Consider the following 57,671-nt stretch of genomic DNA (forward strand, 5'->3'; position numbering starts at 1 on the left):
GAACTCAGAAGTGAAACGATGCATCGCCGATGGTAGTGTGGGGTTTCCCCATGTGAGAGTAGGTCATCGTCAAGATTGAATTCCGAAACCCCTGTCTGCTAATGCAGACAGGGGTTTTGTCGTTTCAGAGCCCATAAAAGTCTGATCTTCAAACAGCTCTGCGCGTCTTGCTGCTCCGACGAGCCTGCCATTTGCGCCACCAGATGTAGACGCCAGTCCCCGACAACCCCGCAATCAGAACACCCAATACTGCGATCATCACTTGTCCGGTGAAGCCTATGATCCGCCCCCCATGTATCGGCAACTGCAACCGATAAAACCGCTCTCCCAACGTCCCTTCTCCTGCGATCTCCTCCCCCAATAATCGTCCGTCAGTACCGTGGAAGAATAACCAGGATTTGCCGTGGGCCTCGGTGTCATGCTGTCCAAATCCCGCACCGTAAAAGTTGTATTCAAAGCTGTAATACAACTCGCCGATCGCTGCTGTCAGCCCCAACCTTTTTCCCTCCTGCTGTGCCCTTTCGTACGCCTGTTGATAACTCAATCGGGTGATCCCCAGCTCTTCGGCCGGCATTCGCCCTCGGGCCTCATACACGCTCGGTTCAATCGAAGAAAACAACGACACCACCGGTTTGAAAACCTGGCTCGGCAGGTTCATCGCCACGCTGCTGACGGCTATCGGCAGCAATAACAACCACAGCCACAAGCCCCCTGCCCGATGCAGATCGAAGTTGAGTCGATACGCATGGCCGCCCTTGATCTTCCAGGCGCTCGACCACTTCTTCCAGAACGGTTTCCCCCGCGGCAATGTCAGCCAGAGGGCGATTAAGCAGTCGATCACCCAGGCTATGGCCACCAACCCCATCAGCAGCAAACCCCAGTTACCGGGCAGTGTCAGGTTGTAGTGAAACTCGAGAATGAACGGAACGAAGTTCTCACGCTGGAAACAGCACTCGCCCCAGTAACGCTGACCTTTTTGCTCGCCATTGACAGGGTCGAGGTAGAACACCTGATTGCGTTCTTTAAACGGTTCACCCGTCGCCGGATCATTGCGCGGTACCGCCGCCAGTAATGCCGTGTGGCCTGCCTCGTTCGGGTACTCCATGTACCAGACCTGCAACTTCGGAAGGGCCGATTGCACCGCATCAACCAGCTCACCTGGCGGCAGACGCTCTCCCTCGGCCGACGCCGCGTAAAACTCCGGATTCAACCACTCATCCAGCTCATGGTTGAACGCCAGAATGCTTCCGGTGATCCCGGCCAGGAGCAGAAAAACCGCCGTGGCCAACCCGATATACCGGTGCAACAAAACCAGAAACGAACGCATGGAAACTTCCCCCCACAGATACGACAAAGCCAGCCCCTGAAATCAGGGGCTGGCTTTTTCATGCACAAGACAAAGGCTTAGAACTGGTAACTGACCGTGGCGGCGACGTTGCGCTCTTCGCCCATGTAGCAGAAGTCCAGGCTGGCGCAGGAGGCCACGTAGGATTCGTTGGTCAGATTGTTCGCATTCAGGCGTACGTCGATACCCTTCAGACCGACCTTGCCGAGGTCATAGCCAATCGATGCGTCGAACAATGTGTAGGACGGCACCTTCATGGTGTTCTCTGCATCCGCCCAGCTATAGCCGACATAACGCACACCACCGCCCAGTCGCAGGCCATCAAGCGCCGCGCTGTCGAACTTGTAGTCGGCCCACAAGGACGCCATGTGCCGCGGTGCCTGGGTTGGCGAGTTGCCTTTGTTCTCGATCACATTGGTCGGTGTGCTCAAGGTGCTGGTCATCGACTTCGAGTATTCAATGTCGGTGAAGGTGTAGCTGCCGAGGACTTTCAGGTTGTCGGTCAACTGCATGTGCGCTTCAAGTTCCAGCCCCTGAGAGCGGACAGCGCCTACAGCGCGATAGAAGTTTTCCTGCGGCAGTTTGGTCGCCAGGTTTTCCTGATCGATGCGGAACAACGAGGCGGTGAACAGGTTGTCAGTACCCGGCGGCTGATACTTCAAGCCCATTTCCCACTGCGTTCCATCGGTCGGTGCAAGAGGATTGCCAGCACTGTCCGCGTAGGAATTCGGGTTGAACGACTCGGAATAGCTGACGTACGGCGCGAGGCCGTTATCGAACAGATACAGCGCGCCGGCACGGCCGGTGAGCTTGGTGCGTCGATCATTGATCTCGGTGCCGACCGGACGGCCGGCTTCGGCGATGCGGTTTTCGTCGGAGGTTTCCACCCAGTCCTGACGCAGGCCCAGCGAGAAGCGCCACTTGTCCATCTCGATCAGGTCTTGCAGGTAAACGCCGGTCTGCTCCAGGCGCCGCAGATAGCTCGTCTCGCCGTATGGCGTGATAGCGGAATTGCCATACACCGGGTTGAACGCATTGATAGGCGCCAGGCCGCCACTGCTCCAGTCGACCACGGTTTTGCGCCGCTGGTAATCCGCCCCCATCAGCACTGTGTGCTTGGTCGCGCCGGTGAAGAATTCAGCCTGGAGCATGTTATCGACGATGAACGCATGGAGGCGCTCGTCACCGCCGGTGTAGTAGCGATTCAGTTCGTTGCTGGTCGGCGACGTCCAGCCATAGGCGTACACCTGATCCATGTTCACTTTGGAGTCGAGGTAGCGGAAGTTCTGCCGCGCGGTGAAGACGTCGTTGAAGCGGTGTTCGAACTGGTAACCGAACGACTGCTGATCACGGGAGTAACCGTCAATGCCCGGCTCGCCTTCGAAGAAGTGCGGCGAGATACGATTACCGTTGCGCTGATGAATCGTGCCGTCGGCCGGCACGCCACCGTGATAGCCGCCGTCCGGGTCATGCTGCAGATACGCTTGCAGAGTCAGCGACGTGTCCTCGCTGAAATCGATGCTGACGGTTGGCGCGAGGGCGAAGCGCTTTTCCTTGTTGTGGTCGAATTGCGTGTCGGACTGATCCGTCAATCCGATCAGACGATAGGCGATGCGCTTGTCGTCATCGACCGGTCCGCTGAAGTCAAAACCGACACCACGTTGGCCCTGAGTACCCACGGTGGCTTGTACCTGGTGATAGGCCTCGTACAGCGGCTTCTTGCTGGTCAGCGCCACCAGACCGCCCGGCGAGCTGCGGCCGTAGAGCACCGACGACGGGCCCTTCAGAATATCGACGCGCTCGAGGAAATACGGATCGACCTGCATCGTGCTGTAGGTGCCGCTGTCGCCCATCGACTTGAGGCCGTCGAGGTAGATGTTATCCACCGAACCGTCGTTGAAGCCGCGCATCGCCACATAGTCGTAACGGTGCGTCGCGCCGTAAGGGTTGGTCAGTACGCCGGGGGAGTAACGCATGGCTTGGGACACGGTTTGCGAGCCTTGGTCATCCATTTGCTCACGGGTGACTACTGACACACTTTGCGAGGTTTCCAGCAGCGCGGTACTGGTCTTGGTGGCGATCTGGCTGTGCGTCGCGTTGTAGCCGTCCATGCTGCCCAGCGCGTTGCCGAGGGCGAAGCCTTTGATGTCGGTGGTCGGCAGGGCCAGCGCTTCGGTTCCTGAGACCGAGCGCAACACATAGCTGCTGCCGTCCTGGCTGATCGCTTCCAGGCCCGCGCCGTCGAGCAAATGGCTCAAGGCCTGATCGGTCGAGTACTCGCCCTGCACACCCGGTGACTGCCGGCCCTGGGTTTGCTGCGGCGTCATCGACAACGTGATGCCCGCCTCACGCGCGAACTGGTTGAGCGCATCGCCCAGCGGTCCGGGGGCGATGTTGTAGCGGTGGCTGCTGACCTCGCTGGCATTGGCCGCCATGCTCAGGCTCGGCAGCACGCCAACGCCCAGTGCAGTAGAAAACAGCGCCGCCCGAACGGCGTGGCGCAACACTCCCGATTCGGCAGAGAAATTCAGAGGGTTCTTACAGGTAACGCGCGCAGTCATTGTAGGTTTCCGTAGGCAGTCGCGAAGGCTGAGTTGAAGTGCTTACTGACTAAGCCGGACTTGCCGCGAAAACCCGCCAAAATACTTTCAGGCCACAGACTCCAGCGTCACCCACCAACGGGTGCGGTAGCGCAATTGCACCGGCAGGGTCTGCGGCAGGATCGCCAGCAGCTTGTCGGTGTCCTCAAGACGGAACACGCCGGACAGACGCAAATCCGCAATATCCGACGCACAGCTCAGAAATCCCTGACGATACCGCCCGACTTCGCCGAGGAAGTCGCCCAGCCGCATGTTGCGGGTCACGATCAGCCCGTCGACCCAGGCACCGGCATCCATGTCCAACGGCGGCGCCGGGCGAATTTGATGGTGATCGATCAGATAGCTCTGACCGGCGATGGCCTCCGTCGAGTTGCCAGCGGAGTGAATCGCGACCCGGCCACTGGTGACGCTCAGGCGCGTGCAGTCGTCTTCCTGGCGCAGAATGAATCGCGCCTTGAACGGCTCGTAACTGCCATGACGACTCTGCACCCGCAGCGGTCGGTCAATCGGCGCACCTTCATCGGCACCGCCACAGGTGACGATGATTTCGCCACGGGTCAGCTTGATCAGCCGTTGTTGCGCGGTGTAATCGAGATCCACGCTGCTGGCGGTGTTGAGTTCGATCCGCGTGCCGTCCGGCAACTGGAAGCCACGGCGTTCGCCGGTAGCGGTGGCGTAGTCGGCGCTCCACTGTTGCCAGACGGACGTGTCTTTGGCCAGCCATCCCGCCGAGCCCATCAGCAGCGCGCCGGACAACAGCTTCAATGCCTGACGTCGCCCCAGCCCCTGCGCACTGTTTTCCAGCGTGTTGAATGCCACCTGCGCACCGGGCACGGCGCGCAGATTGTGGGTCAGTTCGGCTTGCAGAGACTGCACCCGTTGCCAGGCCAGTTCGTGATCATGGTGCTCGGCGCGCCATTGTTCGCACTGGCGATTCAGGCGCGGGTTGCCGTTGTTATTACGCAGGCGCAGGAGCCAGTGAATGGCCTGTCGGACGACTTGCTGCGGTGGCTCGGCGCGTCGGCCAAGCGAGAGGTTATCCACCGGCATCAGTTTTCGTACCGCAGCACGTAGCAGTGAAACAGGGCGTCGGCGACGTAGCGTTCTACCGAGCGCAGGGACAGGCCCATCTGCTCGGCGATCTGCTTGTGGGTCAAACCTTCGCACTGAGCCAGCAGAAACGCCTGACGCACTTTCGGCTTCAAGCCTTCAAGCATGCGGGCAATGCCTTCGAGCAGTTCGATCACCAAGGCGCGGGATTCAGCACTCGGGGTTTCGGCTTCAGGTAAATGGGCGATGGTTTCCAGATAGGCGCGTTCAATTTCCTCACGGCGCCAATGGTCGATCACCAAGCCCCGTGCAACCGTGCGCAGAAACGCGCGGGGTGCCTTGAGTTCCAGGCGCTCGGTGCGCTGCAACAGTCGAACGAAGGTGTCCTGGGCCAGATCCGCCGCATCGGCAGCATTGCCCAGCCGAGCGCGCAACCAGCCGTTGAGCCAGCCGTGATGACTCGTGTAAAGCGCCTGTACAGCCAACTCAGGTGAGGACATGAACGCGACAGCCCGAACGTCACAAATGATAATTAGTCGCATTGTCATCAAGGGTTACAGAATTTGCAACCGGCGCTGCAAAACGCTCATCAAAAAAGCAGAGGCGACCGCTCTAATACACCGTCCGGCGGGAATCTGGCAGAAATGCCATCCATTTCCTGCAAAGCCCTAAGTTTTCTCCGAAGCGTGCCGACAGACTGGTGAGACATGCGTGCACCAAAGTAGAGCAGCCGTCAGAACGCTGCCTGCGCTGTACATGGAATGTTGCATCCGGAACGCATCCCCACTTTTCGCATAAGAAGTCCCATGAAATGAATCTCAAGTTCAGCCATAAAATCCTGCTGGCCGCCTCGGGCGTCGTGGTCCTGGCGTTCGCGCTGTTCACTTTGTACAACGACTATCTGCAGCGAAACACCATTCGCCAGAACCTCCAGTCCTCGGTCCAGCAGGCCGGTGACTTGACCGCCAGCAGTGTGCAGAACTGGATGAGCGGGCGGATTCTGGTACTGGAAAACCTCGCGCAGAACGTTGCTCATCAAGGCAAGAATGCAGACTTCCCCGGCCTGGTCGATCAACCGGCCTTCACCTCGAACTTCCAGTTCACCTACGTCGGCCAGGCCAACGGTGTGTTCACCCAGCGCCCTGACGCGAAGATGCCGGACGGTTACGACCCGCGTCAGCGCCCCTGGTACAAGCAGGCCGTGGCCGCTGACCAGACCATGCTGACCCCGCCATACATGGCCGCCGTGGGCGGTCTGGTGGTGACCATCGCCATGCCAGTGAAAAAGAACGGCGAGCTGCTTGGCGTAGTGGGCGGTGACCTGAGCCTGGAAACCCTGGTGAAGATCATCAACTCGGTGGACTTCGGCGGTCTGGGCCACGCGTTCCTGGTCAGCGGTGACGGTCAGGTGATCGTCAGCCCGGACAAAGACCAGGTGATGAAGAACCTCAAGGACATCTACCCGAACGCTGGAGTGCGCATTGAGAAGGGCAACCAGAACGTGGTGCTCAACGGCCAGGAACGCATCCTTTCGTTCACTCCGGTCGCCGGTCTGCCGAATGCCGAGTGGTACATCGGTCTGTCGATCGATCGCGACAAGGCCTACGCCGCACTCAGCCAGTTCCGTACTTCGGCAGTGATCGCGATGTTCGTCGCGGTGGGCGCGATTGCAGTCTTCCTGAGTCTGCTTATCACCGTGCTGATGCGTCCGCTGATCACCATGGGCCGCGCGATGCAGGACATCGCTCAGGGTGAGGGCGACCTGACCCGTCGTCTGGTAGTGGAAAGCAAGGACGAGTTCGGCGAGCTGGGCAGTTCGTTCAACCAGTTCGTGGAGCGGATTCACGCTTCCATTTCCGAAGTGTCTTCCGCGACTCGCCACGTACACGACCTGTCGCAACGGGTGATGGCATCGTCCAACGCCTCGATCATCGGTTCCGACGAACAAAGCGCACGCACCAACAGCGTGGCCGCCGCGATCAATCAACTGGGTGCCGCCACCCAGGAAATCGCCCGTAACGCGGCCGACGCTTCGCAACACGCCAGCGGCGCGAGCGAGCAGGCCGATGACGGTCGTCAGGTGGTCGAGCAGACGATTCAGGCCATGACCGAGCTGTCGCAGAAGATCAGCCTGTCGTGCACCCAGATCGAAACCCTGAACGCGAGCACCGACAACATCGGCCACATTCTCGATGTGATCAAAGGCATCTCCCAGCAGACCAACCTGCTGGCGCTCAACGCGGCCATCGAAGCGGCCCGTGCCGGTGAAGCCGGACGCGGTTTTGCGGTGGTGGCGGACGAAGTGCGTAACCTCGCTCACCGCACCCAGGAGTCGGCGGAAGAGATCCACAAGATGATCACTTCGCTGCAGGTCGGCTCCCGCGAAGCGGTGACCACCATGAACGCCAGTCAGGCGTCCAGCGAGGAGACCGTTGAAGTGGCGAACCAGGCCGGTCTGCGCCTGGTCAGCGTGACCCAGCGCATCGGCGAAATCGACGGCATGAACCAGTCGGTGGCCGCCGCTACCGAGGAACAGACTGCCGTGGTGGAAACCCTCAACGTCGACGTCAACCAGATCAACCTGCTGAACCAGCAGAGCGTGGCCAACCTCAATGAAACGTTGAAGGATTGCGATGCGTTGTCGCAGCAGGCCAACCGTTTGAAACAGCTGGTCGACAGCTTCAAGATCTGATCGTTTGCGGTCAAAAAGCAGCCCGCTGCGGAGTGATCCGCAGCGGGCTTTTTCATGCCTTACACAAACAGCTTCAGTACATTGCCCATCGCATCATCGGCGAACCCCTGCACGAAATCCTTGAACCCCGGCAGCGCCTCGGGGCCGCCGGAAGCGGGTTCGGCAATGATCGTCCAAGTTGCCCGCGACTTGCCCGCGCCCAAAGATTCCACATTCATCGCCGCCCACAGGTTGGCCACGCCCAGGGTGTTGTAGATGGTGGTCCAGGTCATGCTCAGCGCCTGGTCGTCCCGGGAGTTGAGTTGCTCGACCACGATGTTGCCATCCTTGAAGAACTTCTTGCGCAGCGACGACACGCCTTCGCCGGTCATTTCGATATGCGACAGCGCCGGAATGAAACGGTCGAAACCGTCGAATTTACCGACCACCGCCCACACCTGTTTGGCGTCCACCGGCACTTCCACTGAAGACACGACGTGGCAGCCGTGAGGATTCTTGATCAGGGTGTCGGGTTGCAGATTGCTCATGGTGTTGCTCCTTGGTTGATGAGTCAGATGAAGTTGATTTCTTTCAGGTAGTCGCAGCCGCGACGCAGCAGCGCCGGGGATTTTTCCGGGTAGTGCGCGCCCATCTGCTGCACGCCGGCCTGGGCGTTGGCGTGGCCGATCAGGGAGATGTCGCCGATGTCTTCCTCGAAGCCGTTGAGGTAAAAACCGAGCACGCCGAACAGCGCATTGTCGGCATCGACCCGGTCCAGTTGTTGTTGCCAGTCGGCGACGCTGACCAGCGAAAACTCGCTGCCGGTTTCGCGGAACGACGCGACGTAGGCATCCCAGCTCAGAGGCTCCGGGTTGTGCAGGTTGAACACCGCCCGTTCGGCCGAATAACGGCTGGCGTGGAAGGCGATGAAACGGGCAAGAAAGTCCACCGGCATCAGGTCGAAATTCAGCGCGAAGGCCGGCACCTGACCCAGCTGGATCGAGCCCTTGAGCATCAGCATCAAACGGTTCTTGTGCGGCTGGCACACGCCGCTGAGGCTGTTGAAACTGATGTTGCCGGGCCGATACAGATTGACCCGCACCCCACGCTCCCGGGCCCGTTCGAGGATGCGCTCGCCGACCCATTTCGACAGGTTGTAGCCGTTGCGGATGTAGATCGGCGGCGTCGGTGCGGCGGGCAGTTCCAGCACCCGGCCTGCGTCGTCGACGGTGCTGGAGGCCGACAGCGTCGAGACGAAATTGAACACCTTTTTGCTGCGCCCTTCGCACAGCCGCAGCAGTTCGAAAATCGGCTCGACGTTGTCCGCCGCCAGCGACTCGTAGTCGAGTACGTGATTGACGTTGGCAGCGTTGTGCACCAGCGCGCCGAATTCACGATCCAGCCGCTCGAAATCGTCATCGGCCAAGCCCAGTTGCGGCCGGCTGATGTCCGCCGAATAGACCCGCACCCGGCTCAGGTCCAGATGCTCCAGCCGGTTCTCTCGCAGCGCTTGGGCAAAGCGCTGCGCCGCGGTTTGCCCGCCGCCGTCGCGCACCAGGCACGCCACCTCGCTGGCGCCCCATCCCAGCAGCGCCTCGACGATATGCACGCCGACAAAACTGTTGGCGCCGGTGACGATCACCTTGTGCACATCGCCCATGCGGCTGATCGGCAGCGGCTCGATGTCCAGCGCTCGCTCGGCGTCGGCCATCGCCTGGACGCTGAGCACCGCGCTGTCGTCGGTGCCGCGCACCAGCGTGGCGAGCTTGGCGATGGTCGGCAGTTCGATGAAGCGGTTGATCGAAATGCTGCGGCCGAATTCCTCCCGCAGACGCAGGAGCATGCGTGACAGCAGAATCGAGTGACCGCCGAGATTGAAGAAGCTTTCGTCGGTGGAAATGTCGCTGGTCGGCAGCTCCAGCAACTCGCCCCAGATCTCCAACAGCAGCGCTTCTTCGGCGTTGGCCGGCAGGCATTTCGGGCCGCTGTCCTGCACGCTGACCGGCAACTCCAGCAAGGCTTTTCGGTCGACTTTGCCGTTGGCGGCGAACGGCATGTTCGGCAGTTCCGTCCACGCCACCGGTTGCATGTAGTCAGGCAAAAACTGCTGCGCGTGAGCTTTCAACGACTCGCGCGCGGCATCCGATTGCGGCTGGGCAAGGAACGCCAGAATCCGTCGCTGACTGTCGATCACCACGGCGATCTGCCGATACAGCTGACTCTCGCGCAGGCACCGTTCGATCTCTTCCGGCTCGACCCGGAAGCCGCGAATCTTCACCTGATTGTCGCGGCGTCCGCACAGCTCGATGCCATCCTCGCCCCACTTGGCCATGTCGCCGCTGCGGTAGGCGCGCAGACGTTGGCCGTCCGGCAACTCCAAGTCCAGATAGCGCTCCGCCGTCTGCTGTGGATTGTTCAGGTAACCCAGGCATACGCCGGGGCCGACGATGAACAATTCGCCCACCGTTTGCTCCGGCACCGGTTGCAGATCGTCATCGAGGATCAGCACCTGACTGTTGGCAATCGGCCCGCCGAGGGTGCGATTGCTGTCCCCCGGTTGCAGTTGCCGCGCGGTGATCAGCACCGTGGCTTCGGTCGGACCGTAGAGGTTATGCAGCTTGCCCTGGCGCGTCAGTTGCTCGATCACGAACGGCTCGCAGACGTCGCCGCCGGTCATGATCTGCCCGACGTTTTGCAGTTGCTCCAGCGGCAGGATGCTCAACAGCGCCGGCGGCAGGAACGCGTGGGTCAGTTGCCGCCGTCGGATCAGCGCCACCAGTTGCAGCGGATCGCGGCGCTGGTTGTCATCGGGCACCACCAGTTCCGCGCCTTCGAGCATGGTCGGGAAGATGTCGATCAGCGACGAGTCAAAACTCAGCGACGAGAACTGCAGCACCCGGCTCTCGGCCCGCAACTGCACATAGCTGGCGTACCACGCGGTGAAGTGGGCAAGGTTTGCCTGACTCAGCAGCACACCCTTCGGATGCCCGGTGGTGCCTGAGGTGTAGAGCGCCATGCACGGCGCGCCGAGCTCGATCCGGTGACGAACCAACGGTTGCGACAGATCGACGTCAGTGCGGTCGATGCGGCAGACATCCAGCCCCGGCAGCGAACCGCTCAGTGGGTGTTCGCCGTCGTGCAGCAACAGCACCGCCCCGGCGTTTTCCAGAATGTACTGCTGGCGCTGAAGCGGATGGCTCGGCTCCAGCGGCAGGTACACCGCACCGCTGCCGAGAATCGCCAGGATCGAAGCAAACAGCGCATCGCATTTCGGCAGACAAATCCCCACCACCCACGGTTGCTGCTGTGTCTCCAGCATTGTCAGCAACCGTTGCTGGATTGCACGGCTGTGATCATGCAACTGGCGATAGCTGATCGACTGCTCGGCGAGGTGCAGCGCCGGGCGCTCCGCGTGTTCGATCAGACTCTGTTGCAGCCGCTCGATCACCGGGATTTGCGCCTGTTGCAGCAAGGCCGGATGGGCCGTGGCATTGAGGCGATGGATGTAAGCCAGGCTGTCGAGGAACAGCAGGTTTTCCACCAGCTCGAAGTCCGGCGCACGGGCCGCTGTCGCGTGCTGGAAATACTCGGCATCGCGGGAAAAACGGCTGACCAGCAGCGCCACTTCGTCCACCACTTGCGCCAGTGTTCGCTGGCGCAGGGCCTGCCCATTGCCGGACGGTTCGTCGGCGATGGGCACGCGGCTCAGCAGCGTCGAGTTGCAGAGGCATAGCAGATCGAGCACCGGCAATCCGCCGATGCCCGTTGCACCAATGCCCAGGCGCAAGTTCAGCTGCGCTGTCGTGCCGTAATCCTGTGGCGCAAGACTGCCGTCATCGATCACCAGATCCACCGACGGAGCAACCTCCGTCAGCAACGAATGACCGTGTTGTTCCAGCTCCTGCGCCAGGTCGGTCAAGGCCTGGCTGCGGCCCCTCAGGAAAATGTCGAGACGTCTCATGTCAGCCTCCTTGTCAAACCAGGTAGTCGCGCAGGGCGTGCTGCACGCACGGTGTGTCGAGCAGCGAACTGTTGTGGAAAAACCGCACGATGTTGCCCACCAGCGGGTGGTGGCGATTGATCGGGAAGGCCAGCCCGGCCATCTCGTCTTTCAGTGCGCGGCGGGTGGCATCGTTGACCGGCAGGGCGTCGATCAGGCGCAGGTCGAAGGCCTTCTGGATGTCGTTGGTCAGGTAATGGCCGATGAACACCGGCAGGATCTGCGCGATGCAGTCGCGATCCGCATCACTCGCGGTGTGCCAGTAGATGCGCACCATCCGCGCCCAGAAACTCGAGTGCCGGCCCTCGTCGAGCAAGTGGTCGGCCATCAGGCCCTTGATCGACGGCTTGACCGTGTCGTCCCGGGCGAACGCCGCGACATCGCCAGTCACAGTGTTTTCGGCGATGGCCACGCAGATCAGCTCCACGGCGCTGCGCAGGTGTTGCGGGGCCAGTTCGACGGCGGCCGGAATCGCCCGGCTCAGTTCGATTTCATTCGGCAGCTCGATCGGCTCGATGCCGGTCATGGCCACGGTCTGCTGCATGAAATCCATCGCCACCAGCGCGTGGTAATCCTCGTCCACCACCACGGTCATGGCGTCGTAGCGACAGGCGAACGGGAAGGCCACGGCGAAGCGGTTCTTGGCGATGCTGCGGGCGGTCTTGTCGACGATCTCGGTTTCGAAAATCACCACGTCGTTGATGAATTTGTACAGCGTCTGCACCAGGGCGAAATCACGCTGCTGCGGGCATTCGCGCAGGAAGGTTTCGCTGAGCACCAACGGCTGGCGGCTGAGCGGATAGATCAGCCGCGCGTCGTCCTCCAGCACGCGGCGTGGCCGGGTGCGGATGGTCGCGCGGCTTTCCCAGGCGTCGGCGAAAGACTGGTAGTCGGCGGCGTTCATTGGGCCACCTCCGCCAACGGTTCGCGCATGCTCAGGCGCAGGCCGTCCCACAGAGCGATGCGGCTTTCCACGGCGGCGATGGCGCTGGCGTAGACCTCCGCTTCGCGCTGCGGATCGCCGTCCACCAGTCGATCCAGCAGTTGTTCTGCGGCGGGGCCGTGGTCTTCGGAGTCGACTTCGATGTGTCGCTCCAGGTAGTAACGGAAGGTCGGCGCCTGCTCGACGCCGATGCCCCAGGCATCGAGCATGCGCTGGAACATGGTCGGGATCACGCTCTCGCGACCGTGCAGGAAGGCGGCGGCAACGCTGTGACCGGGTGCATGCAGTGCGGTGTGCAAAGTGTCGCGGACGAACCGCGCAGCGGCCGGATCGACCTCGACGCTTTGCAGGGCGACGTCGTAACTCACGCCTTCCTGTTGCAGCGTCACGAAGCGTTCCACGGCTGTCGTGTCCGCACCGACTTCGCGCATGGCATCGAGGTACAGTTCGAAGTGGCTGTAATGCCCGTGTGACAGCCGATCGTCCGATTCTTCCCCGAGCACGATTTCGTTGATCAGTCTTGCTGCGTGCGGATCTCGTGGCGGTAACCACGGCAGGCGAGTGCAAGTCAGTTCCTGCTGCAGGCGTTTGGTCAGCGACATGAAGTCCCAGACAGCAAATACATGGGACTCCATGAACCGGCGCAATGTCGCCAAAGAATCGATCTCGGAGAAGATCGGATGAATGCTGAGTTCGGCTTTCTTCAGTGTAAGTTGCTCTTTAGTTGGCATGGTTGCGAGACTCTGGTTAATAGGGAATAAGGATTGCTCAATTAATCGCTAACAACGTTGAGCAAGTTTCTCCAGGCGAACGACAGCCTCATTCGGTTTCGATGAAAACAGGCAATGTCTGAAGGGCCCGGGACAGCAGCGGACGGATAAACCGCTGCGAACCTGGCCGTAGCGCAAGGTTGTGCCGGGTTGGTGATTTCGGATCCAAACTCGGCGAAGAAAAACTAATACATCGCAAAACAACTTAACAAGTTTATTTTTAATTATTTTTAGTTGGCTGTTTTTGAAGTATGAGTGGGGCTGATAAAACTTATAAGTTAAGTTTTATTTGGGCGTAGTTGCTCCTTTCGGCGTTTAATGGCCAAAATTGAACGACAAGAGTGAATGCCTCACTCGAAGCAACTTTCAAATTAAGTAATCGAATTGATATGAGGGGATGAAGTCGGGCTGTAAGAGCGCCGTTTCTTCCTGTTCCCGTGACAAGGCTCCTTCCGTAGGTTCCTGGTGCGGGGACTGCTGCCGGGGCGGCGCGTCCCCGTTCTATATTGGGTTGGCGATTCAAGGGTGCGCGTAAATCGGCGCCGCGGCTATCGTCGAAAATGACTTCCTTGCGGTGCAAATTCCGGGCTGTTCAAAGCAGAAGGGAGGTTAGAGCGCAGGCGTCGATGTGCCACGGCAAATGACCGTGACGGGTGGGGGGATTTGTAAGCGGGTTATTCGCCGGGTGAGTGGAGGCTCACCCGGGAGGGAGGATTCAGTGCGCCGCTTTGCGGCTTTGGCCGGCGGAGCTGGCGAGGTAACGGGTGATGACCTCGACACCGCGGTTGAGGTGCTGCTCCAGCAGTGTCACGGCGTGCGCGGTGTCACGCTCTTTCACCGCCTGCAACAACGCGCGGTGATCGTCCTGGGAGATTTTGCCCAGGCCCATGGCCTCGAGGTTGAAGCGCAGGAAGCGCTCTTCTTCGTTCAAGCCGTCTTCCACCAGCCGCAACAGTCGGCCATTGGGCGCCTTGCCGTAAAGCGCCATGTGAAACAGACGGTTGAGCCGACCGATTTCGGTGTAGTCGTGTTCGTTTTCCAGTTCTTCGATGAAACCGGCCGCGCGTTCGTGGTCGACCGGGGTCAGCAGCGGGATCGACTGGCGCAGTGCTTCGGACTCCAGCAGAATGCGCAGCTCATAGGTTTCCGTTGCGTCACCCTGGATCAGCGGCGCCACCACGGCGCCCTTGTGGGCAGTGACGTTCAGCAGGCCCTGGGCCTCGAGCTGGCGCAAGGCTTCGCGCACCGGCATGCGGCTGACACCGAACAGGTCGGCCAGATCCTGCTGGCGCACGGCGGTGCCGCAGGGCAGGCGCCCGTCGAGAATGGCGGCGCGCAGGGTTTCTTCGATGACCGAGCGCGCCAGATGCGCGGGAATCGGGCCGTCGACTTTGATGCTGTGGAGTGGCTTGGGCTTTTGGGTCACAACTGCACACCCTATGACTGCGGATTTGGATCCAAAGGACACTAGTGATTGCTCTACAGGTTGTCAAACCGTGTAGAAGAACCCTGTCACATCTGAAGTTTAGCGCGGCAGCGATGATCTCATGGTGCCATTGTTTTTTGCTGGGCTAACCTTCACCATCAAGCGCTTTCCTCTCTGCCCTGGATGCCTTGCATTGGCGGTACGTTTCGCAATCCCACGGATTGCGCGCTGGCTTGCCTGCGCGCTGCTGCTGGCCGGCATCATGCTGGGCGGTCTGCATGCCGATTGGGATTTTTCCGCGATCAGCCGCAAGGCCACGGCACTGTACGGGCCATTGGGCGCCGGGCAACAGCGGATCGATGCCTGGCAGAATCTGCTGGCCACGCAGAAGCAGGTCAGCGAGATGGAAAAGCTCAAAGTGGTGAACCTGTTTTTCAACAAACAGATGCGCTACGTCGAAGACATCGATCTGTGGCACGAGGTCGACTATTGGGAAACCCCCATCGAAGCCTTGTGGAAAGGCGCCGGCGACTGCGAAGACTATGCGATCGCCAAGTATTTCAGCCTGCGCCACCTCGGTGTGGCCAGTGACAAGTTGCGCATCACCTACGTCAAGGCCCTGCGCCAGAACCGCGCGCACATGGTCCTGACTTACTATTCCAGCCCTGACGCCATGCCGCTGGTGCTCGACAGCCTGATCGACCCGATCAAGCCGGCCGCCGAGCGAACCGATTTGCTGCCGGTCTACTCTTTCAATGCCGAAGGGCTGTACCTGCCGGGCGCCAAGGGCAACAAGAAGGTCGGTGACACCAAACGCCTGTCACGCTGGCAGGATGTGTTGAAGAAAATGCAGGCCGAAGGATTTCCGGTCGAGACGACTAACTAGGAGCACGCGCTCAGATGTCTTTGTTCAAACAGCTGTTGATCGCTATCTGTCTGTTCCTGGTGGTCGCCTTCACCGGCAGCTTCATGGTCAGTCTGGAGAGCTCGCGCACCCAGTACGTCAACCAGTTGCGCTCCCACGCCCAGGATGCGGCCACGGCGCTGGCGCTGTCGTTGACGCCGAACATCGATGACCCGGCGATGGTCGAGTTGCTGGTCAGCTCGATCTTCGACAGCGGTTATTACTCGAGCATCCGCGTGGTCGATCTGAAGACCGACCAGACCATTGTCGAGCGCAACGGCATTCCGGCGGTCACCAACGTGCCGGACTGGTTCGTCAGACTGATCGGCCTGGAACCGGCCGGTGGCGATGCGCTGGTCAGCCGTGGCTGGGAGCAGGCGGCGCGGGTCGAGGTGGTCAGCCACCCGATGTTCGCCCTGGCCAAGCTCTGGCAGAGCGCGCTCGGCAGCCTTGGCTGGTTGCTGGTCTGCGGGGCGGTGAGTGCGGTGCTGGGTGCGCTGTTGCTGCGCCGGCAACTGAAGCCGTTGGATTACATGGTCAAGCAATCCCACGCCATCGCCCGTCGTGAGTTCCTGAGTCTGCCGGATCTGCCGCGCACGCCTGAATTGCGCCGCGTGGTGCTGGCGATGAACCAGATGGTCGAGAAGCTCAAGGCGCTGTTCCAGGAGCAGGCCGAGCGCAGTGAAAAACTGCGCACCGAGTCCTATCAGGACAACCTCACGGGGCTGGCCAACCGGCGTTATTTCGAGATGCAGCTGAATGCGCGGGTGAGCAACCCGGAGCAGGCCAGTTCCGGTTATCTGCTGCTGTTGCGGGTCAAGGATCTGGCCGGTCTCAACCAGCGCCTCGGCGGTCAGCGCACCGATGAATTGTTGAAAGCGGTCGGCGAGCAACTGTCCCGCGAGTGCGCCAAATACCCGGAAACCCAGAACCTCGTCACCCGGATTCGCGGCGGTGAATTCGCCGTGCTGGCGCCGGGGTTGACCCGTGAAGAAGCGCTGCAACTGGCGCAGAGCCTCGACAGTGCCCTGAGCAGCCTGCACGCGACAGGCGCCACCGACGTGCCCGCCGTGGCTTCTATCGGCCTGGCACCGTTCGCTCACGGCGATTCGCCGCAAGCGGTCCTCAGCCTCGGCGATCAGGCGCTGGCCCAGGCCGAAGGGCAGGGCGAGCAGAACTGGGCGTGCCTCGATCAGAGCCTGGTGGCGGAGGTCGGCGACGATCACCACGCCTGGCATCGCCTGCTCGATCAGGCGTTGAATCAGCGGCGTTTCGAGCTGTTCTTCCAGCCGGTAGTGGCGGCGCAGGACACGCAACTGGTGCTGCATTACAAAGTGCTGTCGCGCTTGCTCGACGAGCAGGGCCAGACCATTCCAGCCGGACGCTTCCTGCCGTGGCTGGAGCGCTTCGGCTGGACCGCACGGCTGGACCGGTTGATGCTCGAGCAGGTGCTGGAACAGATGGCCGGTCATGAAGAGTCCCTGGCGCTGAACCTGTCATCGGCGACCCTCGCCGATCCGCAGGCGTTGAACAAAGTGTTCGAGATTCTGCGGGCGCATTCCAACCTCGGTGCGCGCCTGACCCTGGAAATCGGCGAGGAACAATTGCCGGAGCAAGCGGTGCTGGAACAATTGACCCGGCGCCTGCGTGAACTCGGTTTCTCCCTGAGCCTGCAGCGCTTCGGCGGGCGTTTCAGCATGATCGGCAACCTGGCGCGGCTGGGGCTGGCGTACCTGAAGATCGATGGCAGCTACATCCGGGCGATCGATCAGGAAAGCGACAAGCGTCTGTTCATCGAAGCGATCCAGCGTGCGGCGCACAGCATCGATCTGCCGCTGATTGCCGAGCGGGTCGAGACGGAAGGGGAATTGTCGGTGATTCGCGAGATGGGGTTGTATGGGGTTCAGGGGCAACTGTTCGGTGAGCCGAAACTCTGGGGCTGACTGATCGTTCCCACGCTCTGCGTGGGAATGCATAAAGGGACGCTCTGCGTTCCAGTCACACCGTCGGTGTCGCGTCAGACACCGTTGTGACGCGGAGCGTCACGGGCGGCATTCCCACGCAGAGCGTGGGAACGATCAAACTTCATCGAAGATCCTGGATTAGATCAACCCGCCCTCATCCTCATCGATCAACTGACTCAACCCGCCCAGCGCTTCCCGCGCCTGGGTCCGGTCCATCAACTTGGCCTGGGCCGCCGCTGGCAGGTCGGTGACGCGGATCACGCCTTTTTGGGTCAGCACCTGAATCAGGTCGTCGAGTACCCGGATCATTTCCAGGTCGCTCTGCTTGAGCTGTTTGAGGCTGTTCTCCACGGCTTCGTTGGCGTACCAGGCCTGGATTTCGTGGTGGTCGGCCGGCAGCGTTTCCGTGGCCTCGGCGTAGGCCGCAGCTTCCACGCGAATCAACTGACCCTGCGCATCGCGTTGCACGTAAAACATTGAGCATCCCTCGGAAATGGACCAGCGTCATGCTGTCAGCAGCATAGCCAACTGCGCGCGAGTATGCGGTGCGCCGACGAAATCGTCACCGGTTCAAGCGCCGAAAACGCGACGGCCGCCCCAGTGGGGCGGCCGTTGTTCACGCATCAGCTGTTGTTGTGGTCGACCTTGATGGTCGGATCGCTGCCGGCAATCAGGTTGTGAATGTTGACCGTGGACCAGTTGTTGCCTTCCAGTTTGATCGTCACGTCCGGGGTGGCGGCTGCGGCATCGCCCGCGTTGAACTTGCCGCCCGAGCTGACTTGCAGCGACGACACGCCGTCGACCGTGGTGATCTTCAGGAAGTTGTCAATGGTGCTGCCGGTCTCGCCCTGCAACAGGTCACGCAGGTCGATGCGGTCGCCTTCGCTGGCCTTGAAGTCCTTGATCACGTCGTTGCCGGTGTCGCCTGCCTTCCAGACGAAGGTGTCGGCACCGGAACCACCGATCAGGATGTCGTTGCCCTGACCGCCGATCAGCGTGTCGTTGCCGGTGCCGCCGAGCAGGATGTCATTGCCCTTGCCACCGTCGAGCAGGTCGTTGCCGCCCGAGCCGAACAGAATGTCATTGCCCGCGCCGCCCAGCAGCGTGTCGTTGCCGTCGTGGGCACCGGACACATCGAACGCCTGATAGTGCTCGGTGATGTACTGGTGCACGTTGCTGGTGGTGACTTTGCTGACGTCGACCCCGGTTTCCTTGGCCACGAACGCCTGCATTGCCTGATAACCCTCGCCGGCAATGCCGTTGAAGCTCACCAGGTCGCCGAACAGGATGTCGTTGCCGTCGCCACCGCTGACGGTGTCGTTGCCCGGCATCGTCGCTTCGGTGTGGCCGATGATCGAGTTGGCCAGGTCCTTCGGATCGATGTTGGTCTGTGGCGTCTTGTCCGAATCGTACGGTTTCAAATCGCTGAGGCTGACGCCGTTGTTGAGGCCGATCGCTTCGACGTTCGACAGACCGCTCAGCAGCGCGAAGCCGGCGGCGGAGTTGTCGGTGGTGTACGACGAGGTGCTGCTGCCGCTGCCGGCCAGGCTCGAGATCTCGTAGGTGCCGTCACCCTGTGCATGAATGGTGCCCAGGCTGTTCCAGTTCCAGTAGCCATTCTTGTACGTCTGCAACACGACCTCGCCGGAGGTGTTGATGCTCAGGTAGTGGGTGCTGTCGATGTAAGTCGCAAAGCTGTTGCCCAGCTTGTAGTTGCTGGTTTTCACCACATCATCGAGCTTCACGTTACCGTACAGCGTCGGGTTGGTCTGCTCGTTGCTCTGGTAGTAGGTCGGCTGGCCGTCGGTAATGAAGTACGTGAGGTTCTTCGCCCCGGTGTTGGCTACCGCTTCGGCGCTCTGGAAGAAGTTCGCCGTGGCCTTGAACACGTCCTCGTAGTTGGTGCCGCCGCCGGACGACATCGAGTCCAGCACGGCCTTGAGCAAGGTCAGTGCGTTCGGGTCGTTGAGGTTCACCGACACCGACTTGTTGACCTGGGTATCGAAGTCCACCAGGAAGATGTTCACCGTGCCCGAGTTGCTGCCCAGGCTCTGTTTGAGGGTGTTGAACACCGACGTCAGCGAATCCTTGGCCGCATTGATCGACGAGGCGCTCATACTGCCCGAGCTGTCGACCATGAACGCGATGTTGTAGTTGGTGCCCGGCACCACGGTCAGGCCGCCGATGTCGGCGACGATGATGTCGTTGCCGTCGGTGCCGGTGACGGTGTCGTCCGCCGAGGTGGCGACCACCGCGTTATACACCGCCGGCACCACGGTGACCGGGATGGTCGCGGTGGTGCTGGCCGAGCCGCCGACCTGTTCGGTTGAGGTCGAGGTCACGGTCAGGTTGAACTGGCCGTTGTAGTAGGTCGGCGGGGTCACGGTCAGGGTGCCGAGGTTCCAGCCGGTGACGTTGGCGTCGCCGCTGGTGGCGGTCACGGTGAAGCTGTGGCCTGCGCCGTCGCTGAGTACCGAACCGACCGGTGCGCCGCTGATCTTGATGCTCAGGGTTTCCGAGCCGTCGGTGTCGGTCAGCGCGGTGCTGATCGACGACAGTTTCACGGTGGTGCCTTCGGCGCCGGTGTTGAGTTTGTAGCCGTCGTAATAGCCTTCGCCGTTGCTGCCGTGCAGATCGGAGACGGTCACGCCGGCATTCACCAGATCCTGCACGCCGGTATAGATCGGCACGCCGGCACTGCTCAGGTCGATCGGCGTGCTGCCGTTGACCGACAGGTTGACGTCGTAGCTGCCCGGGCCGCTCTGGTTGTGGTGGTAGATGTCCAGGGTGTAGTAGCCGCTGGTGGTCGGGGTGAACGAACCGTTGAGGTTGCCACCCGCGCCCCACGTGGTCGAGGCCACGTTCTTGCCGCCGATGGTCACCAGCAGGCTGTCGTCACCAGTGCCGCTGAAGGTGTAGGTCTTGCCGGCTTCCAGATAAATCAGGCCCGAGGTTTTCGACGCAGTGCCGGCGGTCACGCTGCCGTCGGACTGCACGTTATTCACGGTGCCGCTGGTGTTCGGCTTGCCGGCACCGTCGATCACGTTTTTCAGGGTGGTCGAATTCGCGCCGCTGCCGTCGGTGCCCAGACCCGACAGACCGGTCCAGACTTCCTTGATCAGCCCGGTGGACTTCACGCTGTTGTCGGCCACCGACAGGGTCGGTGCATCCGCCACCGGCGTGATATCGATCTTGATGGTGCCAGTGTTGCCCAGCAACTGGCCGTCGGTTGGCTGGAATTTGATCTGCGCGTAGTCGGCCTGATTGTTGCCAACGCCAGTGCCACCGTAACCGTTCACACCCGACTCGTTGGCATCCGGCAGGAAGCGCAGCTTGCCGGCGTCGATGTCAGCCTTGCTGAAGGTCTGGTTGGTGGCGACGTCTTTCCAGGTCGAGCCGTCCAGATACTGCAGTTTGCCTTCGCCCGGCAGCTGGGTGATTTTCACGCCCAGGCTGCTGGCCGGGCTGTCGACGTCGCTGACGCCGAAGGTCGACCAGCCGAGAACCAGTGGGGTGTCTTCGGTGCCGGTGACATTGACCGGTGCAGCGACCGGCGCATCGTTGACTGCCACCACGTTGACCGTGGTGGTCGCGGTGTTGGAGTAGTTGCCGCCATCGGTCACGGTCACGGTGATGATCCGTGGCACGGTGCTCGGGTCTTCACTGCTGTTGGTGAAGCTGATGTTCTTGATGGCCTGCATGTAGTCGGCGAGCGTCGCGTTGCCCGACAGGGTCAGGGTGACGGTGCCGTTGGTGCTGTTGGCATTGATGGTGATGCCGTTGACGCTGTTGCCCAGATTCAGCGCATCGCCGTCCTGGCGGTTGGTCAGCACGACGGTGGCGCCGGTCAGCATGGTGCTGTCCGGGTCGGTGATCTTGATGTCGGTGTCGGCAATCGACACACCTGCGCCCGGGGTGTTCTCGGTGAAGGTCACCTTGTAGTCGGCACCCGTTGCACCGCTTGAGTTGTTGGCGTCGAGGTCGATGACCGGCGGTGCATCGTTGTCGATGATCGAGGTGCTGACGCTGCCATTGGTGCTGCTGACCGCCAGGTTTTCGAAGTTGCCACCGGTGGCCGAGTCGATCTTGACCACGAAGTTTTCGGTGCCTTCGGTGATCTTGTCATCGATGGTCGCGACGTTGAACTGCGCGCTGCTGGCACCGGCCGGAATCTTCACGGTGTACACGCCGGTGAAGTCCGAACCGTCGGCGGCGGTGCCGCTGTAGACGATTTTCAGGGTGACTTCGGTTTGCGCCGGGTTGGTCAGGCTGACGGTGTAGGTTGCGGTCTGGCCTTCGGTCACCGAGGTGCTGCCGGTGATGCTGACGGTGGTGGTGTCGATGGTGTCGGTGACGCTGGTCACTGCTGGTGTGGTGCTGGTGACCAGGTTTTCGAAATTGCCGCCGGTAGCGTTGGTGATCGTGGCCTGTACGTTGCCGGCGTCTTTGTAGACGTCATCGGCTGGCGCAGGAACGGTCACGGTGCCGGTGGTTTTGCCGGCTTCGATGGTGATCACCGAACCGTTGCTCAGGGTGACGGTCACTGGCGAGCCAGCGGCGTTGGTCAGGGTTGCGGTGTAGGTGATCGAGCCACCCTCGGCCACGGTGCTGGTCGCGCTGAGGGACAGGTTGGTGGTGTCGACGGTGTCGGTGACGGTGGTGCTGACCGGGGTCTTGTCTGCCACCAGATTCTCGTAGTTGCCGCCGCTTACGCCGGTGATCGCGTTGGTCAGTGGCGCATGACCATTCAACACGTCGTTCGGCGCGGTGGTGGTCACACTGCCGGTGGTTTTGCCGACTTCGATGGTGATCGACTGACCGTTGGCCAGGGTCACGGTCACTGGCGAGCCAGTCACTGGTGCGCCGACGGTCGCGGTGTAGACCACGTTGCCACCTTCGGCCGCCGTCGTGGTCGCGGTCAGCTTCACGGTGGTGGTGTCGATGGTGTCGGTAACGCTGGTTACGGCTGGCGTGGTGCTGGTGACCAGGTTCTCGAAGTTGCCGCCGGTGGCGGACTTGATCGTCGCCTGCACGTTGCCGGCGTCTTTGTAGACGTCATCGGCTGGCGCAGGAACGGTCACGGTGCCGGTGGTTTTGCCGGCTTCGATGGTGATCACCGAACCGTTGCTCAGGGTCACGGTCACTGGCGAGCCAGCGGCGTTGGTCAGAGTCGCGGTGTAAGTGATCGAGCCACCTTCGGCCACGGTGCCGGTCGCGCTGAGCGTCAGGTTGGTGGTGTCGATGGTGTCGGTGACGGTGGTCGAGACCGGCGTCTTGTCGGCCACGAGGTTTTCGTAGTTGCCGCCAGAAACGTTGGTGATCGAGTTGGTCAGCGGTGTGTGGCCGGTCAACGCGTCGTTCGGCGCGGTAGTGGTGACGGTGCCGGTGGTTTTGCCGACTTCGATGGTGATCGACTGACCGTTGGCCAGATTCACGGTTACCGGCGAGCCAGTCACCGGCGCACCCACGGTCGCGGTGTAGGTGACGGTGCCACCCTCGGCCGCTGTTGCGGTTGCGGTCAGCTTCACGGTGGTGGTGTCGATGGTGTCGGTGACGCTGGTCACGGCAGGTGTGTTGCTGGTCACCAGGTTCTCGAAGTTGCCACCGGTGGCGTTGGTGATCGTGGCCTGTACGTTGCCGGCGTCTTTGTAGACGTCGTCCGCCGGGGCAGGAACGGTCACGGTGCCAGTGGTTTTACCGGCCTCGATGGTGATCACGGCGCCGTTGCTCAAGGTCACGGTCACCGGGGTGCCCGCAGCGTTGGTCAGTGTCGCGGTGTAAACGATCGAACCGCCTTCGGCGACCGAATTGGTGGCGCTCAGGGACAGGTTGGTAGTGTCGACGGTGTCGGTCACGGTGGTGCTGACCGGGGTCTTGTCGGCCACCAGATTCTCGTAGTTACCGCCGCTCACGCCGGTGATCGCGTTGGTCAGTGGTGCATGACCATTCAACACGTCGTTAGGCGCGGTGGTGGTCACGGTGCCGCTGGTCTTGCCGACTTCGATGGTGATCGATTGACCATTCGACAGGGTTACCGTCACTGGCGAGCCAGTCACCGGAGCGCCAACAGTGGCGGTGTAGACAACGTTGCCACCCTCGGCCGCCGTCGCAGTTGCGGTCAGCTTCACGGTAGTGGTGTCGATGGTATCGGTGACGCTGGTCACGGCTGGCGTGGTGCTGGTGACCAGGTTCTCGAAGTTGCCACCGCTGGCGTTGGTGATCGTTGCCTGTACGTTGCCGGCGTCCTTGTAGACGTCATCGGCTGGCGCTGGAACGGTCACGGTGCCGGTGGTTTTACCCGCTTCGATGGTGATCACGGCGCCGTTCGACAAGGTCACGGTCACTGGCGAGCCAGCAGCGTTGGTCAGTGTCGCGGTGTAGGTGATCGAACCACCTTCGGCCACGGTGCCAGTCGCGCTGAGCGACAGGTTGGTGGTGTCGACGGTGTCGGTGACGGTAGTCGAAACCGGGGTCTTATCAGCCACCAGATTTTCGTAGTTGCCGCCGCTCACGCCGGTGATGGCGTTGGTCAGCGGTGCATGACCGGTCAGCACGTCGTTCGGCGCGGTGGTGGTCACGGTGCCGGTGGTCTTGCCGACTTCGATGGTAATGCTCTGGCCGTTCGACAGGTTCACGGTCACAGGCGAGCCAGTCACTGGCGCACCTACGGTAGCGGTGTAGATGACGGTGCCGCCCTCGGCCGCTGTTGCGGTTGCGGTCAGCTTCACGGTGGTGGTGTCGATGGTGTCGGTAACGCTGGTCACCGCTGGTGTGGTGCTGGTGACCAGGTTTTCGAAGTTGCCGCCCGTGGCGTTGGTGATCGTGGCTTGCACGTTGCCGGCGTCTTTGTAGACGTCATCGGCTGGCGCGGCGACGGTCACGGTGCCCGTGGTTTTACCGGCCTCGATGGTGATCACGGCGCCATTGCTCAAGGTCACGGTCACCGGGGTGCCCGCAGCGTTGGTCAGGGTCGCGGTGTAGGTGATTGAACCACCTTCGGCCACGGTGCCGGTCGCGCTGAGCGACAGGTTGGTGGTGTCGACGGTGTCGGTGACGGTAGTGCTGACCGGCGTCTTGTCGGCCACCAGATTTTCGTAGTTGCCGCCCGTCACGTTGGTGATGGCGTTGGTCAGCGGCGTGTGGCCGTTGAGTGCATCGTTAGGCGCCGTGGTCGTCACGGTGCCGGTGGTTTTGCCGACTTCGATGGTAATGCTCTGGCCGTTCGACAGGTTCACGGTCACTGGCGAGCCAGTCACAGGAGCGCCCACGGTGGCGGTGTAAGTGACAGTGCCGCCTTCAGCCGCCGACTCGGTGGCGGTGAGTTTCACCGTGGTGGTGTCGATGGTGTCGGTGACCTGGGTCACGGCCGGAACAGTGCTCGGCACCAGGTTTTCGAAGTTGCCACCGGTGGCGGTCGAAATGGTCGCCTCGACTTTGCCGGCGTCTTTGTAGACGTCGTCCTTCGGCGCGTCGACGGTCACGGTGCCAGTGGTTTTGCCGGCTTCGATGGTGATCACCGCGCCGTTCGACAAGGTCACCGTCACTGGCGAGCCAGCGGCGTTGGTCAGGGTCGCGGTGTAGATGATCGAACCGCCCTCGGCAACCGAATTGGTGGCGCTGAGGGTCAGGTTGGTGGTGTCGACCGTGTCGGTGACGGTGGTCGAGACCGGCGTTTTGTCGGCCACGAGGTTTTCGTAGTTCCCGCCAGTCACGCCAGTGATCGCGTTGGTCAGCGGTGTGTGACCGTTCAACGCATCGTTCGGCGCGGTGGTGGTGACGGTGCCGGTGGTTTTGCCGACCTCGATGGTGATCGACTGACCGTTGGCCAGGGTCACGGTCACAGGCGAACCGGTGACAGGTGCGCCAACAGTCGCGGTGTAAGTAACGGTGCCGCCCTCAGCCGCCGACTCGGTCGCAGTCAGTTTGACCGTGGTGGTGTCGATGGTGTCGGTGACCTGGGTCACGGCCGGAACAGTGCTCGGAACAAGGTTCTCGAAGTTGCCACCGGTGGCGGTCGAAATGGTCGCCTCGACTTTGCCGGCGTCTTTGTAGACGTCGTCTTTCGGTGCGTCGACGGTCACGGTGCCGGTGGTTTTGCCGGCTTCGATGGTGATGACAGCGCCGTTGCTCAAGGTCACGGTCACCGGAGTGCCCGCAGCGTTGGTCAGTGTGGCGGTGTAAGTGATCGAACCGCCCTCGGCAACCGAATTGGTGGCGCTCAGGGTCAGGTTGGTGGTGTCGACGGTGTCAGTGACGGTGGTCGAAACCGGGGTTTTGTCGGCTACGAGGTTTTCGTAGTTGCCGCCGGTTACGCCGGTGATCGCGTTGGTCAGCGGCGTGTGGCCGTTGAGCGCATCGTTCGGTGCGGTGGTGGTGACAGTGCCAGTGGTTTTGCCCACCTCGATGGTGATCGACTGACCATTGGCCAGGGTTACGGTCACAGGCGAACCGGTCACCGGTGCGCCAACGGTGGCGGTGTAAGTAACGGTGCCACCTTCAGCGGCCGTTTCGGAAGCGGTCAGCTTCACGGTCGTCGTGTCGATGGTGTCGGTGACTTCCGTTACGGCTGGAACGGTGCTCGGAACCAGGTTCTCGAAGTTGCCACCGGTTGCGTCCTTGATCGTGACTTCGACTTTGCCGGCGTCTTTGTAGACGTCATCGGCAGGCGCAGGAACGATCACGGTGCCGGTGGTTTTACCGGCCTCGATGGTGATGACAGCGCCGTTCGACAGGGTCACGGTCAGCGGGGTGCCGGCCGGGTTGGTCAGGGTCGCGGTGTAAACGATCGAGCCACCTTCGGCCACGCTGTCGGTCGCGGTCAGCGACAGATTGGTGGTGTCGACGGTGTCGGTCACGGTAGTGCTGACCGGGGTTTTGTCGGCGATCAGATTTTCGTAATTGCCGCCGCTCACGCCAGTGATCGCATTGGTCAGCGGCGTGTGGCCGTTGAGCGCATCGTTTGGCGCAGTGGTGGTCACGGTGCCGGTGGTCTTGCCCACCTCGATGGTGATCGACTGACCGTTGGACAGCGTCACGGTGACTGGCGAACCGGTCACAGGTGCGCCCACGGTCGCGGTGTAAGTGACGGTGCCACCTTCAGCTGCCGATTCAGTCGCGGTCAGTTTCACCGTAGTGGTATCGATGGTGTCGGTGACTTCGGTCACGGCCGGAACGGTGCTCGGCACCAGGTTCTCGAAGTTGCCACCGGTGGCGGTCGAAATGGTTGCCTCAACTTTGCCGGCGTCTTTGTAGACGTCGTCCTTCGGCGCATCGACGGTCACGGTGCCGGAGGTTTTGCCGGCCTCGATGGTGATGACAGCGCCGTTCGACAGGGTCACGGTCACCGGAGTGCCGGCCGGGTTGGTCAGGGTCGCGGTGTAAACGATCGAACCACCCTCGGCCACCGAGCCCGTTGCGCTCAGGGTCAGGTTGGTGGTGTCGACGGTATCCGTGACGGTGGTCGAAACCGGGGTCTTGTCGGCCACGAGGTTTTCGTAGTTACCGCCAGTCACCCCAGTGATCGCGTTGGTCAGCGGCGCATGGCCGTTGAGCGCATCGTTCGGCGCGGTGGTGGTGACGGTGCCGGTGGTTTTGCCGACTTCGATGGTGATCGACTGACCATTGGCCAGGGTCACGGTCACAGGCGAGCCGGTTACCGGGGCACCAACGGTGGCGGTATAGGTAACGGTGCCGCCTTCAGCTGCCGACTCGGTCGCGGTCAGTTTCACCGTGGTGGTGTCGATGGTGTCGGTGACGTTGGTCACGGCCGGAACGGTGCTCGGCACCAGGTTCTCGAAACCACCGCCAGTAGCGGTTGAAATGGTCGCCTCGACTTTGCCGGCGTCTTTGTAGACGTCGTCTTTCGGCGCGTCGACGGTCACGGTGCCGGTGGTTTTACCGGCCTCGATGGTAATGACAGCGCCGTTCGACAGGGTCACGGTCACCGGCGTACCTGCCGGGTTGGTCAGGGTCGCGGTGTAAGTGATTGAACCGCCCTCGGCCACCGAATCGGTGGCCGTCAGGTTCAGGTTGGTCGTGTCGACAGTGTCCGAAACCGAGGTATTTGCCGGTTTGCTGTCGACCGCCAGGTTTTCGTAATTGCCACCGGTGGCCTTGTCGATGGTCACGCTCAGCGAGCTGCCGCCCGCCAGCGGGCTGTTCGGCGCGACGAAGTTCACGGTGCCGGTGGTCTCGCCGACGGCGATGGTGATGGTCTGGCCGTTGGACAGGGTCACGACGACCGGCGAGCCGGTCACTGGCGCCGTCACGGTCGCGGTGTAGACCACGGTTTCGCCTTCGGCGACGTTGGCGGTGGCGGTCAGCGACACGGTGGACGTGTCGATGGTGTCATTGACGGTGGTGACCGCCGGGGCGGTGCTGGTGACCAGGTTTTCGAAGTTGCCACCGGTGGTGGTCGAAATGGTCGTCTCGACTTTGCCGGCGTCCTTGTAGACGTCGTCCTTCGGTGCATCGACGGTCACGGTGCCGGAGGTTTTGCCGGCCTCGATGGTGATCACGGCGCCGTTGCTCAACGTCACGGTCACCGGAGTGCCGGCGGCGTTGGTCAGGGTCGCGGTGTAGGTAATCTGGCCACCTTCGTTGACTTCCGGCGTGGCGCTCAGGGTCAGGGTGGTGGTGTCGACGGTGTCGGTCACGGTGGTGCTGACCGGGGTTTTGTCGGCCACGAGGTTTTCGTAGTTGCCGCCAGACACGCCAGTAATCGAGTTGGTCAGCGGGGTGTGACCGTTCAGCGCGTCGTTCGGCGCGGTGGTGGTGACGGTACCGGTGGTCTTGCCGACTTCGATGGTGATCGACTGACCGTTGGCCAGGGTCACGGTCACAGGCGAACCGGTTACCGGGGCGCCAACGGTGGCGGTGTAAGTGACGGTGCCGCCTTCAGCAGCCGACTCGGTCGCGGTCAGTTTGACGGTCGAGGTGTCGATGGTGTCGGTGACTTCGGTCACGGCCGGAACGGTGCTTGGCACCAGGTTCTCGAAGTTGCCGCCAGTTGCGTCCTTGATGGTCACTTCGACTTTGCCGGCGTCTTTGTAAACGTCATCGGCCGGAGCCGGAACGGTCACGGTGCCAGTGGTTTTACCCGCTTCGATGGTGATCACCGAGCCGTTGCTCAGGGTCACGGTCACTGGCGTGCCAGCCGGATTGGTCAGCGTGGCGGTGTAAACGATCGAACCGCCTTCGGCCACGGAACCTGTAGCGCTCAAGGTCAGGTTGGTGGTGTCGACGGTGTCGGTGACTGACGTCACGGCCGGCGTCTTGTCGGCGACCAGATTTTCGTAATTGCCGCCGCTGGTGCCGTCGATCTTCACGCTCAGCGTGTTGCCGCCGGCCAGTGCATCGTTCGGTGCGGTGTAGTTGACGCTGGCGCTGCTGGCGCCGACCGGGATGGTGATGGTCTGGCCGTTGGACAGGGTCACGACCACCGGCGAGCCGGTCACCGGTGCGGTGACGGAGGCGGTGTAAACCACCACGCCGCCTTCAACGGTGCTGGCCGTGGCGCTCAGGGAAACGGTACTGGTATCGATGGTGTCGGTGACGTCGGTCACCGCCGGGGTCTTGTCGACCACCAGGTTTTCAAAGTTGCCGCCGGTGGTCTTGGTGATGCTGGCGTCGACTTTGCCGGCGTCCTTGTACACGTCGTCGCTCGGTGCGGCGACGGTGATGGTGCCGGTGCTCGCGCCTTTGGCGATGTTGATCACCGCGCCGTTGCTCAGGGTCACGGTCATGGCCGTGCCGGCCGGGTTGGTCAGGGTCGCGGTGTAGACGATCGAACCGCCCTCGGCGACCGAACCGGTGGCGCTCAGGCTGATGTTGGTGGTGTCGACGGTGTCGGTGACCTTGGTCACCACAGCCGAACGGTTGGCATCGATCTGTTCGAAGTTGCCGCCGCTGTGGCTGGCAATCGCGGTCTGTACCTTGCCGCCATCGATGTAAGGCGTGTTGGCCGGCGCAGGGAAATTCACCGAACCGCTGGTGGCACCGGCGGCGATGTTGATGACCGCTCCGTTGGCCAGGGTCACGGTCATGGCAGTGCCGGCCGGGTTGCTCAGGGTCGCGGTGTAGGTGATCTGGCCACCTTCGCTGACGGTGTCGCTGGCGCTCAGGGTCAGCGTGGTCTTGTCGATGGTGTCGTTGACCGTGGTGCTGACTGGCGTCTTGCTGACGTCGAGCTTCTCGAAGTTGCCGCCGCTGGCATCGGTCATGGTCACGGTGAGCTTGCTGACATCCTTGTAGACGTCATCGCTCGGTGCCGGGATGGTCACCGAACCGCTGGTCTTGCCGGCCTCGATAACGATGGTCTGGCCGTTGCTCAGGTTGACGGTCACCGGCGTCTGCGCGGCGTTGGTCAGCGTTGCGGTGTAAGTGATCGACGTGCCTTCGAGCACATAGCTTTCGGCGCTGAGGGTCAGGTGCGTGGTGTTGATGGTGTCGGCGACGTTGGTCACCGCTGGCGTCGGGTTGGCCACCAGGTTTTCGAAATTGCCGCCGGAAGTGTCCTTGATGGTCACTTCGACTTTGCCGGCGTCTTTATAGACGTCATCGGCAGGCGCCGGAACGGTCACGGTGCCGGTGGTTTTACCGGCTTCGATGGTGATGACGGAGCCGTTGCTCAACGTCACGGTCACCGGGGTGCCGGCCGGATTGGTCAGGGTCGCGGTGTAGACGATCTGCCCGCCCTCGTTGACGTTGCCGGTGGCGGTCAGCGATACGGTGGTGGTGTCGACGGTGTCGGTGATGGTGGTGCTGACCGGCGTTTTGTCGGCCACGAGGTTTTCGTAGTTACCGCCGCTGACGTTGGTGATCGAGTTGGTCAGCGGTGCATGGCCGGCCAGTACGTCGTTCGGCGCCGTGGTAGTCACGGTGCCGGTGGTTTTGCCGACTTCGATGGTGATCGCCTGACCGTTGGCCAGGGTCACAACCACAGGCGAGCCGGTTACCGGGGCGCCCACCGTCGCGGTGTAAGTAACGGTACCGCCTTCCGCCGCCGACTCGGTCGCGGTCAGTTTGACGGTCGAGGTGTCGATGGTATCGGTGACCTGGGTCACGGCCGGCACAGTGCTTGGCACCAGGTTTTCGAAGTTGCCACCGGTTGCGCCGGTGATGGTCGCTTCGACTTTGCCGGCATCCTTGTAGACGTCATCGGCCGGGGCTGGAACGGTCACGGTGCCGGTGGTCTTGCCGGCTTCGATGGTGATGACCGCGCCGTTGCTCAAGGTCACGGTCACCGGCGTGCCGGCCGGATTTGTCAGGCTTGCGGTGTAGATGATCGAGCCGCCCTCGGCCACGGAATCGGTGGCGCTCAGGGTCAGGTTGGTGGTGTCGACGGTGTCAGTGACGGTGGTCGAAACCGGAGTCTTGTCGGCGACCAGATTCTCGTAGTTGCCGCCGCTCACGCCGGTGATCGCGTTGGTCAGCGGTGCGTTGCCGGCCAATGCGTCGTTCGGTGCTGTGGTGGTCACGGTGCCGGTGGTCTTGCCCACTTCAATCGTGATGCTTTGGCCGTTGGCCAGGGTTACGGTGACCGGCGAGCCAGTTACGGGCGCTCCAACTGTCGCGGTGTAAGTAACGGTACCGCCCTCGGCCGCCGATTCGGTCGCGGTCAGTTTGACGGTGGTGGTGTCGACGGTATCGGTCACGTCGGTGACAGCCGGAACGGTGCTTGGCACCAGGTTCTCGAAGTTGCCGCCGCTGGCGTCCTTGATGGTGACTTCGACCTTGCCGGCGTCTTTATAGACGTCATCGGCAGGCGCCGGAACGGTCACGGTGCCGGTGGTTTTGCCCGCTTCGATGGTGATGACGGAGCCGTTGCTCAACGTCACGGTCACCGGGGTGCCAGCCGGATTGGTCAGGGTCGCGGTGTAAACAATCGAACCACCCTCGGCGACAGTGCCGGTGGCGCTCAGGGTCAGGTTGGTGGTGTCGGCAACGTCGGTAACCGTAGTCGAAACCGGAGTCTTGTCGGCCACCAGATTTTCGTAATTGCCGCCGGAAACGCCGGTGATCGAGTTGGTCAGCGGTGCATTGCCAGCCAATGCGTCGTTCGGCGCGGTGGTGGTCACGGTGCCGGTGGTTTTACCGACTTCGATGGTGATGGTCTGGCCGTTGGCCAAAGTGACAGTCACCGGCGAACCGGTGACTGGTGCGCCAACCGTTGCGGTATAAGTAACGGTGCCGCCTTCTGCAACCGAAGTATCAGCCGTCAGTTTGACCGTCGACGTGTCGATGGTGTCAGTCACTTCGGTGACAGCGGGAACAGTGCTTGGCACCAGATTCTCGAAGTTGCCGCCGGTGGCGTCCTTGATGGTGACTTCGACCTTGCCCGCGTCTTTGTAGACGTCATCGGCCGGCGCCGGAACGGTCACGGTGCCGGTGGTTTTACCGGCCTCGATGGTGATGACAGAGCCGTTGCTCAACGTCACGGTCACCGGGGTGCCGGCCGGATTGGTCAGGGTTGCGGTGTAGACGATCGAGCCGCCTTCCGCCACGGAACCGGTGGCGCTCAGCGCCAGGTTGGTGGTGTCGATGGAGTCGGTGACGGTAGTAGTCGCTGGCGTCGTGTTCGGCACCAGATTCTCGAAATTGCCGCCGGTAGCGCCGGTAATCGTGGTGCTGACGGTGCCGCCGTTGTTGTAGACGTCATTCGGTGCGGTCGGCACGTTGACGCTGCCGGTGGTCTGGCCGGCGCCGATAGTGATGGTCGAACCGTTCGACAGGGTGACGGTCACCGGCGTCTGCGCCGGGTTGGTCAGGGTTGCGGTGTAGGTGATCTGGCCACCTTCGACCACGGTGCCGGTGGCGGTCAGGGTCAGACTGGTGGTGTCGACCGAATCGACGATGTTGGTGACCGCCGGTGTCGGGTTCGGCACCAGGTTTTCGAAGTTGCCGCCCGTGGCACCGGTGATGGTGGTGGTGACGGTGCTGCCGTTGTTATAGACGTCATTCGGTGCGGTCGGCACGTTGACGATGCCGGTGGTCTGGCCGGCGCCGATAGTGATGGTCGAGCCGTTGGACAACGTGACGGTCACCGGCGTCTGCGCCGGGTTGGTCAGCGTGGCGGTGTAGGTGATCTGACCGCCTTCGGTCACGCTTGGGCCGGCCGTCAGGGTGACGGTGGTGGTGTCGATGGTATCGGTGACCTGAGTCGTGGCCGGAGTGGTCGGCGGGGTCACGGTGATGCCGTTGCCGCCGGTGGTGCCGGTGACGGTCACGTCGATCTGGGTCGGGTCGTTATAAACAGTGTCGTTCGGCGCCAGGGGCACGTTGACGGTGCCGGTGGTGGAACCGGCCGGAATCACGATCACCGCACCGTTGGACAGGGTGATGGTCAGGTCGGTCAGCGGCGCCTGGGTCAGCGTTGCGGTGTACACCAGCACGCCGCCGGCTTCGGTGATGCTCGGCGTGGCGCTGAGGCTCAGGGTCGATTCGCGCAGGGCATTGGCGTTGGTGTCGGTGGTCTGGCCGCCGGTGATGTTCTGCGCGGCCTGGCCGGCAGCGTTGATGCCCGCAGTGGGGAAACCGATGGTTGGGTCGACGCGGCCGGCGGTCGCATCGAGCATCACGAAGCTGTGACCACCGCCGGCGGCACCGCCAGTCCCTGCGGCGCTCGGGCCGGCAGCGGTGGCATCAAGGGCGGTGGTCGGGTCGACGCCCGCGGCGATGGCTTGTTGCAGTTCTTCTACCGACGGCGCGGCTTGCGCGGTGGCTTCGGCCAGGTCGGTGCTGGAGTCCGGGGTATCGGCGCTCCACTGAGTGTCACGGCCCAGATCGATCGTGCGGCCATCGGCCAGTTCCAGGGACACGGCGCCGGAAACGCCGGTGTCGACCTGATCGCCGGCAAACAGCCGGTCGCCTTCAACGAGTACGCGACGGACGCCCTCTGGGGACACCACGAAAACCTGACCGACAATGCTTTTGACGATGGCAACAACACTGCTCATTGAAGACTCTCCGGGTGTCACGTTCAGTTGACTTCCATAGACCTGATGGCTGTCTGCGCCGATTCAGTCTGGACGTACTTTTAAAAAAAGATAAAGCAAAGTTGACGCTGCTGTTCGTCAATATTTTGGCTAGATTCTTTCGCTATTAACTTTATGCCAAACTATTGACCTTCTGGGTGCCATCCTAAACAATCGTCCCAGTAATGTCACATTGATATTTATGCGGCGACCTGCCCTTCAGCGTGTGATCCAGTTCCGGTTTTAAACTTTCCGACATACGGTCATTCCGGTTGCCATCTTCCGACGCAGCTCACCAATTTGCTGTGATTCAAGACAAGAAGTTCTGGGAAATCTTTACCATGCGTTCGCACCTGTTCAAGGCTCTACCCTTCGCTCTCGCCGCCTCTTTCGTACAAGCACAATCCTTACCAGAAGCCATGCAGCAGGCGCTGGATGTCCATCCGGAAATCCAGGCAGGGGTCAACAGTCGGCTGGCCGCGGATTATCAATTAAAGGCTGCAAAAGGTGGATACCTGCCCAAGGTCGATCTGCTGGGCGGTTATGGTCGTGAAGGCACCGACAGCGTGACCACCCGTGCCAATGGTGGCGGCAATCACTGGGAAACCCTGAACCGCAGCGAGTCAAGTTTACGTCTGTCGCAAATGGTTTTTGACGGTTTTGCGACGTCCAGCGAAGTCGGGCGTCAACAAGCCACCGTCAACTCCCGCGCGTATTCCCTGCTCGGCACTTCCGAGCGCACCGCGCTGACCGTGGCCCAGGTTTATCTGGATGTGCTGACCCGTCGCGAATTCGTGCGTCTGGCCGAAGAAAACCTCAAAAGTCACCAACGCATCTACGACCAGATCCAGCTGCGCACCCAGCGCGGCGTCGGCAGCGGGGCCGACCTCGATCAGGCCGAAGCGCGTATGGCCCAGGCCCGCAACAACCTGATCACCGAGCAGACCAACCTCGCCGACTCGGAAACCAACTTCCTCAGCGCTGTCGGCCAGATGCCCGATCAGTTGGAGCGTCCGGCGCCGTTCATGGCGATGATGCCGGCCAACCTGAATGAAGCGCGCCAGCAGATGCTGGAAAACAGCCCGATCCTGCGTTCGGCCGAGTCCGATATCGCCGCGGCTGAAAAGCAATACGAGACTGCCAAGTCGACCTTCTACCCGCGCTTCGACGCCGAGCTGGGCCGCACTGCCGACAACGACCTCGACGGCCAGAACGGTCACAACAACGAATGGCAGGCCATGTTGCGCATGCGCTTCAACCTGTATTCGGGCGGCAGCAACAAGGCGGATCTGGAATCCAAGTCCTACCTGTCGAACCAGGCGCTGGATATCCGCAACAACGCCTTGCGCCAATTGAATGAAGAGCTGGGCCTGGCCTGGAACGCCCTGAACAACGCCAACGCCCAGGTGCCGATCGCTCAGCAGTACGTTGATCACAGCACCTCGGTGCGCACTGCTTACCAGCGCCAGTTCAGCCTCGGCGAACGGACCCTGCTGGATTTGCTCGACAGCGAAAACGAGCTGTTCACCGCTTCGCGGCGTCTGGCTGAAATCAAAAACATTCAGTTATTTACTCAGTATCGAATCAAGGCGACCATGGGCGAATTGCTCAAGAGCCAGGGAGTGGTCGCACCCTTGGCATCCGTTGTGCAGAACGACGTGAAGCCCAAGGTTCAGCTGCCTGGGATGAATTGAGTTGTCCCTTTTCAACTGCTAAAGAGTGTCGAGCGTGGAATCAGAAGTCAGTCGAGTTCATCTCAGTCATGATCCACGCGCGTTGCATGACGATCCGTTACTGGACGGTCTGCTCGCTCTTTGCATGCTCCACCAGAAACCCGCCAGCGCGGCGATGCTGACCACCGGCCTGCCGCTGCCCAAACAACGCCTGAGTGTCGAGCTGCTGCCCCGTGCAGCGGCGCGCGCCGGGCTGCAAGGGCGGGTGCTGCAACGCAAGCTGGAAGAGATTCCGGCGATTGCCATGCCGGCGCTGTTGCTGCTCAAGGATGGCCGCAGTGCCGTCCTGCTCGGCTGGCAGGGTGAGAATGATGCGCGGGTGCTGCTCAGCGAAAGCGACGGCGGTGAATCCCTGGTCAGCCGCGAGCTGCTGGCCGACGACTACACCGGCAAAGTGTTTTTCGCCCAGCCCCAGCACAAATTCGACGTCAACCACGGCACGCTGATCCCGCGTGCGCGCTCGTGGTTTCGCGACACCCTCAAGCGTTCGCGCTGGCTGTATGCCGACGCCATCGCCGCCAGTTTCCTGATCAACATCATCGCCATGGCCGCGCCGCTGTTCGTGATGAACGTCTACGACCGCGTGGTGCCGAACCAGGCCGAAGCGACCCTGTGGGTGCTCGCGCTGGGCATCACCGGCGCCTATCTGTTCGACCTGATCCTCAAGAGTCTGCGCAGCCTGTGCCTGGATCTGGCCGGCAAGAAAACCGACCTGATCATCTCCGCCACGCTGTTCGAACGCATCGTCGGCATGGCCATGAAATACCGCCCGGCGCGGGTCGGGAGCTTTGCCCAGAACATTCATGAGTTCCAGAGTCTGCGCGACTTCCTCGCCTCGCTGACCCTGACCAGCCTGATCGACCTGCCGTTCACCATCCTGATCTTCATTGTCATCGCGATTCTCGGCGGGCATCTGGTGTGGATTCCGGTGCTGGCCTTCCCGATTGCGCTGCTGATCGGCTATGCCTTGCAGAAACCGCTGGTGGCAACCATGGAACGCACCATGGCCCTCGGCGCCGAGCGTCAGTCGAGCCTGATCGAAACCCTCGCCGGCCTCGACGCGGTGAAGGTCAACAACGCCGAAAGCGAACGCCAGTACCAGTGGGAACAGACCATCGGCACCCTCAGCCGTCTCGAGCTGCGGGTGAAAATGCTCTCCGGTCTGGCGATGAACATCACCCTGCTGATCCAGCAACTGGCCGGGGTGATCATGATTGTCTTCGGCGTGTACCAGATCATCGCCGGCAACCTGAGCATGGGCGGCCTGATCGCCTGCTACATGCTCAGTGGCCGCGCCCTCAGCCCGCTGGCGTCGCTGTCCGGTCTGCTGACCCGTTACCAGCAGGCGCGGGTGACCATGACTTCGGTCGACCAGATGATGGAGCTGCCGCAAGAGCGCAATTTCGAAGAGCGCCCGCTGAGCCGCAAGGTGCTGCAAGGCGCGATCGAATGCCGCCAGCTCAGCTTCACCTACCCGGAGCAACAGAACCCGGCGCTGAAGAACATCAACCTGGTGATCCGTCCCGGCGAGAAGATCGGCATCATCGGCCGCAGCGGTTCCGGCAAGAGCTCACTGGCGAAACTGCTGGTCGGCCTCTATCAGCCGGATGACGGCGCATTGCTGGTGGACGGCGTCGACATCCGCCAGATCGACGTCAGCGAGCTGCGCTACAACATCGGCTACGTGCCGCAGGACATCCAGCTGCTGGCCGGCACCCTGCGCGACAACCTGGTTTCCGGCGCTCGTTACGTCGAAGACGAACTTGTCCTGCAGGCCGCTGAACTGGCCGGCGTACACGAATTCGCCCGACTGCACCCGCAGGGTTATGAACTGCAAGTCGGCGAGCGCGGGCAGAACCTGTCCGGCGGTCAGCGCCAGAACGTCGCGCTGGCCCGGGCGCTGTTGCTCAATCCGCCGATTCTGTTGCTCGACGAACCGACCAGCGCCATGGACAACACCGGCGAAGAACGCCTCAAGCAACGCCTCGCGGCGGTGGTGGAAAACAAGACCGTGGTGCTGGTGACGCACCGGGCATCGCTGCTGTCGCTGGTCGATCGCCTGCTGGTGGTCGACCGTGGGCAGATTCTCGCCGACGGCCCGAAAGCGGCCGTCATGGAAGCGTTGAAGAAGGGGCAGATCAGTGTTGCTTAAGTCGGGTTTCAAGGATTCGATCCGCCGCTACTTCAAGGGCTCGGCATCGCTGCAGGGCCAGCCGCTGCCAGAGGTCAACAAGGCCTTGATCGAGGACGCGCCGCGCGTGGTGCGGCTGACGATCTGGGCGATCATCGGTTTCTTCGTGTTCCTGATGCTGTGGGCCAACTTCGCCGTCATCGACGAAGTGACCAAGGGCGACGGCAAGGCGATTCCCTCGTCGAAGATCCAGAAAATCCAGAACCTCGAGGGCGGTATCGTCTCCGAGCTGTTCGTCAAGGAAGGCCAGATCGTCGAGGCCGGCGCGCCGCTGGTGCGGCTGGATGACACGCGTTTTGCCTCCAACGTCGGTGAAACCGAAGCTGATCGGCTGTCGATGCTGCTGCGGGTCGAGCGCCTGAGCGCCGAGGTCGATGACCGGCCGCTGAATTTCCCCGAGGACGTGCTCAAAGCCGTGCCGGGTCAGGCGAAAAGTGAAGAATCGCTGTACATCAGCCGTCGTCAGCAATTGCACGACGAGGTCGGTGGCCTGCAGGAACAGTTGATTCAGCGCCAGCAAGAGCTGCGCGAGTTCACCTCGAAGCAGGCGCAGTACCGCCAGCAACTGGGCCTGCAACGCCAGGAAATCAACATGTCCGAGCCGCTGGTGGCCCAGGGCGCGGTATCGCCGGTGGAAGTGCTGCGACTCAAGCGTGCCGAAGTGGAAACCCGTGGTCAGCTCGACGCCACCACCCTGGCGATCCCGCGTGCTGAGTCGGCGATCAAGGAAGTGCAGCGCAAGATCGACGAAACGCGCGGCAAATTCCGCAGCGAAGCCCTGACTCAGCTTAACGAGGCGCGTACCGACCTGAACAAGGCCCAGGCCACCGGCAAGGCGCTGGAAGACCGGGTCAGCCGGACGCTCGTTACTTCGCCGGTGCGGGGCATCGTCAACAAGATGCTGGTCAACACCATCGGCGGCGTGATCCAGCCGGGCAGCGACCTGTTGGAAATCGTGCCGTTGGACGACACGCTGCTGGTCGAAGCGAAGATCCGCCCGCAGGACATCGCGTTCCTGCATCCGGGCCAGGAAGCCACGGTGAAATTCACCGCGTACGACTACACCATCTACGGTGGTCTCAAGGCCAAGCTGGAACAGATCGGCGCCGACACCATCACCGACGAAGACAAGAAAACCACCTACTACGTCATCAAGCTGCGCACCGAGCGCAGCCATCTCGGCACTGACGAGAAGCCGTTGCTGATCATCCCGGGGATGGTGGCGTCGGTGGACATCATCACCGGCAAGAAGACCGTGCTGAGCTATCTGCTCAAGCCGATCATCCGGGCGCGGGCCGAGGCGTTGCACGAACGCTAGATCTTTATTGGCCTTTCCGGCCTCTTCGCGAGCAAGCCCGCTTGTGTCTAGGTAAGGGAATAGACTCTGGGGTGAGAGGGGTGAATGGCAAGCTGTGAGTCCGCGGTGCTTGAAGCACGAGTGGGAGCAAAGCTGCCATTCACCTTTCTACTCTGGCCCATAAGCCCGAACAGTTGGACGAGCGCCACTCGAATCACAAGCGTGGGCAAAGCCAGAGCACTCTCACTTTTGAGTGTAAGAGGGTTTTGCCATGATTTCCTGGGTCGGTATCGATATCTCCAAATCCAACCTCGTTGTTTGGATTCAGCCTCAGAAAGTGGGGTTCGAGATTACAAATACGCTTGAAGGCTTTGTTGAGCTGACATCGCGTTTAAGCCACTACACGGTTGGCCGAGTATTGCTGGAGGCCACGGGAGGATACGAGCGAAAGGTCGTAGCGGCCTTACAAGAGGCGGGCTTCAATGTGCTCAGGATCAACCCTCGCCGGGCCAGAGCCTTTGCCGTAGCAATGGGCAAGAATGCCAAGACCGATCCGATCGACGCCGCTGTTCTTGCCGATTTTGCCGAGGCTTTGCATGCGTCTCGCGAAAAGCCAATTTCGCCCGGCCGTGAAGCGTTGCGTGAACTCATTCAGTTGCGCGAGCATTTCGTCCAACAGCGAGACGACAACAAGCGCCGGCTGCAGCAGGCCCAGTTGCCAGCGGTTATCGAGGCGATCAAAGACCATATTCGCTATCTGCAACTCCAGATCAAACAGTTCGGTAAAGCCATTAATCAAAGCATGCGAGAGCTGGATGCTGAAAAAGCCGACCGGCTCACTTCAGTTAAAGGCATCGGCACTGTGGCGACCGCCAGCTTGCTGGTTTACCTGCCTGAACTCGGCGAGCTTGATCGCAGAGAAATCGCGGCTCTGGCGGGAATCGCTCCCTACAATGACGACAGTGGCAATCACAGCGGCAAGCGCCAGATTTACGGAGGAAGATCCCGCGTCAGACGTGCGCTTTACATGTCGTGCTGGGTCGTGATCCGTTATCACGCTGATTTCAAGGCCCGCTATGAGGCGCTACGAGAAAGAGGCAAGAGCGCGAAAGTCGCGCTCATCGCCTGCATGCGGATACTACTGATCAGACTAAATGCCATGCTGCGTGACGGCACCGAATGGCGGTGACGAGTGGCAGGGTTAAGACAGTTGCTCCCACACTCGACTGCGTTTTTCCAGAGACACGCGATCGAGTGCGGGAGCGGGCTTGCTCCGGGCGGCGATCCGACGAAGGCGTCTGTCGGAACAACACATTCCGTCCAGAAGTGACATAAATGGTCACTCACCATCCAGTCCATTCCAAAGCAATCGCCATATCGTTATTCGTTAACAGTATTTAAATTCCGCTTCTTATAGCTATAAAGTCAGCCTCCTGCGTACCTGCCGACCAATCGGCGCGCCGCACGACACGAACCAACACGCAATCCAGCGTGAGTTTCTGATCGACGCGCGCGCCATCGAGCGCGCCGTGCGTGGGAGATTGATTGATGTCCGCAGCTACTGCTACCCCAAGCGCCGCGACTGCCGCGCCGCAAACCTTCGAAGTCCGCCCGTTCAGCGGTGCCGTCGGCGCCGAGATCATCGGCCTCGACCTGACCCGTCCGGTCAACGACGAAGACTTCGCCCGCATCCACCGCGCGCACCTCGATCACCACGTTGTGGTGTTCCGCGACCAGCGCATCACCCCGCAACAGCAGATCGACTTCAGCCGCCGCTTCGGCGTGTTGCAGATCCACGTGCTCAAGCAGTTCCTGTTGGCCAATCACCCGGAAATCCTCATCGTTTCCAACATCGTCGAAAACGGCCAGAACATCGGCCTCGGTGATGCCGGCAAATTCTGGCACTCGGACCTTTCCTATAAAGAGCTGCCGAGCCTTGGCTCGATGCTGCACGCCCAGGAGCTGCCGTCTGAAGGCGGCGACACCCTGTTCGCCGACATGCACAAAGCCTGGGACAGCCTGCCCGACGCGCTGCGCAAAGCGGTCGAAGGCCGCTCGGCTGCGCATTCCTACACCGCGCGTTACAGCGAAACCAAATTCGAAGGCAACTGGCGCCCGACCCTGACCCCGGAGCAACTGGCCCAGGTCGCCGAGGTCGTGCACCCGGTGGTCCGCACCCATCCGGAAAACGGCCGCAAGGCGTTGTTCGTCAGCGAAGGCTTTACCACCCGCATCGTCGGCCTGCCGGAAGACGAGAGCAAACAACTGCTCGACGAGCTCTACGCCCACAGCGTGCTGCCGCAGAACATCTACCGCCATCAATGGCAGCCCCACGATCTGGTGTTCTGGGACAACCGCTCGCTGATCCACCTTGCCGCCGGTTGCCCTGCGCACCTGCGCCGCAAGCTGTATCGCACCACCATTCAGGGCGACGCGCCTTTCTGATTTGCCGGAGATCCGATCATGTCCAAACGTCTTCCATTCGCGCCGCTGGCGGCGGCCATCGGCCTCGGGTTCAGCCTGATCGCCGGCAGCCTGGTGGCGCCGACTGTGGCCCACGCCGAAGGTGAAATCCGCATCGCCGAGCAGTTCGGCATTGTCTATTTATTGCTCAATGTGGTGCGCGATCAGGGTCTGATCGAGAAGTACGGCAAGCAGGAAGGCCTCGACATCAAGGTCGACTGGACCCAGTTGTCCGGCGGCGCGGCAGTCAACGATGCGCTGCTCTCCGGTTCCATCGACATTGCCGGCGCCGGCGTCGGGCCGTTGCTGACGATCTGGGATCGCACCCACGGCAAGCAGAACGTCAAAGCCGTGGCCTCGCTGGGCAACTTCCCGTACTACCTGGTCAGCAACAATCCCAAGGTCAAAACCATCGCCGACTTCACCGAGAAGGACCGCATCGCGGTGCCGGCGGTGGGCGTTTCGGTGCAGTCGCGCTTCCTGCAATACGCGGCGGCCAAACAGTGGGGCGACAAGGAATTCAACCGCCTCGACAAGTACACCATCGCCGTTCCGCACCCGGACGCCACTGCTGCGTTGATCGCCGGCGGCACCGAGCTGACCGGGCACTTCTCCAACCCGCCGTTCCAGGATCAGGCGTTGGAAAATCCGAACGTGCACGTGGTGCTCAACTCCTATGACGTGCTCGGCCCGAACTCGCCGACCGTGCTGTTCGCCACCGAGAAATTCCGCAACGAGAACCCGAAAACCTACAAGGCGTTCGTCGAAGCGCTGACCGAAGCCGCGCAATTTGCGCAGAACGATAAAGGCGCGGCGGCGGACACTTATATCCGCGTGACCAAGGCCAAGATCGACCGCGCCGCGTTGCTGAAAATCATCGACAACCCGCAGTTTGAATTCAGCGTTACGCCGAAAAACACCTACCCGCTCGCCGAATTCCTCTACCGCGTCGGCGCGATCAAGAACAAACCGGAATCGTGGAAGGACTACTTCTTCCAGGACGCCAAACCGTTGCAGGGGAGCTGATCGACATGAACGCCCCTTTGCAAGGCCACGCGGCCAGCAACCCGATCGCCACCGCGCAAGCGCTGTTGGCGGTCGATCAGGTCAGCCTCGAATACCGCACGCCGCAGCGCGTCGTGCGCGCCACCCACCAGGTCAGTTTCGAAGTCGATCAACAGGATCGCTTCGTGCTGCTCGGCCCGTCCGGCTGCGGTAAATCCACCTTGCTCAAAGCTGTCGCGGGGTTCATTGCGCCGTGTGAGGGCGAGATCCGTCTGCAGGGCCAGCGCGTCGACGCGCCGGGACCGGACCGGATCGTGGTGTTTCAGGAGTTCGATCAACTGCCACCGTGGAAAACCGTCAAACAGAACGTGATGTTTCCGCTGCTGGCTTCGCGCACGCTGAAGAAAAAGGAAGCTGAAGAGCGTGCGCTGCATTACCTGGAGAAAGTCGGTCTGGCGGCGTTCGCCGATGCCTACCCGCACACCTTGTCCGGCGGCATGAAAGCGCGGGTGGCGATTGCCCGGGCGCTGGCGATGCAGCCGAAAATCCTGCTGATGGACGAGCCGTTCGCCGCGCTGGATGCCCTGACCCGGCGCAAGATGCAGGAGGAATTGCTGCTGCTCTGGGAGGAGGTGCGTTTCACTTTGTTGTTCGTCACCCACTCGATTGAAGAAGCGCTGGTGGTTGGCAATCGGATCCTGTTGTTGTCGCCGCATCCGGGGCGGGTGAGGGCGGAAGTGCACAGTCATCAATACGATTTGCACAGCCTCGGCGGTGTGGCATTTCAGGAATCGGCGCGGCGTATTCACCGATTGCTGTTCGATGAAGGGCAGTCGCCGGAAACCGAGCGCGAACTGGATTTCACCGATATCCGCATCGCTTATTGAGCCGCCTGGAGGATTGCCCGATGAGCCATTCATCATCCGTACGTCAAGAATTCGAAAACGATCTGCAACCGCTGACCAGCGTCCCGGTGGAGCGCGAGCTGCCGCTGGGCCAGCGCCTGTGGCAACAGGGCTGGCTGCGCAAAAGCGTGATCCTGATTTTGCTCGCCGTGCTCTGGGAGGTTGTGGCCCGGGTGCAGAACAACGACCTGCTGCTGCCGAGCTTCTTGCAGACCAGTCACGCGCTGTATGACGGCCTGCTCAGCGGCGAACTGCTGGGCAAGGTGTGGATTTCGCTGGTGGTGCTGATCAAGGGTTACCTGATCGGCATCGTCCTGGCCTTCGCCCTGACCACGCTGGCGGTTTCGACCCAGGTTGGTCGGGACTTGCTCAGCACCCTGACCTCGATGTTCAACCCGCTGCCGGCGATTGCGTTGTTGCCGCTGGCATTGCTGTGGTTCGGCCTGGGCCAGAACAGCCTGATTTTCGTGCTGGTGCATTCGGTGCTGTGGGCGCTGGCGCTGAACACTTACGCCGGGTTCCTCGGCGTCTCGGAAACCCTGCGCATGGCCGGGCGCAACTACGGTTTGAAGGGCATGCGCTTCGTGCTGTTCATCCTGATTCCGGCAGCGCTGCCATCGATCCTCGCCGGGCTGAAAATCGGCTGGGCTTTCGCCTGGCGCACCCTGATCGCCGCCGAACTGGTATTCGGCGCCACCAGCGGCAAGGGTGGCCTGGGCTGGTACATCTTCCAGAACCGCAACGAGCTGTACACCGACAAAGTGTTTGCCGGTCTGGCCGTGGTGATCCTCATCGGTCTGCTGGTGGAGAACCTGGTGTTCGACACGCTAGAGCGGGTGACGGTGAAGCGCTGGGGCATGCAGCGCTGATTTTCTGATCTGCTAGCATTGCGTGCGAATCAATCCTGATCAGTCACGAGTGCTCAGCATGCAACTCCCGGACATGAACCTGTTGGTCGCCCTCGACGCCTTGCTCGACGAGGGCAGCGTGGTCGGCGCCGCGCGGCGGATGAACCTCAGCCCGGCGGCCATGAGCCGCACGCTGACGCGGATCCGCGAAGCCATTGGCGATCCGATTCTGGTGCGCGCCGGCCGCGGTCTGGTGCCGACGCCCAAGGCCCTGGAGCTGCGCGAGCAGGTGCGCGATGTGGTCGAGCAGGCGGCGTTGCTGTTTCGCTCGGCCGATGCGGTGGAGCTGGGCACGTTGCGCCGGCGCTTCAGCATTCGTGCCAACGATTTTTTCGTCGGGGTGTACGGCGGCAAGCTGTTCGACACCCTCGATCAACTGGCGCCGCACTGTGAGCTGCGCTTTGTGCCCGAAGGTGACGGTGACGATGAAGCCCTGCGCGAAGGGCGGATCGATCTGAGCGTGAGCAACACCCGCCCGGTGACCCCGGAAGTCAAAATACAGAACCTGTTTTCCACCCACTTTGTCGGTCTGGTGCGCGAGGATCATCCGCTGCTGGATGGCGAGATCACGGCCGAACGTTACGCCGGTTTTTCCCACATCAGCATGTCCCGCCGGGGCATCGCCCGTGGGCCTATCGACACCGCGCTGAATGCGCTGGGCCTGGAGCGGCGAGTTGCGGTAATCGCGCCAAGTTTCCATGCGGCGATGTTCGCCCTGCCGGACTCCGATCTGATCCTGCCAGTGCCCAAGGAAGCGCTGCTCAGCGTGCGGCGGCTGGGCTTGAAGCTGCGCTCGTTCGACCTGCCAATCCCGTTGCCGACGCTGATGCTGACCCAGGCCTGGCACCCGCGTTTCGACAAGGACCCGGCCCACCGCTGGCTGCGGGAAACCCTCAAGACCTGCTGCGACGAAACCTGGCTGGCGGCACAGCCCTGACAATTGCGTCTGGTGCACTTATAAACTGCCAAGAAGTCAATTTTCGTCAGCACTAAGCCCTACTACCATGCTCCGGTATTTTTCCCTCCGGAGTTTGCTTGCATGACATCCCTGACGGTCACGGCGCCGATCGCCGCAACCGCTCCGATGGCAGCCGCGCCACCGGTGTTCGGGGCGCGGATCATCATCGGTCTGGTCGGCGTGCTGCTGGCGGTGCTGGTGTCGGGTCTCAACGAGATGGTGACCAAGGTCGCCCTGGCCGACATTCGCGGCGCCCTGAGCATCGGTTACGACGAAGGCACCTGGCTGGTCGCCAGCTACACCGCGACCTCGGTGGCGGCCATGGCATTCGCGCCGTGGTGCTCGGTGACCTTTTCCCTGCGTCGCTTCACCCTGTGCGCCATCGGCGTGTTCACCCTGCTTGGGGTGCTCTGTCCGTTCGCCCCGAACTATGAAAGCCTGTTGCTGATGCGCATCCTGCAAGGCCTGGCTGGCGGCGCGTTGCCGCCGATGCTGATGACCGTTGCGCTGCGATTCCTGCCGGCCAACATCAAGCTTTACGGCCTCGCCGGTTACGCCCTGACCGCGACGTTCGGCCCCGGTCTCGGCACGCCGCTGGCGGGGTTGTGGACCGAATACGTCGGCTGGCAATGGACGTTCTGGCAAATCATCGTGCCGTGCCTGATTGCCATGGCGATGGTTGCCTGGGGCATTCCACAGGATCCGCTGCGCCTGGAGCGCCTCAAGTCGTTCAACTGGCAAGGCCTGCTGCTGGGCTTTCCGGCGATCTGCATGCTGGTGATCGGTCTGTTGCAGGGCAATCGCCTGGACTGGTTCGAGTCGAACCTGATCTGCGCTTTGCTCTGTGCCGGTTCGCTGTTGCTGGTGGCGTTTCTGATCAATGAATGGTCGCAACCGATTCCGTTTTTCAAGTTGCAGATGCTCGGCATCCGCAACCTGTCGTTCGCGCTGATGACATTGGCCGGCGTGCTGGTGGTGCTGCTGGCGGTGGTGCTGATTCCATCGAGTTATCTGGCTCAGGTGCAGGGTTACCGGCCGGTACAGACTGCGCCGATCATGCTGATCGCGGCGTTGCCGCAGTTGATCGCGCTGCCGCTGGTGGCGGCGCTGTGCAACCTGCGCTGGGTCGATTGCCGCTGGGTGCTCGGCGTGGGTTTAAGCATGTTGACCCTGTCGTGTCTGGGCGGCTCGCAACTGACCTCGGAATGGATTCGCGACGATTTCTACGTCCTGCAATGGCTGCAGATTTTCGGCCAGCCGATGGCGGTGCTGCCGTTGTTGATGTTGTCGACCGGCAGCATCCAGCCCCAGGACGGGCCGTTCGCCTCGGCCTGGTTCAACACCGTGAAAGGCTTGGCGGCGGTGGTCGCCACCGGCGTGATCGAGGCGCTGACCACTTCGCGCCTGCATTTTCACTCGACGATGCTGGTCGATCGTCTCGGCAATTCGCCGCTGGCCGCGAGCAACGACCCCGGCCTCGCCCATCGCTTGCACGAACAGGCGGTGGTGCTGACTTCTTCGGATCTTTATCTGTGCATGGCTGGCGTCGCGGTGGCGCTGATCCTGCTGATTTTCTGGCTGCCGACGCGGATCTTTCCGCCGCGCGCGCCGACCTGACTGAAACAGAAGGTTTTTATGACGACTCAAGCAAAGCAAAAACTCGCGGTGGCCGTAGCCGCTGCGCTGGCGGTTGGTGTGCTGGTGTATCTGGCGATGCCCGGCCTGTTCGGCAAGCGCACTCAGCAGACTACCAACGACGCCTTTGTCTCCGCCGACTTCACCCTGGTGGTGCCGCGCGTGGCGGGGTTCATCAAGGAAGTGCTGGTGGAAGACAACCAGCAGGTCAAGGCCGGGCAGTTGCTGGCGCTGATCGATGACCGCGACCTGCGCGCCGCCGCCGAAGCCGCCGATGCGCAAACCCTGGTGGCCCGCGCGCAGTTGCAGAACGCCAAGGCCACTCTGGAGCGCCAAACTTCGGTGATCGCACAGGCGCAGGCGTCGGTGGTATCGGCCAAGGCTGAAATGGCCTTCGCCCAGCAGGAATTGAACCGCTACAACCACTTGGCCGGCGTCGGTGCCGGCACCGTGCAGAACGCGCAGCAGGCGCGCACCCGGATCGATCAGGCTTCTGCGCGGCTGGACACGGCCACCGCGAAACTGGCAGCGGAACGTAAGCAGGTCGAGATTCTGACGGCGCAGCGCGATGCTGCCGAAGGCAGTTTGAAGCACGCTCAGGCCGCGCTGGAAATCGCCAGTTTCGAGCTGTCCTACACGCGCATCACCGCGCCCCAGGACGGCATGATCGGCGAGCGCGCCGTACGGGTCGGCGCCTATGTGACGCCGGGCAGCAAACTGCTGGCGGTGGTGCCGCTGAAACAGGCCTATGTGGTCGCCAACTTCCAGGAAACCCAGCTCACCGACGTGCAGCCGGGGCAGGATGTGGTCGTGCGGGTCGACAGCCTCGGCGGCGAAGCCCTCACCGGCCGTGTCGAAAGCATCGCCCCGGCTACCGGCGTGACCTTCGCGGCGGTCAAACCGGACAACGCCACCGGCAACTTCACCAAAGTCGTGCAGCGGATTCCGGTGAAGGTTTTGCTGGATCCGGGGCAGCCGCTGGCCGAACGCTTGCGGGTCGGGATGTCGGTGGAAGCGAGCATCGATACCGAAAGCTCGATGACATCGGTGCGTGAGGTGACGCAGCGATGAAGCGCTTTCAGTCCATGACGGTTGTCCTGAGTCTGTCGGCGTTGGCGGCGTGCACCGTCGGCCCGGACTTCCAGAAACCCGAAACCACCCGGATTGCCGAGTGGGCCAAACCGTCAAAAAGTGCCCCCAGCCAGGCCGTCAGCGAACCGTTGAACGAGCGCTGGTGGGAAGTCTTTCACGACGCGCAGCTCTCGGCCCTGACCCAGCGCGCCTTGCGCAGCAACCTTGACCTGCAACTGGCCAGCAGCCGTCTGCAACAAAGCCGCGCTGCCCGTCAGGTGATCAGCGCCGACCGCTATCCGACGACCGCCGCCACCGGCAGCTACGCGCGCAAACGCAACAGCGGTGAAGGCTTGAACGACCCGTCCGGGCACAACGGCGATTCCGCGTTCAACCTGTGGGACGCCGGTTTCTCCGCCTCTTGGGAACTGGATTTCTGGGGCCGTGTGCGCCGGGAAACCGAAGCGGCCGATGCCAACCTCGAAGTCGCGGAAAACGACCGTCGCGGTGTGCTGCTGGCGGTGCTCGCGGACACCGCGCAGAACTACATCCAACTGCGTGGTGTGCAGAACACCCGCGCGGTCACCGAGCAGAACCTCGACGTGGCGCGGCACAGCCTGAAGCTCTCGCAACTGCGCCTCAACGATGGCGTGGCCACTGATCTCGACGTCGCCGAAGCCGCCGCGCAAGTGGCGGCCATCGAATCGCGCCTGCCGGCGCTGGAGCAACGTCAGGCGCAACTGATCAACGCCATCAGCCTGTTGATGGGCGAACCGCCACAGGCCTTGGCTCAAGAGTTATCCACAGACGCGCCGGTGCCGCAGTCGCCATTGACCGTCGCCATCGGCCTGCCGTCGCAACTGGCCGAACGCCGCCCGGACATTCGCCAGGCCGAAGCCCGTCTGCATGCCGCCACCGCCAACATCGGCGTGGCCAAGGGCGATTTCTATCCGCGCATCACCCTGTCCGGCAATCTCGGCTCGCAAGCCATGCAGCTCAGCGATTTCGGTTCCTGGGGCTCACGCGCCTTCGGCATCGGCCCGCAATTCAGCCTGCCGCTGTTCGACGGCGGCCGCTTGCGCGGCGTGCTGCAACTGCGCGAAGCCCAGCAGCAGGAAGCGGCGATCGGTTATCAACAGACCGTCCTGCGCGCCTGGCACGAAATCGACGACCAACTGACCGCCTACAACGCCAGCCAGCGCCGCCGCGACAGCCTCGCCGAAGCCGTGCGCCAGAACCAGATCGCCCTGCGCACTGCGCAACAGCAATACGTCGAAGGCGTGGTCGACTTCGTCAACGTCCTCACCGTGCAAGGCGCACTGCTCGCCACCCAGGAACAATGGGTGGAAAGCTCCACCGGCGTTTCACTGGCGATGGTCGGGCTGTACCGGGCGCTGGGTGGGGGATGGGAGTCGGTGTACCCAGACGAGAACCGGGCCGCCGTGTTGCCGAGTGTCGCGAAAGCGCCAGCCGGCGTCGACGGTTCTGCTGTGGCTGACCTAAAGTGATGAGCAGGTTGGCGCGTCATACTCTCGTGGCGCAACGGCGCGGCAAGAGGAAGCGATGGCGGTTAACAGAGTCACGCCAATGGGCGACACGCAAGATCCCTTTGCCGCACCCGGCTCCTGGTTCGGCAGCCTGCGCTGGGTGCGCTGGGTAAAACATCATTGGCTGTGGCCGATCCTCGCGCTGGCGGCGTTCGTGCGTTTTTATGACCTGACGGCGGCGGCGATCTGGGGCGATGAAGGGTCCAGTCTGCTGTTGGCGCGCTATCCGTTGAGCGAAATCTGGAAGCACGCGGCCTTCGATGTGCATCCGCCGCTGTACTTCATACTGCTGCATGGCTGGATCGAGCTGTTCGGTGACGGCATCTTCGCGATCCGCTGCCTGAGTGCGCTGGCCGGCATCGCGGCGGTCGGGTTGGGCGTCTGGCTGGTGGATCGCCTGGCCACACGCCGGGCAGCCTTCATCGCCGGTCTGTTGCTGGCGCTGCTGCCGACAGCGGTGCGCTACAGCCAGGAAGTGCGCATGTACGCGTTGCTCGGAGGGCTGTTGCTCGCCGCGAGCCTGGCGCTGGTTTACTGGATCAGGCGCCCCCAGCGAAACCGCTATCTGGTGATTTACGCGTTGTTGATGAGCGCGGCCTTCTACACCCACTACTTCGCCGTTCTCGCGGTTTTGTGTCACTGGCTCTACCTGATCGCGATCCGCGTACAGCGCGGTTATCGATTCCGCCATATCCAGCGCTGGAACTGGTGGCTGGCGAACCTGGCCATCATCGTGCTGTACCTGCCCTGGCTGCCCAATCTGCTCGACTTGATGCAGCACATGGAACAGCTCAGGGCCGGCGGCGATGTCGGCTGGGAGCCGGCCGTCACCTTGAGTTCGCTGCCGTCGATGATCTGGTCGTGGTTGATGCAGGACGATGGCGATACGTTACCGCTGCTGACGTTCGCAGCGTTGCCCCTGGCATTGCTGGCACTGGCGGCTGTCGCGGTGATGCGCGATCGCAGCGTGTCGCGCGGCAGTATGCTGTTGGCGCTGTACACCGGACTGCCGCTGCTGCTGGTATTTGCGGTGTCGTTCATCACGCCGGTCTTCGTCGAGCGCTATTTGACGGCGTACGCCCTGGGGTTGCCGATGCTGGCGGCGTCTGCCATTGACCGTTTGTACAGCCACGCACGGTTGCTCGCTTTGGCGGTGTTGGTCTCACTGATCGGCGTGGAACTGCTCGGCGTGAACAACAACGCCAACGTCGACAGCGATGATCAGTTCGATCGCGTGGTGAATTACGTCAATCAGCATTTCCTGCCAGGCGATCGTATCGTCACCAGCGACATGCTCTGGTACTTGAGCTACGTCTATTACGACCGCAGCGGTGCGCAGGTGCGCCTCTTTACTCCGCCGACAGCGGACGGCCGTTCGACACAACCGAATGAGTACGGCTTCGGCACACTGGTGAGCCGCGAGGTCTATCTGGACAGCCTCGCGCAATTGCCGGGGCATGGACGGGTCTGGCTGGTCGGGACGTTTGACGCTGCGGAAGAATTCTCACCCTTACCCGCCACCTGGCAGCCCGGCGCCGAAATCCATGTCGGCGGCGCCAAGGCACGCCTGTTCATCCCCCAGCCACCACTCGACTAAAGCCGCACCTCTATAGACGCCGCTGCCGACTGCGAGCTTTTGCCTCAGGATTTACCTGACAAATCTGCCATGCCTTTGAGCAGTTCAATCGGCAACGGAAACACGATGGTGGAGCTCTTGTCGCCGGCAATCGAACTCAAGGTCTGCATGTAGCGCAGTTGCATGGCGCCGGGCTGGCGACCGAGCATTTCGGCGGCCTGCATGAGTTTTTCCGAGGCCTGCAATTCGCCTTCGGCGTGGATCACCTTGGCGCGCCGTTCGCGCTCGGCTTCGGCCTGTTTGGCGATGGCGCGCACCATCGACTCGTTGAGGTCGACGTGCTTGATTTCGACGTTGGCGACCTTGATGCCCCAGGCGTCGGTCTGGGCGTCGAGCACTTGCTGGATGTCGATGTTCAGGCGTTCGCGCTCGGCCAGCAGTTCGTCCAGCTCATGTTTGCCGAGGACCGCGCGCAGGGTGGTCTGGGCCAGTTGGCTGGTGGCCATGAGGAAGTCTTCGACCTGGATGATCGCTTTCTGTGGATCGAGCACGCGGAAGTACAGCACCGCGTTGACCTTCACCGACACGTTGTCGCGGGTGATCACGTCCTGCGGCGGCACGTCGAGGACGATGGTGCGCAGATCGACCCGGACCATTTGCTGCACCACCGGAATCAGCAGGATCAGTCCCGGTCCCTTGACCTGCCAGAAGCGTCCGAGCTGGAACACCACGCCGCGTTCGTATTCGCGCAGGATGCGGAACGTCGAGCCGGCCAGGGCGATCAGCAACAGCAGCAGCGCGACAAAACCGATTTGCAGACCCATGATCACTCTCCGAGCGGTGCCGCGTCAGTCGCGGCCACTTGCAGCAACAGGCCCTTGCGCCCGACCACCCGCACCGGTTGCCCGGTGTGCAGCGGCGTGGTGCTCAGCACCTGCCAGCGTTCTCCTTGTAACTGCACCCAGCCGTTGCGGCTGTCTTCCGGTTGCACCACCGTCACCGCCGTGACACTGCCGAGCAGGCCGGCATCGCCGCTGACCGGTTGGCGCGGTCGGGTTTTCAGGGCGCGGACCAGCAGCGCGATCAGCAACAGGGCGCTGACCAGGCCGAGGCCGATCATCATCGGTACCGGCAGTTCGGCGTTGCTCAGAATCAGCGCGCCGATCACGAACATGACGATGCCGCCGAGGCCGATCACCCCGTAGTTGGGCAGCGCGGCTTCGGCGATCAGAAACGCGATGCCCAGGGTGATCAGCCACAGACCGACCGGGCTGACAGCGGTAAACGGGGTGTCTGCCGCAACCACCGATCCACTCAGCAGCAACAGGGCAAACGCACAGCAACGGATGTTCACGTGACCCTCCGCGAGAGTCAGGGGTTGTTCTTACAGTCTAGTTGAGGCTGTGGCTGGATGAATTTTGATCAATTCTCCCCGCCCCGCCAGTGGGCGGATTTCCCTGTGTGCGCGGCCGACGGGACTAGACTTTGAAGGACAGCCACAGCGTTTCATTACCGTCCGCCGCGCAGCGTCGGCGGGCACCGAGGTGCATCATGCGTATGGCCAAGAAAGTGCAGAGCAGCCTCAACCGGGCGCAATGCGAATATGACATCGTCACCCACCCGCACTCGTCCAGCAGCCTGGAAACGGCGCGGGTCTCCGGGATTGCCGCAGAACGGGTGGCCAAATCGGTGATCCTGGACGACCGTCACGGGCACTACCTGATGGCGGTGCTGCCCGCCAGCCGTCACCTGGACTTGAGCAAGGTGCGCAGCAGCGGCGAATGGCAGATCACCCGCGAAAGCAATCTGGCGCACATCTTCGACGACTGTGAGCGCGGCGCGGTGCCGCCACTGGGCGATTCCTACGGCCTGGACATGGTCATCGACCCGCTGCTGACCCGGCAGAAGGACATCTACCTGGAAGCCGGCAACCACAACAACCTGCTGCACATGAGCATGCCCGAGTTCCTGAAAATGGTGCCGCATGCGCAGGTGCGGGAGTTGAGTCAGTAGCTGTTTTAGCGTCTGTGTCGACGCCAATCGCGAGTAAGCCCGCTCCCACAGGTTCTGCGCTAAACCTGTGGAGCGGGCTTGCTCGCGAAAAATCTTTCACACCCTATAAATCTCGCAGGAGTTCCGACATGGAAAACCCGACGCACAGCCTCCCATCCCTGTTCAAGCAACTCGGTCTGGACAACGACCCGGTCAGCATCGACCAGTTCATCGCCACCCATTCCCCGCTCAAACCCGAACTGCACTTGTGCGACGCGTTTTTCTGGACCAAGAGCCAGGCGGATTTCCTGCGGGATGAGATTCTCGATGATGCGGATTGGGCGGATGTGGTGGATCAGCTGGATGTGATGTTGAGGAAGGGGCGGGGGTAATTATCAGCTTGCCGTTCGTAAGCTGAATCAACTCATCCGGTTGCCAGTAATGCTTCCTTAGACCAGAATTACGACCTCAATTGAGGTCTTTTATTATGCAAAGTGTTCTGGCCGATATGGCTGTCAGTGTTTCTGAATTGAAGAAAAACCCCTCCGCAGTGCTAAACGGCGCGCACGGAGGAGCAGTTGCTGTCCTGAATCACAACCGGGTCATGGGCTACATGGTGCCGGCTGACGTTTACGAAGCCATGATGGAGCGGCTCGATGATCTCGAGTTGGCAGAAATCGTTCGTTCTCGCAGTCACGAGACTCCCATACCGGTAAGCCTGGATGACCTATAAGCTCGAATTTCTGCCTTCCGCTCACAAAGAGTGGAACAAACTGGGTCATACGTTGCGTGATCAATTTAAAAAGAAGCTGGCTGAGCGTCTTGAGCGTCCCCGTATTCCGGCTGACTCCCTCCACGGCATGCCTGATTGCTACAAGATCAAACTCAAAGCGTCCGGTTATCGACTGGTTTACCAAGTGATCGAAGAGCGAGTGGTTGTCTCGGTAGTCGCGGTGGGTAAGCGCGAGCGAAGCGACGTCTACGAAAACGCGAAAAGACGCTGAGCTGAAGCACGCCACCCAATTTGTTTCAAAACTTGACTGAATTTCCCCACCAATGCGATATTGATAGTTAGCAAACTAACAGTGTGTGCATTTCCTCGTGCCGAATAACCTCGACGCTCTCCAGATGAACATCAGCAGTGCCATGGTGGTGGCCGCCAGGCATTGGCGGAAGATCTGCCAGACCACGCTGGTCAACTATGGAATTTCCGAAGCCTGCGCCGTCCCGTTGTTGATGATCGGGCGGTTGGGCGAGGGTGTGCGCCAGGTGCAGGTGGCGCAGGCGGCTGGGATGGAGTCGCCGTCGCTGGTGCGCCTGCTCGATCAGTTGTGTCACGCCGGTTTTGTCTGCCGCACCGAAGATGCCCAGGACCGTCGCGCCAAATGCCTGAGCCTGACCGACGCCGGCCGTGAGCTGGTGCAAGCGGTGGAGGCGCAACTGGTGCGTCTGCGTCATGAAGTGCTCGAAGGCATCGACCAGCGCGATCTGGAGGCTACGCTTCGAGTACTGAGAGCTTTTGAGGCGGCCACTCCGCCAACGGTGATCAATCCGTGAACGGGTTCTTTTCCGGCATGCCCCCGGCGCGGGACTGGTTCTACGGGGTCCGCACGTTTGCGGCCTCGATGACCGCGCTGTACATCGCCTTGCTCATGCAGATGCCGCGCCCGTACTGGGCGATGGCCACGGTGTACATCGTTTCCAGCCCGTTCCTCGGCCCGACCAGTTCCAAGGCGCTGTATCGCGCGATTGGCACGTTTCTCGGTGCGGCGGCGGCGGTGTTGTTCGTGCCGATGTTCGTCCAGAGCCCGTATGTGCTGGTGGTGGTCATCGCCTTGTGGACGGGTATTCTGCTGTTTCTGTCCCTGCATTTGCGCACCGCCAACAACTACGCGCTGATGCTGGCCGGCTACACCTTGCCGTTGATCGCCCTGCCGGTGGTGGATAACCCGCTGGCGGTGTGGGACGTGGCCGAGTCGCGGACCGAGGAAATCTTTCTCGGCATCGCCGTGGCGGCGGTGGTCGGTGCGATGTTCTGGCCACGACGCCTGGCGCCGGTGTTCAACGACGCCGTGGGCAAATGGTTCGCCGACGCCACGACTTACAGCCTGAAATTCCTCAGCCGCGACGTGCAGCCCGAAGAGGTCGCAGCCCTGCGCATGGCGATGGTCGGCAGTTTCAACAGCCTGGAATTGATGATCGGCCAGTTGCCGCACGAAGGTGCGCGGCCGCAAACCGTACGCAACACCAAGGAACTGCGCGGCCGGATGATTCACCTGCTGCCGGTGATCGATGCCCTTGAAGATTCGCTTTACGCCCTCGAACGGCGCACGCCCGAGCTGGTGGAAAAATTCGCCCCGCTGCTCACCGCGACCCGCGAATGGCTCGGCCACAACGACGCCGATCTCGGCCGCTGGCAAGCCCTGCGGGATCAGCTCGAAGCACTGCAACCGAGCGCCGAAGCCCTGGAAGATCGCAAACAGTTGCTGTTTTCCAACGCGCTGTATCGCCTCGGCGAATTCATCGATCTGTGGCAGGACTGCCGCAGCCTGCAGGACGCGATCCTGTGCGAGCGCCAGGACAGCTGGCGCGCGGTGTATCGTCACTGGCGCCTCGGTCGCCTGACGCCATTCATCGACCGCGGGCTGATGCTGTATTCGGTGGCCTCGACCATTCTGGCGATCATCGTTGCCTCGGTGTTGTGGATCCTGCTGGGCTGGACCGACGGTGGCAGCGCGGTGATTCTGGCGGCGGTGTCGTGCAGCTTCTTCGCCTCGATGGACGACCCGGCGCCGCAGATTTACCGGTTCTTTTTCTGGACCGGAATGTCGGTGCTGTTTGCCAGTCTGTACCTGTTTCTGGTGCTGCCAAACCTGCATGACTTTCCGATGCTGGTGCTGGCGTTCGCGGTGCCGTTCATCTGTGTCGGCACCCTGACGGTGCAGCCACGCTTCTACCTCGGCATGCTGCTGACGCTGGTCAACACCTCGTCGTTCATCAGCATTTCCGGTGCTTACGACGCGGACTTCTTTGCCTTCGTCAATTCCAACCTGGCGGGCCCGATTGGGTTGTTGTTCGCGTTTATCTGGACCCTGATCGCCCGGCCGTTCGGCGCCGAACTGGCGGCCAAGCGCCTGACCCGTTTCAGCTGGAAAGACATCGTCAGCATGACCGAACCGGCGAACCTCGCCGAACACCGGCAACTGGGTGTGCAACTGCTCGACCGTCTGATGCAGCACCTGCCGCGTCTGGCGCTGACCGGCCAGGACACCGGCATCGCCATGCGCGAAGTGCGCGTGGGGCTGAACCTGCTCGACCTGCTCGCCTACACACCGCGAGTGACGGGCGCGCCGAACGCGCTGCTCAAGCAGGTGGTGGCAGAGGTCGGCGAATATTTCCGGGCCTGTCTCAAGGCCGGCGAACGCCTGCCTGCACCAAGCGCCTTGCTGATGACCATGGATCGCACCCGCCGTGCGCTCAACGGCCACGGCGATGAAGAAACCCGGCTCAACCTGTTGCACGCCTTGAGCGGTTTGCGCCTGGCGCTGTTGCCCGGCGTGGAATTCGTTTCCAACGCAGAGCCCGAAGAACCGCTGCCCGAAGGAGCGCCCCTATGATCGGTGATCTGGATATCAGCGGCATTTTCCTGCCGACCCTGCTGGTGTTGATGGGCATCACTTATGTGCTGTTTGTGTTGGTACACGGCGTGCTCACACGCCTGCATTTCTACCGTCTGGTCTGGCACCGGGCATTGTTCAACGTGGCTCTCTACGCCGTGATGCTGTACGGCGTGGATTCACTCAGTCGATACCTGATGACATGAAAAAACCGTTTCTGACTCTCGGTCGCGTCGTCCTGACGCTGCTGATCGTGACTTTCGCCGTCGTCGTGGTCTGGCGCATGGTGATGTATTACATGTTCGCGCCCTGGACCCGCGACGGCCACATTCGCGCCGACATCGTGCAGATTGCCCCGGACGTGTCCGGGCTGATCCAGCAGGTCGAAGTGAAGGACAACCAGTTGGTGAAACGCGGCCAAGTGCTGTTCAGCATCGACCAGGACCGTTTCAAACTGGCGCTGCGCCAGGCTAAGGCCGCGGTAGCCGATCGCGAAGAAACCCTGGCTCAGGCGCAGCGTGAAGCCAAGCGTAACCGTGGTCTGGGCAATCTGGTGCCGGCCGAACAGCTGGAAGAAAGCCTGTCGAAAGTGGCCCGAGCGCAATCGGCCCTGGCCGAAGCGCTGGTGGCGGTGGACAGCGCTCAGCTCAACCTCGACCGCTCGGTGATCCGCAGCCCGGTGGACGGCTACGTCAACGACCGTGCACCGCGCTCGCAGGAATTCGTCACCGCCGGGCGCCCGGTGTTGTCGGTGGTCGACAGCAATTCGTTTCACATCGACGGTTATTTCGAAGAGACCAAACTCGACGGCATCCACATCGGGCAGTCGGTGGATATCCGCGTGATCGGCGACCGCGCTCGCCTGCGCGGGCACGTCGAAAGCATCGTCGCCGGTATCGAAGACCGCGACCGTTCGAGCGGCAGCAACCTGCTGCCCAACGTCAATCCGGCGTTCAGCTGGGTGCGCCTGGCGCAACGGATTCCGGTGCGCATTGCCTTCGACGACGTGCCGGATGACTTCCGCATGATCGCCGGGCGTACCGCCACCGTGTCGATCATCGACGATCAACCGCAGGAGCCCGCGCAATGAACAGGGCCCTGATGGTCGCCGGGCTGGGCGTGATGC

The 57,671-nt window shown here is 61.9% G+C and carries 38 protein-coding genes and 1 rRNA gene (1 of these 39 running past the window's edge); 26 read left to right on the top strand and 13 right to left on the bottom strand.

The genetic code is table 11. From position 1 onward, the window contains the following. Positions 1-75: ribosomal RNA gene (gene rrf, locus AC07Y2_RS04655) — 5S ribosomal RNA — on the top strand; the annotation flags it as partial. 73 nt (positions 76-148) lie between these two features. Here the strand turns inward: rrf and AC07Y2_RS04660 are convergent. From AC07Y2_RS04660 to AC07Y2_RS04675, 4 genes are all read right to left on the bottom strand, one after another. Further along, a complete protein-coding gene (locus AC07Y2_RS04660; RefSeq protein ID WP_103385525.1) occupies positions 149-1,327 on the bottom strand; it encodes a PepSY-associated TM helix domain-containing protein in 1,179 nt (392 codons plus the stop codon). A 77-nt stretch (positions 1,328-1,404) separates the two neighbouring features. Next, on the bottom strand, positions 1,405-3,906 hold the full coding sequence (locus AC07Y2_RS04665; RefSeq protein ID WP_103385526.1) for a TonB-dependent siderophore receptor: 2,502 nt from the start codon (positions 3,904-3,906) through the stop codon (positions 1,405-1,407). An 87-nt stretch (positions 3,907-3,993) separates the two neighbouring features. Beyond that, positions 3,994-4,995, bottom strand: a complete 1,002-nt coding sequence (locus AC07Y2_RS04670) for a FecR domain-containing protein (protein WP_039773054.1) — start codon at positions 4,993-4,995, stop codon at positions 3,994-3,996. Further along, the gene (locus AC07Y2_RS04675) at positions 4,995-5,495 is read right to left on the bottom strand and encodes a sigma-70 family RNA polymerase sigma factor (RefSeq protein WP_039773052.1); all 501 of its coding nucleotides are present in this window, start codon (positions 5,493-5,495) and stop codon (positions 4,995-4,997) included. Before AC07Y2_RS04675 ends, AC07Y2_RS04670 begins: the two co-directional genes overlap by 1 nt. A gap of 311 nt (positions 5,496-5,806) precedes the next feature. Here AC07Y2_RS04675 and AC07Y2_RS04680 point away from each other — a divergent pair, with 311 nt between their 5' ends. Further along, on the top strand, positions 5,807-7,687 hold the full coding sequence (locus tag AC07Y2_RS04680) for a methyl-accepting chemotaxis protein (protein WP_011331841.1): 1,881 nt from the start codon (positions 5,807-5,809) through the stop codon (positions 7,685-7,687). A gap of 59 nt (positions 7,688-7,746) precedes the next feature. Here AC07Y2_RS04680 and AC07Y2_RS04685 read toward each other — a convergent pair whose 3' ends face one another. The 5 genes from AC07Y2_RS04685 to AC07Y2_RS04705 all read right to left on the bottom strand — a co-directional run bounded on the left by AC07Y2_RS04685 (position 7,747) and on the right by AC07Y2_RS04705 (position 14,805). Beyond that, positions 7,747-8,214: an SRPBCC family protein gene (locus AC07Y2_RS04685; RefSeq protein ID WP_103385527.1), complete on the bottom strand. Its 468-nt coding sequence runs from the start codon at positions 8,212-8,214 to the stop codon at positions 7,747-7,749. 23 nt (positions 8,215-8,237) lie between these two features. After that, positions 8,238-11,627: a non-ribosomal peptide synthetase gene (locus tag AC07Y2_RS04690; protein WP_103385528.1), complete on the bottom strand. Its 3,390-nt coding sequence runs from the start codon at positions 11,625-11,627 to the stop codon at positions 8,238-8,240. 13 nt (positions 11,628-11,640) lie between these two features. Then, on the bottom strand, positions 11,641-12,570 hold the full coding sequence (locus tag AC07Y2_RS04695) for a diiron oxygenase (RefSeq protein ID WP_039773046.1): 930 nt from the start codon (positions 12,568-12,570) through the stop codon (positions 11,641-11,643). Continuing rightward, positions 12,567-13,340, bottom strand: coding sequence for a DUF3050 domain-containing protein (locus AC07Y2_RS04700; RefSeq protein WP_039773044.1), 774 nt, complete (start codon positions 13,338-13,340; stop codon positions 12,567-12,569). Before AC07Y2_RS04700 ends, AC07Y2_RS04695 begins: the two co-directional genes overlap by 4 nt. A gap of 754 nt (positions 13,341-14,094) precedes the next feature. Beyond that, the gene (locus AC07Y2_RS04705; RefSeq protein ID WP_039773042.1) at positions 14,095-14,805 is read right to left on the bottom strand and encodes a GntR family transcriptional regulator; all 711 of its coding nucleotides are present in this window, start codon (positions 14,803-14,805) and stop codon (positions 14,095-14,097) included. Positions 14,806-14,998: 193 nt separating this feature from the next. On the opposite strand from AC07Y2_RS04705, the gene lapG reads away from it, so the two are divergent. After that, positions 14,999-15,691, top strand: coding sequence for a cysteine protease LapG (lapG, locus tag AC07Y2_RS04710; protein ID WP_007960234.1), 693 nt, complete (start codon positions 14,999-15,001; stop codon positions 15,689-15,691). 14 nt (positions 15,692-15,705) lie between these two features. Next, on the top strand, positions 15,706-17,652 hold the full coding sequence (gene lapD, locus AC07Y2_RS04715; RefSeq protein WP_103385529.1) for a cyclic di-GMP receptor LapD: 1,947 nt from the start codon (positions 15,706-15,708) through the stop codon (positions 17,650-17,652). 159 nt (positions 17,653-17,811) lie between these two features. Here the strand turns inward: lapD and AC07Y2_RS04720 are convergent, their stop codons facing one another. Further along, positions 17,812-18,150 (bottom strand): tryptophan synthase subunit beta, encoded by a 339-nt coding sequence (locus AC07Y2_RS04720; protein ID WP_085613332.1) that lies wholly within the window; start codon positions 18,148-18,150, stop codon positions 17,812-17,814. A gap of 146 nt (positions 18,151-18,296) precedes the next feature. Then, a complete protein-coding gene (locus AC07Y2_RS04725; RefSeq protein WP_103385530.1) occupies positions 18,297-33,629 on the bottom strand; it encodes a LapA family giant adhesin in 15,333 nt (5,110 codons plus the stop codon). A gap of 359 nt (positions 33,630-33,988) precedes the next feature. Here AC07Y2_RS04725 and AC07Y2_RS04730 point away from each other — a divergent pair, with 359 nt between their 5' ends. From AC07Y2_RS04730 to AC07Y2_RS04790, 13 genes are all read left to right on the top strand, one after another. Further along, positions 33,989-35,341 (top strand): TolC family outer membrane protein, encoded by a 1,353-nt coding sequence (locus AC07Y2_RS04730; RefSeq protein ID WP_011331849.1) that lies wholly within the window; start codon positions 33,989-33,991, stop codon positions 35,339-35,341. Between the two features lie 34 nt (positions 35,342-35,375). Next, positions 35,376-37,532: a type I secretion system permease/ATPase gene (locus AC07Y2_RS04735; protein WP_103385531.1), complete on the top strand. Its 2,157-nt coding sequence runs from the start codon at positions 35,376-35,378 to the stop codon at positions 37,530-37,532. After that, complete coding sequence (locus AC07Y2_RS04740; RefSeq protein WP_011331851.1) at positions 37,522-38,889, top strand: HlyD family type I secretion periplasmic adaptor subunit; 1,368 nt, start codon at positions 37,522-37,524, stop codon at positions 38,887-38,889. Before AC07Y2_RS04735 ends, AC07Y2_RS04740 begins: the two co-directional genes overlap by 11 nt. Positions 38,890-39,139: 250 nt before the next feature. Next, entirely contained in the window at positions 39,140-40,057 is a 918-nt protein-coding gene (locus AC07Y2_RS04745) for an IS110 family transposase (protein ID WP_085609292.1), read from the top strand. A gap of 359 nt (positions 40,058-40,416) precedes the next feature. Then, entirely contained in the window at positions 40,417-41,313 is an 897-nt protein-coding gene (locus AC07Y2_RS04750; RefSeq protein ID WP_039773033.1) for a TauD/TfdA dioxygenase family protein, read from the top strand. A gap of 18 nt (positions 41,314-41,331) precedes the next feature. After that, the gene (locus tag AC07Y2_RS04755) at positions 41,332-42,357 is read left to right on the top strand and encodes an ABC transporter substrate-binding protein (protein ID WP_007957722.1); all 1,026 of its coding nucleotides are present in this window, start codon (positions 41,332-41,334) and stop codon (positions 42,355-42,357) included. 5 nt (positions 42,358-42,362) lie between these two features. Continuing rightward, on the top strand, positions 42,363-43,223 hold the full coding sequence (locus AC07Y2_RS04760) for an ABC transporter ATP-binding protein (RefSeq protein WP_007957720.1): 861 nt from the start codon (positions 42,363-42,365) through the stop codon (positions 43,221-43,223). Positions 43,224-43,243: 20 nt separating this feature from the next. Then, positions 43,244-44,110, top strand: coding sequence for an ABC transporter permease (locus AC07Y2_RS04765; RefSeq protein WP_011331855.1), 867 nt, complete (start codon positions 43,244-43,246; stop codon positions 44,108-44,110). Between the two features lie 58 nt (positions 44,111-44,168). After that, positions 44,169-45,086, top strand: coding sequence for a LysR family transcriptional regulator (locus tag AC07Y2_RS04770; protein ID WP_085712612.1), 918 nt, complete (start codon positions 44,169-44,171; stop codon positions 45,084-45,086). 102 nt (positions 45,087-45,188) lie between these two features. After that, a complete protein-coding gene (locus tag AC07Y2_RS04775; RefSeq protein WP_103385532.1) occupies positions 45,189-46,724 on the top strand; it encodes an MFS transporter in 1,536 nt (511 codons plus the stop codon). Positions 46,725-46,742: 18 nt separating this feature from the next. Continuing rightward, positions 46,743-47,813 carry an HlyD family secretion protein gene (locus AC07Y2_RS04780; protein WP_103385533.1) on the top strand — a complete coding sequence of 357 codons (1,071 nt, stop codon included), beginning with the start codon at positions 46,743-46,745 and terminating at the stop codon, positions 47,811-47,813. Beyond that, positions 47,810-49,321: an efflux transporter outer membrane subunit gene (locus AC07Y2_RS04785; RefSeq protein WP_256586964.1), complete on the top strand. Its 1,512-nt coding sequence runs from the start codon at positions 47,810-47,812 to the stop codon at positions 49,319-49,321. The genes AC07Y2_RS04780 and AC07Y2_RS04785 overlap by 4 nt, the downstream gene beginning before the upstream one ends. A gap of 55 nt (positions 49,322-49,376) precedes the next feature. After that, the gene (locus tag AC07Y2_RS04790) at positions 49,377-50,957 is read left to right on the top strand and encodes a glycosyltransferase family 39 protein (protein WP_103385534.1); all 1,581 of its coding nucleotides are present in this window, start codon (positions 49,377-49,379) and stop codon (positions 50,955-50,957) included. Positions 50,958-51,001: 44 nt separating this feature from the next. On the opposite strand, the gene AC07Y2_RS04795 is transcribed toward AC07Y2_RS04790, so the two are convergent. Both AC07Y2_RS04795 and AC07Y2_RS04800 read right to left on the bottom strand, forming a co-directional pair. Further along, entirely contained in the window at positions 51,002-51,760 is a 759-nt protein-coding gene (locus AC07Y2_RS04795) for a slipin family protein (RefSeq protein ID WP_039773021.1), read from the bottom strand. Positions 51,761-51,762: 2 nt separating this feature from the next. Then, entirely contained in the window at positions 51,763-52,290 is a 528-nt protein-coding gene (locus AC07Y2_RS04800; protein WP_103385535.1) for an NfeD family protein, read from the bottom strand. 197 nt (positions 52,291-52,487) lie between these two features. Here AC07Y2_RS04800 and AC07Y2_RS04805 point away from each other — a divergent pair, with 197 nt between their 5' ends. The 9 genes from AC07Y2_RS04805 to AC07Y2_RS04845 all read left to right on the top strand — a co-directional run. Continuing rightward, positions 52,488-52,949: an aminoacyl-tRNA deacylase gene (locus AC07Y2_RS04805; RefSeq protein ID WP_007957669.1), complete on the top strand. Its 462-nt coding sequence runs from the start codon at positions 52,488-52,490 to the stop codon at positions 52,947-52,949. Between the two features lie 128 nt (positions 52,950-53,077). Further along, positions 53,078-53,320, top strand: coding sequence for a DUF2789 family protein (locus AC07Y2_RS04810; RefSeq protein ID WP_103385536.1), 243 nt, complete (start codon positions 53,078-53,080; stop codon positions 53,318-53,320). Between the two features lie 95 nt (positions 53,321-53,415). Continuing rightward, entirely contained in the window at positions 53,416-53,661 is a 246-nt protein-coding gene (locus AC07Y2_RS04815) for a type II toxin-antitoxin system Phd/YefM family antitoxin (RefSeq protein ID WP_039773014.1), read from the top strand. Beyond that, positions 53,651-53,932, top strand: a complete 282-nt coding sequence (locus AC07Y2_RS04820) for a type II toxin-antitoxin system RelE family toxin (RefSeq protein WP_039773012.1) — start codon at positions 53,651-53,653, stop codon at positions 53,930-53,932. The genes AC07Y2_RS04815 and AC07Y2_RS04820 overlap by 11 nt, the downstream gene beginning before the upstream one ends. A 124-nt stretch (positions 53,933-54,056) precedes the next feature. Next, positions 54,057-54,485, top strand: coding sequence for a MarR family winged helix-turn-helix transcriptional regulator (locus AC07Y2_RS04825; protein WP_039773010.1), 429 nt, complete (start codon positions 54,057-54,059; stop codon positions 54,483-54,485). Continuing rightward, positions 54,482-56,545: an FUSC family protein gene (locus AC07Y2_RS04830; protein ID WP_103385537.1), complete on the top strand. Its 2,064-nt coding sequence runs from the start codon at positions 54,482-54,484 to the stop codon at positions 56,543-56,545. Before AC07Y2_RS04825 ends, AC07Y2_RS04830 begins: the two co-directional genes overlap by 4 nt. Further along, on the top strand, positions 56,542-56,751 hold the full coding sequence (locus tag AC07Y2_RS04835; RefSeq protein WP_007957657.1) for a DUF1656 domain-containing protein: 210 nt from the start codon (positions 56,542-56,544) through the stop codon (positions 56,749-56,751). The genes AC07Y2_RS04830 and AC07Y2_RS04835 overlap by 4 nt, the downstream gene beginning before the upstream one ends. Further along, complete coding sequence (locus AC07Y2_RS04840; RefSeq protein WP_085667626.1) at positions 56,748-57,635, top strand: efflux RND transporter periplasmic adaptor subunit; 888 nt, start codon at positions 56,748-56,750, stop codon at positions 57,633-57,635. Before AC07Y2_RS04835 ends, AC07Y2_RS04840 begins: the two co-directional genes overlap by 4 nt. Beyond that, positions 57,632-57,671, top strand: the beginning of a protein-coding gene (locus tag AC07Y2_RS04845) for an efflux transporter outer membrane subunit (protein WP_074689355.1). It continues 1,403 nt past the right edge of the window; 40 of the gene's 1,443 nt are visible here — the first part of the coding sequence; it begins with the start codon at positions 57,632-57,634; its stop codon lies beyond the right edge, outside the window. Before AC07Y2_RS04840 ends, AC07Y2_RS04845 begins: the two co-directional genes overlap by 4 nt.

It is taken from the genome of Pseudomonas sp. GW456-12-1-14-TSB6 (assembly GCF_059424205.1).

Bases quoted from the DNA above. Each gene is read 5' to 3' on its own strand.
- AC07Y2_RS04765 (WP_011331855.1), top strand. From the start codon at position 43,244: ATGAGCCATTCATCATCCGTACGTCAAGAATTCGAAAACGATCTGCAA.
- AC07Y2_RS04685 (WP_103385527.1), bottom strand. From the start codon at position 8,214: ATGAGCAATCTGCAACCCGACACCCTGATCAAGAATCCTCACGGCTGC.
- AC07Y2_RS04745 (WP_085609292.1), top strand. From the start codon at position 39,140: ATGATTTCCTGGGTCGGTATCGATATCTCCAAATCCAACCTCGTTGTT.
- AC07Y2_RS04810 (WP_103385536.1), top strand. From the start codon at position 53,078: ATGGAAAACCCGACGCACAGCCTCCCATCCCTGTTCAAGCAACTCGGT.
- AC07Y2_RS04775 (WP_103385532.1), top strand. From the start codon at position 45,189: ATGACATCCCTGACGGTCACGGCGCCGATCGCCGCAACCGCTCCGATG.
- AC07Y2_RS04680 (WP_011331841.1), top strand. From the start codon at position 5,807: ATGAATCTCAAGTTCAGCCATAAAATCCTGCTGGCCGCCTCGGGCGTC.
- AC07Y2_RS04760 (WP_007957720.1), top strand. From the start codon at position 42,363: ATGAACGCCCCTTTGCAAGGCCACGCGGCCAGCAACCCGATCGCCACC.
- lapD (WP_103385529.1), top strand. From the start codon at position 15,706: ATGTCTTTGTTCAAACAGCTGTTGATCGCTATCTGTCTGTTCCTGGTG.
- AC07Y2_RS04755 (WP_007957722.1), top strand. From the start codon at position 41,332: ATGTCCAAACGTCTTCCATTCGCGCCGCTGGCGGCGGCCATCGGCCTC.
- AC07Y2_RS04720 (WP_085613332.1), bottom strand. From the start codon at position 18,150: ATGTTTTACGTGCAACGCGATGCGCAGGGTCAGTTGATTCGCGTGGAA.
- AC07Y2_RS04690 (WP_103385528.1), bottom strand. From the start codon at position 11,627: ATGAGACGTCTCGACATTTTCCTGAGGGGCCGCAGCCAGGCCTTGACC.
- AC07Y2_RS04670 (WP_039773054.1), bottom strand. From the start codon at position 4,995: ATGCCGGTGGATAACCTCTCGCTTGGCCGACGCGCCGAGCCACCGCAG.
- AC07Y2_RS04665 (WP_103385526.1), bottom strand. From the start codon at position 3,906: ATGACTGCGCGCGTTACCTGTAAGAACCCTCTGAATTTCTCTGCCGAA.
- AC07Y2_RS04835 (WP_007957657.1), top strand. From the start codon at position 56,542: ATGATCGGTGATCTGGATATCAGCGGCATTTTCCTGCCGACCCTGCTG.
- AC07Y2_RS04815 (WP_039773014.1), top strand. From the start codon at position 53,416: ATGCAAAGTGTTCTGGCCGATATGGCTGTCAGTGTTTCTGAATTGAAG.
- AC07Y2_RS04675 (WP_039773052.1), bottom strand. From the start codon at position 5,495: ATGTCCTCACCTGAGTTGGCTGTACAGGCGCTTTACACGAGTCATCAC.
- AC07Y2_RS04750 (WP_039773033.1), top strand. From the start codon at position 40,417: ATGTCCGCAGCTACTGCTACCCCAAGCGCCGCGACTGCCGCGCCGCAA.
- AC07Y2_RS04820 (WP_039773012.1), top strand. From the start codon at position 53,651: ATGACCTATAAGCTCGAATTTCTGCCTTCCGCTCACAAAGAGTGGAAC.
- AC07Y2_RS04825 (WP_039773010.1), top strand. From the start codon at position 54,057: ATGAACATCAGCAGTGCCATGGTGGTGGCCGCCAGGCATTGGCGGAAG.
- AC07Y2_RS04795 (WP_039773021.1), bottom strand. From the start codon at position 51,760: ATGGGTCTGCAAATCGGTTTTGTCGCGCTGCTGCTGTTGCTGATCGCC.
- AC07Y2_RS04660 (WP_103385525.1), bottom strand. From the start codon at position 1,327: ATGCGTTCGTTTCTGGTTTTGTTGCACCGGTATATCGGGTTGGCCACG.
- AC07Y2_RS04695 (WP_039773046.1), bottom strand. From the start codon at position 12,570: ATGAACGCCGCCGACTACCAGTCTTTCGCCGACGCCTGGGAAAGCCGC.
- AC07Y2_RS04805 (WP_007957669.1), top strand. From the start codon at position 52,488: ATGCGTATGGCCAAGAAAGTGCAGAGCAGCCTCAACCGGGCGCAATGC.
- AC07Y2_RS04730 (WP_011331849.1), top strand. From the start codon at position 33,989: ATGCGTTCGCACCTGTTCAAGGCTCTACCCTTCGCTCTCGCCGCCTCT.
- AC07Y2_RS04780 (WP_103385533.1), top strand. From the start codon at position 46,743: ATGACGACTCAAGCAAAGCAAAAACTCGCGGTGGCCGTAGCCGCTGCG.
- AC07Y2_RS04790 (WP_103385534.1), top strand. From the start codon at position 49,377: ATGGCGGTTAACAGAGTCACGCCAATGGGCGACACGCAAGATCCCTTT.
- AC07Y2_RS04770 (WP_085712612.1), top strand. From the start codon at position 44,169: ATGCAACTCCCGGACATGAACCTGTTGGTCGCCCTCGACGCCTTGCTC.
- AC07Y2_RS04700 (WP_039773044.1), bottom strand. From the start codon at position 13,340: ATGCCAACTAAAGAGCAACTTACACTGAAGAAAGCCGAACTCAGCATT.
- AC07Y2_RS04725 (WP_103385530.1), bottom strand. From the start codon at position 33,629: ATGAGCAGTGTTGTTGCCATCGTCAAAAGCATTGTCGGTCAGGTTTTC.
- AC07Y2_RS04785 (WP_256586964.1), top strand. From the start codon at position 47,810: ATGAAGCGCTTTCAGTCCATGACGGTTGTCCTGAGTCTGTCGGCGTTG.
- AC07Y2_RS04840 (WP_085667626.1), top strand. From the start codon at position 56,748: ATGAAAAAACCGTTTCTGACTCTCGGTCGCGTCGTCCTGACGCTGCTG.